45 protein-coding genes are annotated in these 57,647 nt (G+C 61.8%); 30 read left to right on the top strand and 15 right to left on the bottom strand.

Annotated elements, in window-relative coordinates; genetic code table 11:
* Positions 1–350: 350 nt before the first annotated feature.
* On the top strand, positions 351–1,280 hold the full coding sequence (locus MJ639_RS17235; protein ID WP_243375490.1) for a class I SAM-dependent DNA methyltransferase: 930 nt from the start codon (positions 351–353) through the stop codon (positions 1,278–1,280).
* 157 nt (positions 1,281–1,437) lie between these two features.
* Here the strand turns inward: MJ639_RS17235 and MJ639_RS17240 are convergent, their stop codons facing one another.
* A complete protein-coding gene (locus tag MJ639_RS17240) occupies positions 1,438–2,256 on the bottom strand; it encodes an SDR family oxidoreductase (RefSeq protein ID WP_243375493.1) in 819 nt (272 codons plus the stop codon).
* A 139-nt stretch (positions 2,257–2,395) separates the two neighbouring features.
* Between MJ639_RS17240 and MJ639_RS17245 the strand changes: the two genes are divergently transcribed.
* Together MJ639_RS17245 and pdeM are read left to right on the top strand one after the other, a co-directional pair.
* Positions 2,396–4,909 carry a ligase-associated DNA damage response DEXH box helicase gene (locus tag MJ639_RS17245; protein ID WP_243375495.1) on the top strand — a complete coding sequence of 838 codons (2,514 nt, stop codon included), beginning with the start codon at positions 2,396–2,398 and terminating at the stop codon, positions 4,907–4,909.
* Positions 4,906–5,607, top strand: a complete 702-nt coding sequence (gene pdeM, locus MJ639_RS17250; RefSeq protein WP_243375497.1) for a ligase-associated DNA damage response endonuclease PdeM — start codon at positions 4,906–4,908, stop codon at positions 5,605–5,607. The genes MJ639_RS17245 and pdeM overlap by 4 nt, the downstream gene beginning before the upstream one ends.
* 12 nt (positions 5,608–5,619) lie before the next feature.
* On the opposite strand, the gene MJ639_RS17255 is transcribed toward pdeM, so the two are convergent.
* The 4 genes from MJ639_RS17255 to MJ639_RS17270 all read right to left on the bottom strand — a co-directional run bounded on the left by MJ639_RS17255 (position 5,620) and on the right by MJ639_RS17270 (position 11,499).
* Positions 5,620–6,510 (bottom strand): dihydrodipicolinate synthase family protein, encoded by an 891-nt coding sequence (locus MJ639_RS17255; protein ID WP_243375500.1) that lies wholly within the window; start codon positions 6,508–6,510, stop codon positions 5,620–5,622.
* 103 nt (positions 6,511–6,613) lie between these two features.
* Complete coding sequence (locus MJ639_RS17260) at positions 6,614–7,375, bottom strand: TIGR02186 family protein (RefSeq protein WP_243375504.1); 762 nt, start codon at positions 7,373–7,375, stop codon at positions 6,614–6,616.
* Positions 7,372–8,301, bottom strand: a complete 930-nt coding sequence (locus MJ639_RS17265; RefSeq protein ID WP_243375506.1) for a sulfite exporter TauE/SafE family protein — start codon at positions 8,299–8,301, stop codon at positions 7,372–7,374. The genes MJ639_RS17260 and MJ639_RS17265 overlap by 4 nt, the downstream gene beginning before the upstream one ends.
* 120 nt (positions 8,302–8,421) lie before the next feature.
* Positions 8,422–11,499: a hypothetical protein gene (locus MJ639_RS17270; protein ID WP_243375508.1), complete on the bottom strand. Its 3,078-nt coding sequence runs from the start codon at positions 11,497–11,499 to the stop codon at positions 8,422–8,424.
* A gap of 371 nt (positions 11,500–11,870) precedes the next feature.
* On the opposite strand from MJ639_RS17270, the gene MJ639_RS17275 reads away from it, so the two are divergent.
* From MJ639_RS17275 to MJ639_RS17305, 7 genes are all read left to right on the top strand, one after another.
* Positions 11,871–12,281 carry a MerR family transcriptional regulator gene (locus MJ639_RS17275; RefSeq protein ID WP_243375511.1) on the top strand — a complete coding sequence of 137 codons (411 nt, stop codon included), beginning with the start codon at positions 11,871–11,873 and terminating at the stop codon, positions 12,279–12,281.
* 224 nt (positions 12,282–12,505) lie between these two features.
* Positions 12,506–14,299, top strand: coding sequence for an acyl-CoA dehydrogenase C-terminal domain-containing protein (locus MJ639_RS17280; protein WP_243375512.1), 1,794 nt, complete (start codon positions 12,506–12,508; stop codon positions 14,297–14,299).
* 125 nt (positions 14,300–14,424) lie between these two features.
* On the top strand, positions 14,425–15,633 hold the full coding sequence (locus MJ639_RS17285; RefSeq protein WP_243375515.1) for an acetyl-CoA C-acetyltransferase: 1,209 nt from the start codon (positions 14,425–14,427) through the stop codon (positions 15,631–15,633).
* A gap of 141 nt (positions 15,634–15,774) precedes the next feature.
* Positions 15,775–17,979, top strand: coding sequence for an FAD-dependent oxidoreductase (locus tag MJ639_RS17290; RefSeq protein WP_243375517.1), 2,205 nt, complete (start codon positions 15,775–15,777; stop codon positions 17,977–17,979).
* Between the two features lie 230 nt (positions 17,980–18,209).
* A complete protein-coding gene (locus tag MJ639_RS17295; RefSeq protein ID WP_243375521.1) occupies positions 18,210–18,758 on the top strand; it encodes a thioesterase family protein in 549 nt (182 codons plus the stop codon).
* Positions 18,759–18,813: 55 nt separating this feature from the next.
* Positions 18,814–19,437: a 2-hydroxychromene-2-carboxylate isomerase gene (locus MJ639_RS17300; protein ID WP_243375523.1), complete on the top strand. Its 624-nt coding sequence runs from the start codon at positions 18,814–18,816 to the stop codon at positions 19,435–19,437.
* A 6-nt stretch (positions 19,438–19,443) separates the two neighbouring features.
* Complete coding sequence (locus MJ639_RS17305) at positions 19,444–20,142, top strand: aspartate/glutamate racemase family protein (RefSeq protein WP_243375526.1); 699 nt, start codon at positions 19,444–19,446, stop codon at positions 20,140–20,142.
* Positions 20,143–20,146: 4 nt separating this feature from the next.
* On the opposite strand, the gene MJ639_RS17310 is transcribed toward MJ639_RS17305, so the two are convergent.
* On the bottom strand, positions 20,147–23,656 hold the full coding sequence (locus MJ639_RS17310) for a PAS domain-containing hybrid sensor histidine kinase/response regulator (RefSeq protein WP_243375529.1): 3,510 nt from the start codon (positions 23,654–23,656) through the stop codon (positions 20,147–20,149).
* A gap of 186 nt (positions 23,657–23,842) precedes the next feature.
* Between MJ639_RS17310 and MJ639_RS17315 the strand changes: the two genes are divergently transcribed.
* From MJ639_RS17315 to MJ639_RS17335, 5 genes are all read left to right on the top strand, one after another.
* Positions 23,843–24,277 (top strand): DoxX family protein, encoded by a 435-nt coding sequence (locus MJ639_RS17315; RefSeq protein WP_243375531.1) that lies wholly within the window; start codon positions 23,843–23,845, stop codon positions 24,275–24,277.
* A gap of 12 nt (positions 24,278–24,289) precedes the next feature.
* The gene (locus MJ639_RS17320) at positions 24,290–24,817 is read left to right on the top strand and encodes a VOC family protein (RefSeq protein WP_243375534.1); all 528 of its coding nucleotides are present in this window, start codon (positions 24,290–24,292) and stop codon (positions 24,815–24,817) included.
* A gap of 57 nt (positions 24,818–24,874) precedes the next feature.
* Positions 24,875–25,309 (top strand): large conductance mechanosensitive channel protein MscL, encoded by a 435-nt coding sequence (mscL, locus tag MJ639_RS17325; protein ID WP_243375537.1) that lies wholly within the window; start codon positions 24,875–24,877, stop codon positions 25,307–25,309.
* Positions 25,310–25,427: 118 nt separating this feature from the next.
* Complete coding sequence (locus MJ639_RS17330) at positions 25,428–26,630, top strand: pyridoxal phosphate-dependent aminotransferase (protein WP_243375539.1); 1,203 nt, start codon at positions 25,428–25,430, stop codon at positions 26,628–26,630.
* Positions 26,631–26,741: 111 nt separating this feature from the next.
* Entirely contained in the window at positions 26,742–27,794 is a 1,053-nt protein-coding gene (locus tag MJ639_RS17335; RefSeq protein WP_243375542.1) for an AbrB family transcriptional regulator, read from the top strand.
* Positions 27,795–27,797: 3 nt separating this feature from the next.
* On the opposite strand, the gene MJ639_RS17340 is transcribed toward MJ639_RS17335, so the two are convergent.
* Positions 27,798–28,685, bottom strand: a complete 888-nt coding sequence (locus MJ639_RS17340; protein ID WP_243375544.1) for a MurR/RpiR family transcriptional regulator — start codon at positions 28,683–28,685, stop codon at positions 27,798–27,800.
* A 124-nt stretch (positions 28,686–28,809) separates the two neighbouring features.
* Between MJ639_RS17340 and MJ639_RS17345 the strand changes: the two genes are divergently transcribed.
* From MJ639_RS17345 to MJ639_RS17370, 6 genes are all read left to right on the top strand, one after another.
* Positions 28,810–29,598, top strand: a complete 789-nt coding sequence (locus tag MJ639_RS17345) for an N-formylglutamate amidohydrolase (protein ID WP_243375548.1) — start codon at positions 28,810–28,812, stop codon at positions 29,596–29,598.
* Positions 29,599–29,663: 65 nt separating this feature from the next.
* A complete protein-coding gene (locus MJ639_RS17350) occupies positions 29,664–31,199 on the top strand; it encodes an amino acid permease (protein WP_243375551.1) in 1,536 nt (511 codons plus the stop codon).
* Between the two features lie 61 nt (positions 31,200–31,260).
* Positions 31,261–32,631 carry a glutamine synthetase family protein gene (locus tag MJ639_RS17355; protein ID WP_243375553.1) on the top strand — a complete coding sequence of 457 codons (1,371 nt, stop codon included), beginning with the start codon at positions 31,261–31,263 and terminating at the stop codon, positions 32,629–32,631.
* Positions 32,632–32,703: 72 nt separating this feature from the next.
* Positions 32,704–34,095 carry an aldehyde dehydrogenase family protein gene (locus MJ639_RS17360; protein ID WP_243375556.1) on the top strand — a complete coding sequence of 464 codons (1,392 nt, stop codon included), beginning with the start codon at positions 32,704–32,706 and terminating at the stop codon, positions 34,093–34,095.
* 11 nt (positions 34,096–34,106) lie between these two features.
* Positions 34,107–35,270, top strand: coding sequence for an iron-containing alcohol dehydrogenase (locus MJ639_RS17365; RefSeq protein WP_243375558.1), 1,164 nt, complete (start codon positions 34,107–34,109; stop codon positions 35,268–35,270).
* 83 nt (positions 35,271–35,353) lie between these two features.
* Positions 35,354–35,701 carry a cupin domain-containing protein gene (locus MJ639_RS17370; protein ID WP_243375560.1) on the top strand — a complete coding sequence of 116 codons (348 nt, stop codon included), beginning with the start codon at positions 35,354–35,356 and terminating at the stop codon, positions 35,699–35,701.
* A gap of 59 nt (positions 35,702–35,760) precedes the next feature.
* Here the strand turns inward: MJ639_RS17370 and MJ639_RS17375 are convergent, their stop codons facing one another.
* Positions 35,761–36,363, bottom strand: coding sequence for an NADPH-dependent FMN reductase (locus tag MJ639_RS17375; protein ID WP_243375562.1), 603 nt, complete (start codon positions 36,361–36,363; stop codon positions 35,761–35,763).
* Between the two features lie 103 nt (positions 36,364–36,466).
* Here MJ639_RS17375 and MJ639_RS17380 point away from each other — a divergent pair, with 103 nt between their 5' ends.
* Positions 36,467–36,859, top strand: a complete 393-nt coding sequence (locus tag MJ639_RS17380; RefSeq protein WP_243375565.1) for a winged helix-turn-helix transcriptional regulator — start codon at positions 36,467–36,469, stop codon at positions 36,857–36,859.
* Here MJ639_RS17380 and aac(3) read toward each other — a convergent pair.
* Together aac(3) and MJ639_RS17390 are read right to left on the bottom strand one after the other, a co-directional pair.
* Positions 36,856–37,671: an aminoglycoside 3-N-acetyltransferase gene (gene aac(3), locus MJ639_RS17385; RefSeq protein ID WP_243375602.1), complete on the bottom strand. Its 816-nt coding sequence runs from the start codon at positions 37,669–37,671 to the stop codon at positions 36,856–36,858. The two genes, MJ639_RS17380 and aac(3), sit on opposite strands and share 4 nt — an antisense overlap.
* A 64-nt stretch (positions 37,672–37,735) precedes the next feature.
* Positions 37,736–38,395 (bottom strand): HAD family hydrolase, encoded by a 660-nt coding sequence (locus MJ639_RS17390; protein ID WP_243375567.1) that lies wholly within the window; start codon positions 38,393–38,395, stop codon positions 37,736–37,738.
* A 129-nt stretch (positions 38,396–38,524) separates the two neighbouring features.
* On the opposite strand from MJ639_RS17390, the gene MJ639_RS17395 reads away from it, so the two are divergent.
* Complete coding sequence (locus MJ639_RS17395; RefSeq protein ID WP_243375569.1) at positions 38,525–39,334, top strand: ion transporter; 810 nt, start codon at positions 38,525–38,527, stop codon at positions 39,332–39,334.
* Between the two features lie 127 nt (positions 39,335–39,461).
* Here MJ639_RS17395 and MJ639_RS17400 read toward each other — a convergent pair whose 3' ends face one another.
* The 5 genes from MJ639_RS17400 to MJ639_RS17420 all read right to left on the bottom strand — a co-directional run bounded on the left by MJ639_RS17400 (position 39,462) and on the right by MJ639_RS17420 (position 45,504).
* Positions 39,462–39,959 carry a hypothetical protein gene (locus MJ639_RS17400; protein ID WP_243375571.1) on the bottom strand — a complete coding sequence of 166 codons (498 nt, stop codon included), beginning with the start codon at positions 39,957–39,959 and terminating at the stop codon, positions 39,462–39,464.
* Between the two features lie 150 nt (positions 39,960–40,109).
* Positions 40,110–41,216 carry an ABC transporter ATP-binding protein gene (locus MJ639_RS17405; RefSeq protein ID WP_243375574.1) on the bottom strand — a complete coding sequence of 369 codons (1,107 nt, stop codon included), beginning with the start codon at positions 41,214–41,216 and terminating at the stop codon, positions 40,110–40,112.
* A gap of 5 nt (positions 41,217–41,221) precedes the next feature.
* Entirely contained in the window at positions 41,222–43,411 is a 2,190-nt protein-coding gene (locus tag MJ639_RS17410; protein ID WP_243375577.1) for an ABC transporter permease, read from the bottom strand.
* Positions 43,412–43,535: 124 nt separating this feature from the next.
* Entirely contained in the window at positions 43,536–44,582 is a 1,047-nt protein-coding gene (locus tag MJ639_RS17415; RefSeq protein ID WP_423790819.1) for an ABC transporter substrate-binding protein, read from the bottom strand.
* A gap of 127 nt (positions 44,583–44,709) precedes the next feature.
* Entirely contained in the window at positions 44,710–45,504 is a 795-nt protein-coding gene (locus MJ639_RS17420; RefSeq protein ID WP_243375580.1) for an inositol monophosphatase family protein, read from the bottom strand.
* 195 nt (positions 45,505–45,699) lie between these two features.
* Between MJ639_RS17420 and MJ639_RS17425 the strand changes: the two genes are divergently transcribed.
* The 7 genes from MJ639_RS17425 to MJ639_RS17455 all read left to right on the top strand — a co-directional run.
* Complete coding sequence (locus tag MJ639_RS17425) at positions 45,700–46,155, top strand: NUDIX hydrolase (protein WP_243375584.1); 456 nt, start codon at positions 45,700–45,702, stop codon at positions 46,153–46,155.
* A 108-nt stretch (positions 46,156–46,263) separates the two neighbouring features.
* Entirely contained in the window at positions 46,264–47,436 is a 1,173-nt protein-coding gene (locus MJ639_RS17430; protein WP_243375587.1) for a zinc-dependent alcohol dehydrogenase, read from the top strand.
* 11 nt (positions 47,437–47,447) lie between these two features.
* Positions 47,448–48,023 carry a cyclase dehydrase gene (locus MJ639_RS17435; RefSeq protein ID WP_243375590.1) on the top strand — a complete coding sequence of 192 codons (576 nt, stop codon included), beginning with the start codon at positions 47,448–47,450 and terminating at the stop codon, positions 48,021–48,023.
* Positions 48,024–48,029: 6 nt separating this feature from the next.
* Positions 48,030–48,479 carry a DUF488 domain-containing protein gene (locus tag MJ639_RS17440; RefSeq protein ID WP_243375592.1) on the top strand — a complete coding sequence of 150 codons (450 nt, stop codon included), beginning with the start codon at positions 48,030–48,032 and terminating at the stop codon, positions 48,477–48,479.
* Positions 48,480–48,613: 134 nt separating this feature from the next.
* Positions 48,614–49,531, top strand: a complete 918-nt coding sequence (locus MJ639_RS17445) for a hypothetical protein (protein ID WP_243375594.1) — start codon at positions 48,614–48,616, stop codon at positions 49,529–49,531.
* Positions 49,532–49,684: 153 nt separating this feature from the next.
* Positions 49,685–51,895: a calcium-binding protein gene (locus tag MJ639_RS17450; protein WP_243375597.1), complete on the top strand. Its 2,211-nt coding sequence runs from the start codon at positions 49,685–49,687 to the stop codon at positions 51,893–51,895.
* A 270-nt stretch (positions 51,896–52,165) separates the two neighbouring features.
* On the top strand, positions 52,166–57,647 hold a 5,482-nt coding region (locus tag MJ639_RS17455), incomplete at its 3' end, for a cadherin domain-containing protein (RefSeq protein ID WP_243375599.1).

A 57,647-nucleotide genomic window follows, 5' to 3' on the forward strand; every position in this document is an offset into this window, starting at 1 on the left:
ACCGGGCAACCTTAGCCATGAGAGAGGACTTTTGTCAAGAACAAAAGAGGAACATGATCCACAGGCCGTCATCCCGGACGGCATAGCCGAGCCGGGATCGTGAGCCAGATGAGGCGCTGGAATACCTCTCCCGAGTGGGAGAGGTCGACGCACGGTAGTGCGGCGGGTGAGGGCATGCCCTTTCCGGACAGGGCATTCCCTCACCCCTGCCCCTCTCCCACCCGGGAGAGGGGAAAGCCAGCGCCTTCTCGTCACGCGATCCCAGGTTCTGCTGCGCCGTCCGGAATGACGTGGTGTGAAGCCCAGCCTCCTCCATTGACAGCCCGTCGCCGCTCCCTCATGCCAAAGCCATGCCGTTGACCGTTTCCTTCCGATCCTCCGGCGATGTCCTGGCCGACCGCCGCTATGAATATGCCAGCGCCGCTTTCGACGAGCGCGATTTCGAGGCCGCCGCCGATCTGGCGCGGCAGGTGCTGGAGCTTGCGCCGGATTTCGCTCCCGCTCAGGCGCTGCTCGGCCGTTCCGCAGCAGAGCTGAACCTGCATGACGAAGCCATCGAGGCTCTCAAGCGGGCTCTCGAATTGGAGCCCGACGACGTGCTGGGCGTGCGCGTCGATCTTGCCCGTCTCGGCGCGTTGCCGCAGGACGAGGCGATCACGGATGCTTACGTACGCGCGCTGTTCGATGATTACGCGCCCAAGTTCGACCGGCATCTCACCAAGAGCCTTGCCTATCGCGGACCTGAGCTGATCGCCGATGCGCTGCGTCGCGCCTGCTCCAAGAGCATCCGTGATTGTCGCTTCGGTCTCACCCTCGATCTCGGCTGCGGCACAGGATTGATGGGGCAGGCGCTCGATGGATTATGCGCATCGCTCATCGGCGCCGATCTCTCGCCGCGCATGCTGGAGAAGGCGGAAAAGACCAAGCTTTACGACGCGCTACACGAGGCGGAGCTTGTTTCGTTTCTGAAGGGGCGCAGCGACGGAGAAGCCGATCTCGTTGTGGCGGCGGATGTATTCGTCTACATGGCGGCGCTCGATGAAACGTTTCGCGAAACGAAGCGCGTGTTGAAGCGCGAAGGGCTCTTCGCCTTCACGGTGCAGGCGCATGAAGGCGATGGTTTTGTGCTGGGTGACGATGCGCGTTATGCCCATGGCGAGAGCTATCTAAGGAAGCTCGCCGAGGAGAACGGTTTGACGGTCGTGATCCTTGAGCGCGTGTCAACCCGGGAAGATCGCGGCGTTCCGGTTCCCGGCTTTCTCGCGGTGATGCAGCGCTGAGGCTGCAACGCTCGTTCATTCTCTGACCTCATCCTGAGGAGGTCGCATAAGCGACCATCTCGAAGGACGAGGGCGTCTCCAGTGTTCTCTGGAACCTCCTTCGAGACGCCTGCTGCGCAGGCTCCTCAGGATGAGGTTTTTGAGAGTTGGAGGCGGTTTATTCCGCAGGCTTCGACGGGTGCGGCGCGTCTTCGTAGCAGCCGACCACGGATTGATCGAAATCGATGATCGAGCCCGTCATCATGCCGGATTCCGTGCTGGTGAGGAACGCGACGGCACGCGCGACTTCCTTCGGATCGAGCAGGCGGCCGAAGGGCTGCTCCTTCTCGGCCTTTTCGAGCCAGCCATCCTGCGCGCCGTGATAGAGCCGCACGATCCTGTCTTCGCCAGGCGTGTTCATCCAGCCGATATTGAGGCCGTTCACGCGGATGCGCCAGGGCATGAGGCTGAAGGCAGCGTTCTTCGTCAATGTCGCAAGTGCGCCCTTCGAGCCGCAATAGGCGGAAATGAAGGGCTGGCCGCCATGGGCCGACATGGACAGGATGTTGACCATCGCGCCTTCAATCTTCTCGCGGCGCATGATCTTGGCGGCGTCCTGCATGAGGAAGAAAGGCGCACGCACGTTCACTGCGAACATCTGGTCGAAGAGTTCAGGCGTGGTGTCGAAGATCGTGCCGCGATCCGTGATGCCGGCGGCATTGACCAGCACGTGGACGCGCCCGAAGGCGCTGTCGGCACGAGCAACGACCTTGCGCGTATCGTCCATATTCGACAGGTCAGCTTTCACGAATTCCGTGCGGCAGCCCTGCGCTGTGAGATCGCGCGCGACGGCCTCGCCACGCTCCACGTTACGGCCGCAGATGACGAGGCCCGCGGCTCCGCGCTCGGCGAGCGTGCGGGCGATGGTTTCCCCGACGCCCTGGGTGCCGCCGGTAACCACGGCGACGGCGTTCTTGAACTGGGTGGAGTGAGACACGGCGTTTTCCTCGATGGTTTTTGATTTAAGCCAACCAGAGGCCATCTTCAGGGGAATGGCAAGCCGGCAAAGAATCGGTTCACACCTGAAATCGGCCTCCCATGGTGAAACCATTCCTTTGCGCCTATCTTAAAAAGGCATGTCGAAAGCGTCCGCATCCCTTCTCCCCAAGACCTTCCGGGACTGGTTCAAGAGCCGAGGCTGGCAGCCTCGCGAGCATCAGCTGCAACTCCTCGCCACGGCAAAGGCGGGCCGTTCCGTACTGCTCGTGGCGCCTACGGGCGCGGGCAAGACGCTGGCCGGCTTCCTGCCAAGCCTCGTGGAGCTGGCGGAGCGCGAGCCGCGCCGCAATACGGTGAAGGACAAGCGGGGCGTGCACACGCTCTACATCTCGCCGCTCAAGGCGCTCGCCACCGACATCGCCCGCAACCTCGAAGCGCCGGTGGCCGAGATGGACCTGCCCATCCGCATCGAGACGCGCACGGGCGATACGCCCTCCCACAAGCGCGCACGGCAGATCGAGCGGCCGCCGGACATTTTGTTGACGACGCCGGAGCAGCTCGCGCTGCTGCTCGCCCACCGCGAGGCGACGGATTTCTTCAAGGATTTGCGCCGCGTCGTGCTGGACGAGCTGCATTCGCTCGTCACCTCGAAGCGCGGTGATCTTCTTTCTCTCGGCCTCTCCCGGCTGATGAGCCTCGCGCCACAGGCAACCGCCGTGGGCTTGTCCGCAACGGTGCGCGAGCCGGATGATCTGCGCCGCTATCTCGTGCCGCAACGCGAGGAGAAAGCGGACCTCGCCGATCTCGTGGTGGTGAAGGGCGGGGCGCAGCCCGACATCCGCATGCTCGAACTCGACGAGCGCCTGCCGCTCGCCGGTCACACAGCGTCTCTCTCGATGCCGGCGATCTACGATCTCATCCGCGCGCACAAGACGACGCTCGTCTTCGTCAATACGCGTCTTCAGGCAGAATACACCTTTCAGGAATTGTGGAAGCTCAACGAGGATGGGCTCGCGATTGCGCTCCATCACGGCTCCCTCGACGTGACGCAGCGCCGCCGCGTGGAAGAGGCGATGACGGCGGGAAAGCTCAAGGCCGTGGTCTGTACGGCGACCCTCGATCTCGGCATCGACTGGGGCGATGTGGATCTCGTGGTGAATGTGGGGGCGCCGAAGGGCGCCTCGCGCATCATGCAGCGCATCGGCCGCTCCAATCACCGCATGGACGAACCGTCGCAGGCCTTTCTCGTGCCCGCCAATCGCTTCGAGATTCTGGAATGCCGTGCGGCGTTGGATGCGGTTCACGAGGCGGCGCAGGATACGCCCGATGCGCGCATCGGCGCGCTCGACGTGCTGTGCCAGCATATTCTGGGCATGGCCTGCGCCGATGCGTTCAAGCTCGAAGACCTCTACGAGGAGGTGCGCTCGGCGGCGCCCTATGCCGCGCTCACGTGGGAGGATTTCGAAGCCTGCGTCGCTTTCGTCGCAACGGGCGGCTACGCGCTTCGCGCCTATGAGCGCTTCGCTAAGATCGTGAAGGGCAACGATGGCTTGTGGCGCGTGCGCGACGGCAAGGTGGCGCAGCAATACCGGCTCAATGTCGGCACCATCGTCGAATCCACCATGATCAAGGTGCGCCTCGGCAAGTCATCGCGCGCGAGGCCGGGATCGGTGCTGCCGCGTGGAAGAATTCTCGGCGAGATCGAGGAATACTTCGCGGAGACGCTCACACCCGGCGATACCTTTCTCTTCGCAGGCGAGGTGCTGCGCTTCGAAGGGATCGCGGAAGACGAAGTGCTGGTGACACGCGCGGCCTCCGGCACGGACCCGATGATCCCGTCCTATGAGGGCGGCAAGTTTCCGCTCTCCACCTTTCTCGCAGCGCGCGTGCGCGCGATCCTCGCCGATCCCTTCGAGTGGGACCGCCTGCCCCCGCAGATGACGGAATGGTTGTTGCAGCAGCGACGCCGCTCCATCGTGCCGGGGCCGCGCGATCTTCTGGTCGAAACCTTTCCGCGCGGCAATCGCTTCTACATGACCTGCTTTCCCTTCGAGGGACGGCTCGCGCACCAGACGCTGGGCATGCTGCTCACGCGCCGGCTGGAGCGCGCCAAGCTGAAACCTCTCGGTTTCGTCGCCAACGATTACGGCATCGCGATCTATGCCTCGGGCGACATCGCCGCGCGGGTGGCGCGGGAGCCCGGCTTCCTGGACGAGCTGTTCTCTGAGGACATGCTCGGCGACGACCTGGAGGATTGGCTTGCCGAATCCGCGCTCATGAAGCGCACCTTCCGCCAATGCGCCGTGATCGCGGGCCTCATCGAACGCAAGTTCCCGGGAGAGAAGAAGACCGGCCGTCAGGTCACGATCTCCACCGATCTCGTCTATGACGTGTTGCGCAAGCACGAGCCGGACCATGTGCTCTTGCGCGCCTCGCGGGCGGATGCGGCAACGGGACTCCTGGACGTGAAGCGCCTCGGCATGATGCTTGAGCGCATCCGGGGGCGAATCATCCACAAGCCGCTCGACCGGGTTTCTCCCTTGAGCGTGTCCGTCATGCTGGAGATCGGCCGCGAGCGCGTCTATAGCGACAATGCGGACGAGATTCTGGCCGAGGCGGAAGCAGCGCTTCTCGACGAGGCTTTGGCGTGACAGCATTGCGGAAGACCACACAGGCAACCCACGAGATCGAGCTTTCGGGGCAGCTGGCCCTCCTGGACCTCTCCGGGGGGCTGTACCTGCCTGCGCATGACGCGCTGCTCGTGGCGGATCTTCATTTCGAAAAGGGGTCGTCCTTCGCGCGCCGGGGCATGATGCTGCCGCCTTACGACACGCGCGAAACCTTGAGCGCACTGTCAGACGTGGTGTCACGCTTCAGCCCTCGCGTGGTCATCGCGCTCGGTGACAGCTTTCACGACATCGGCGGGCCTGATCGTCTTGGGCAGGAAGAGCGCTCCACATTGGAGAGCGTCCAGAGCGGTCGCGACTGGGTCTGGGTCACCGGCAATCATGACCGCATCCTGCCCGACAGCATCGGCGGCGAGGTTTTGGAGGAAGTCACGCTCGGCTCGCTCACCCTGCGCCATGAACCCGCCGCCGGAGAGCAGGCGGAAATCGCGGGTCATCTTCATCCAGTCGGCAAGGTGGTGATGCGCGGGCGGGCCACGCGTCGCCGCTGCTTCCTCACCGATGGCAAGCGCTGCGTTATGCCGGCGCTCGGCGCTTATGCGGGCGGCCTCAATGCCTGCGACGCCGCCTTCAAGCCACTCTTCCCAAAAGGCTTCACCGCGCATCTCATCGGCACGGAGCGCATCTTCGCCATCGCCAGGACGATGCTCTGCCGGGATTGATCCGGCGCTGCGTCAGTTGAGATCCAATGTCCTGAGAACGTCCAGAACCTGGTTCTGCACGGTGCTGCTCAAGGGAAGAATCGGGCGGGGCGGCTGCTTTTGCGAGAGGCCGAGAAGATTGACGGCCGCGTAAACGACTCGAAGGCTGCCGTGCTCCATGAAGAGCTTCCACAAGGGCTGCAAGCGCGCGTCGAGCATGCGTGCTTCATCGGCCTGCCCGTTCTGAATCGCGCGAACGATCCTCAGACATTCGGAAGGGAACAGGCCGCCCGCCACCGAGTACCAGGTCGTGCCTCCGGCGATCATGGCCTCGGTCGCGTTCCAGTCGCCGCTATAGCCGATGGAGAAACCGTCGGCGACCTTTGCGCGCAACGCAGGCAGTTCATGGGCTGCTGTGAGGGCATCCGACGTGGGATTCTTGATGGCCCTGATGTTCGGGACTTCGCTCAATCGCGCGATCAGATCGGCGCTGAACGTGAATCGCGTTGTCGTGGGATTGTTGTAGATACAGATGGGCAGGCCCACTTCCGAGGCGATGGTCTTGTAATGGACGAAGACCTCTTCTTCCGTGAGAGGCGTGTACGAGACCGGGGCCAGAAGGGCGGCGTCCGCTCCCGCTTCCTTCGCGTCTTGCCCCAGCCGGATCACTTCCGACGTCCGCAACGCCCCGATGCCCACGATGACGGGGACTGCGCCACTCACCTCATCGATGGTCGCTTCGATGGCCCTGCGCCTCTCGTCGCGGCTGAGATAGGGGTATGAGCCGGTGCTTCCGAGCAAGCCGATGGAATCGACGCGGGCGTTCTTCAGGCGCCTGATCAGCGCCACAAGATCTTTCACATCGACATGCCCCTCCTCGTCGGCGGGGGTGATGGGAAAGGCGGAAAGACCTTTGAAAATCATGGGCGAGGCTCGATTGCGCGAGAGAACATGAAACCATGTTATTCTCTTTTGCCACAGGACCTCAAGGGCGGCTTCGAAGATTTCCTGGCTCCAAGGAGACGCGTCAATCCCGCCGGAAAATCACGTTGGCGAGCCAGCCGAAGAAGATGGCGATGAGCGCCGTGGCGAGACCATAGGAAAGCGACCAGTCACGGGCCACGAAGCCGACCTGTTCCTCGAAGCCCGTCTTCACCAGCTCGAAATGCGTGAGCGTTTTCGCCAGGATCACCGTGTCGGCGAAGAGCGTGACTTCCACGTTGTAGTCGCCGGGCGGGGCGGTGGCCGGCAGCGGAATGCTGGCTCGGAAGATGTCGGGCGTGAGAAAGGTCGCGCCGCGCTCGTCTTCCAGATAGAGCCCTTCCTGCGCCTTGATGCGGTAGAGCGCATCGCGAAAATCCTTGTCGGCTCCGCCACGCGTGTTGGTGAAGTCCGGCGCGTTGATGATGGCGCGCAGGCCGATCTTCTGACGCTGGCGCAGCTGGATGCTCGTGATCTCGGTGATGGGCCGCGAGGTCAGGACGCTCAAATAAGCAGGCGCCAGGGGAAATTTCTGCTGCTCCTGGTTGATCCAGATCGGCCCCAGCTTCTCCTTCTCGCGAACCACCAGGAACTGGTTCGGTCCGCGCACCGTGACGACCACGTCGTAGCCTGTCGCGCGGGCGACCGTCTGCGCATCGCGCTCGATGGCGCCGAACACGGCAATGGACGTTCCCGTGTAGTTGGAATTGATCAGGACGCGGTGATTGGAGAGCGACGTGATCAGGGATTCCGCCGAAGCGGAGGTCATGGAGAAAAGCGCGATCAGGAGGAAGAGGAGCGTTCTCACTGGCGCACCTCCTGCACGGTGATCGAGAAAGGATCCTCCGGCTGGAGCACGAGTTCGAGCGCAAAGCGCAGGCCCACGGCCAGCAGCAGGATTGCGAGCAGGAAGCGGAACAGTTCGGCCCGCAGGTGCCGGCCCATGCGCGCGCCGAATTGCGCGCCGAAGACGCCGCCGATGATCAAGAGGATCGCCAGCACCATATCGACCGCCTGGTTCGTCACCGCATGGAGAATGAGGGCGACGAGGGTGGTGCAGACGATCTGGAACTGGGAGGTGCCGACCACCACGGTGGTGGGCACGCGGAAAACGTAGAGCAGCGCCGGCACCACGATGAAGCCGCCGCCGATGCCGAGCAGCGCGCCCGCAAAGCCGACGAAAAGCGACAGGCCGAGAACCGGGATCACGCTGATATAGAGCTTGGAGCGATAGAAGCGCATCCTGAGCGGCAGGCCGAGATAGGGCGCATGCTCGCCCGCATGCCGGCGCAGGCGCACGGTGCCGCCTTTGCGCTTCGTCCAGAACTCCCGAATGCTCTCTTTCAGCATCAGGCTGCCGACGACGGTGAACAGCGTCACGTAGGAAACGACGATCACGAGATCGAGCTGTCCCGCGCGTCTCGCCGCCGCGAAGAACCACACGCCCAAAGCTGAGCCGACAAAGCCTCCGGCCACGAGGATCGCCCCGAGCTTATGATCGAGCGCGTTGCGTCTCAGCGCGCCGAGCACGCTTGTGGTGGATGACGCAACGATCTGAGCCGATTGGGTGGCCACCGCCACGGCCGGCGGAATGCCGAGAAAGATCAGCAGCGGTGTCATGAGAAACCCGCCGCCGATGCCGAACAGTCCCGAGATGAAACCAACTGCCGCACCCATCCCGAGGATGAGAAGAACGCTGACAGGCATTTCGGCGATCGGCAGGTAGATTTGCAATCTCGGGGCTTCCTTGCCGGACTTCCTCAGGCCGTGGCAAGCACGGCGTTATGATATTGCTGCATGGAGTGCTTAAAGGACAAGCGATGAACGTAAGCTGACCGCTTCCGGTTCACTCCATCAACTCCTGTCGGCCGGGCTTTGCTCCGTGGCGGCTGTCTGTCCAATGCTGAAGACCGGCGTCTCGTTGGCCGTCGCATCCACGGGCCGGGGATGCCACTGCTCCACCGCAGCCTTGGCAGCCGACAGATCGGTCGCGTTCATGCGACCGGCAAGCTCGTCGCGCTTCTTGGCGGCATCCGCATCGCCCTGGGCGGCGACAATGGCGAACCACTTATAGGCCTTGGGCAGGTCCGGCTTGGTGCCGATACCGCGGGCCAGCAGAACGCCCATGTTGAATTGGCTGTCCCTGAGGCCGGCCTCCGCAGCTTCGCCGTACCAGCGCAGGGCCGCCGCGTAATCCGGCTTGCCGTTCCAGCCCGAGGCGAGAAGCGTGGCGAGGTTGTGCATGGCGCGGACATTGCCGCCCTGCGCCGCACGTTCGTACCAGGTCACCGCCTGCTTCGGATCGCGCCCGATGCCGATGCCCTTTTCCATGAGCATGGCGAGACGCTCCTGCGCCGGGGGCAGTCCCGCCTGGGCGGCGCGCTCGTAGAGATGAATGGCGAGGATCATGTCCTGCGGCATTCCGCGTCCCTCGGAGGCGCGGGCGGCGATGTCGTAGATCGCCGAGGCGTCACCCGCGAGGGCTGCCTGCCGGAGCGGGCCCGGAACCACATTCGGAATCTCGCCGACGGTTGCGGGATCGACCATGAATTTCGGCGCGGCGGACGCGGACACGGCGGGTGTCGGCGTCATCAGGCTCGAGGGCTGGAAGATGTCCGCTTTTTCCGGCGCGGGAGCGATGCTCCCCGTCTGCGTGGTTTCCTCGTGAGGCTGGGCCTGCATCAGCGGCACAGGCGCCTTCTGCGCGGAGCGGAACGTTTCGATCATCGCGATCGGGGAGGGAACGAGACCGCTGGAGATGACCTGTGCTGTTCCCGCAGCGAGGATTACGAAGCCCAGGCCAAGGAGCAGTGATTGGCGATGCGCGTCGAGGCTGCGGCGGATGCGGGCGAGGAGGGAGGCCGGAGAGGCTGGTGTTTCCTCGTTCGTCTCATCCGCATCGACGCTGTCATTCTCGACACTTGCGGTGTCTTCGTCCGTGGGCTGTGTGGTGAAGGACGGTTCAATCCGGTCCGCTTGCGCGGCGCGGCGCGCGGCGGCGATGAAGCCGGCGCGCATCGTGCCGAGATCGGCATCATCGATAACGGGCGTGCTCACGACGATTTCGGAAGTGACCTTCGGCTCTTCGGCTTCGTCGGGACGGGATGTGGTCACTTCCTCGATCTGGGACAGGGTGACCGCGTGCAGACGGCGCACGGCGGCCTCCAGGCGGTCGGCCGCATGCGTCGGCTCGGGCGAAGCGGAGAGGATTGCCTGCGAGATCGGACCTGCCGATTGCGCAGTGGCAACTTGCTCCGGGAAGCGGGTGATGAGCGTTTCGAGCGCGTCGTGAACGGCGCGCAGGGTTTCCTGCGTCTTCTTGTCGGCGCGGCTCTGCAGTGCCTTCAGCTCGACGAAGCCCTGCTTCAGTACATCGAGATCGCCGGCATCAGGAAGATTGCTTTGAATGCCGTTCAAGGCCACCTTCGCCGCGCGCTCTGCGATGTCGGCGGCATCGTTCTGCAGATTACGGAAATGACTCGTTGCCTCGTCGAGAACCTTCTGCATCGGCTCATCGGACTTTTCCGCAAGACGCTCCGCAAGCGATGTGATCTGCTGCTCCAGGGCATCGAGGCTCAGGGGCTTGAGCGGCACGCGGTCGAGCTTTTCGTCGATCGTGCGCAGCATCGTCTCCACCGAGGAGGTGTCGGGCTGCCGACCGACCTGACGCAGCTGCTCGTCGATCCTGTCGAAACGCTCCATCAGGGGCTCGTGAGAAGGAGCCTCCTTGTCGGCGACGCGCTGAACCTGCGCGGAGAGACGCGCGATCATGTCGTGAAGCGCATCGTTCTGCTGCAGGCGGTTTTCGGATAGGCCCGCCATGCGCTCTGTCAGCAGTGCGAGCTGATCGGTGATCGGATCGAGATCGACAGCCTCGGGCGCGGGCCTGTTCGCGAGTTCCGCGAGGTTGCGACTCATGCCTTCGAGCCGCTGCGGCACGTCACTGGATTCCTGCGCAGCGACAGTGCGGTTGAGAGCGGCGCAAACATTTTCCAGCGAAGACTTGAGCGCCGAGAAATCGTTGCGTCCCACCTGATGCTCGCGCATGTCCGCGATCTGGCGGCCGAGATTGGCGATCTCCGCCGACAAATGCTCGATCTGGCGCGGCTCGGCGCGCTGCGACAGGTCGTGGCGCATGTCCACGATCTGGCTGCTCAGGAAATCGATCACGGTCCGATCGACGCCGGTCTCGGACATGGTCTCGATCTTTGCCTTCAGCCCGTCGAGTTCGCGGCCGAGCTTTCCATGAAGACCTTCGCTCAATTCGTCGGAGAGCGTCTGAATCTGGCGGTAGAGAGCGGCAGTCGATTGCGCGAGGATCAGAAGGTCCTTGCCGGCGACGCCCTGGCTTACATCCTTGGCGATGTTCTTCAAGGCATGATCGAGATTGGCGATTTCGTCGCGGGTGACGAGGGCGTCCATGCTGGCGCGAAGCCGCTCGATCTCTCCGCTGATCGCGCTGACGGCGGGCATCCACGAGGTGTCGGCGCGCTCCATTGTTGCCTGGCGCTCGACCGTGTCGATGCGGCCCTTCAGCGTAGTAAGTGCCTGGGAGAGGGCGGTGGCCATGCGGTCGTGATGATGGGCCGAGCTGCGGGCTGTCTCGTTCAGGCGCTCCTCGGTCTGCTCGATCCAGGTCGCCATGGACTCCAGCGCGATGGCGGTGCGGGAGGCGTGGTCCTGGACCTGAGCTTGAGCCTGACGCTCGCTCTCGGCCTTGACCGCCGACATCAGGGTCTCGAACGTGCGCTCGAGCTCGGGGCGGGCGGGCTTCTCCTCTCGGGTCGGGGGCAGGCGCTTTTCGTCCTTGGCGGCAAGGATCGCGGCGGCCCATTCCTCGAGGCTCAATCCGGCCCGGCGGGCGGCGGCTCTGGCCAACTCACGGGCATCGAGGTCCAGCTCGTCAGGATTCGATAGGACGGGTTGTCTCATGGCCGTGCTCGCGGGGGATACTGGAACTCACTCAGCCGGTTGAAAGCCCCCTGCATTCAGCCCGCCGCGATGGCCGAAAACCTAGAATTGAGGCGAATCACTTGGCCTCCAGGTCTTCGAACCGGTGACGCAATTTTCAGCGAGCGTAGTAAAAAACCCGTTAAGCGAAGGGCCTTAGCCCCCAAAGCCCCCTCTGAACGGGGAGCTTTCCCTTAAGTTCAGCGCAAGAAAAACGGGTCTTGGTTGCTTGGAGGGGCAATGTGCTTTGAAACACTTGCAACCAAGATGTTGTGTGTTCTATCATAACATTACAAATGGAACGCTGGGGTTTTCCTAGCAAAAGAACAAACAACGGACGGGGGTTTAGTTTGATGAACCAAAATGCAGCTGGTTCCAATCCCAATGAGACGGGCGACGGCGCCAAGTCTTTCACGATCGGCGATCTCGCCCGCGAATTCGGCGTGACGCTTCGCACTCTGCGCTTCTACGAGGACCGGGGTCTTCTTTCTCCGCGCCGCGACGGCACCGCCCGCATCTACGATGCCCGCGACCGTGAGCGCCTGTCGGTCATCCTGAAGGGCAAGCAGCTCGGCTTCACCCTCACCGAGATCCGCGCCATGCTGGCCGAGGAGCGCTCGGGCAACGGCCCGGCCATGAACCTCAAGCTCTCCCTCGATCAGGTCGAAGACCAGATCCGTCATCTCGAGCAGCAGAAGATCGAGATCGAAGAGGCTCTGAAGGAGCTCAAGGCCCGCCGCGCCAGCCTGGCCGCCGCGGCTTAAGCCAGCCTGCACTTCCTTTCAGGCAACTGCTTCAAGGGCTCCCCTCGGGGAGCCCTTTTGCTTTGGGGCTGGGCGGCAGCTCGATGACCGACTTTCGTCTGTGTCAGGCGAGATTTTGCGCCCTACCTCTTCCCAAAAGGAACAGATAGTTTATATGTGAACTATCTGTTGGGTCGGATACCCTGAAATGGGTGTGGCCCGTGCTGATTGCGGAGGATGCGCGAATGCCGGTTTACAAGGCCCCTGTCGAAGACGTCATGTTCCTGCTGAACGATGTCTTTCCCATCGAGCGCCACAACAACCTGCCCGGCTTTGCCGATGCGACCCCCGATGTGGTGGAGGCGATCCTCTCTGAGGGTGCGAAGCTCTGTGAGGAGGTCTTCGCGCCGCTCAACCTCTCCGGCGATCAGGAAGGCTGCACCCGCAACGCAGACGGCTCCGTGACGACGCCGAAGGGTTTCAAGGACGCTTATGAGGCTTATGCCTCCGGCGGCTGGATGGGTCTGTCCGTGCCGGAGGAATTCGGCGGGCAGGGGCTTCCCTCGCTGCTCAACACCATCATGCAGGAATTCGTCTCCTCGTCGAACCTGGCTCTCGGCATGTATCCGGGGCTGACGCAGGGCGCGATCGCGGCGCTGCTGGTGCACGGCACCGAGGAAGTGAAGCGCACCTATCTGCCGAAGATGGTCGAGGGTGCATGGACCGGCACCATGAACCTCACCGAGCCCCATTGCGGCACGGATCTCGGCCTGCTCAAGACCAAGGCCGTGCCGAACGGCGACGGCTCCTATGCGATTTCCGGCACCAAGATCTTCATTTCCGCCGGCGAGCACGACATGGCGGAGAACATCGTGCATCTCGTTCTCGCGCGCATCGAAGGCGCGCCCGCCGGCACGAAGGGCATTTCGCTCTTCGTCGTGCCGAAGTTCATCGTGAGGGATGACGGTTCGCTGGGTGACAGGAACGGCGTGTCCTGCGGCTCGCTCGAGCACAAGATGGGCATTCACGGCAACGCCACCTGCGTCATGAATTACGACGGTGCGAAGGGTTGGCTCGTGGGCGAGGAGAACCGTGGTCTCAATGCCATGTTCGTGATGATGAACGAGGCGCGCCTCGCTGTCGGCGTGCAGGGTCTCTCGCAATCCGAGGTCGCGTATCAGAACGCTGTGGCCTATGCGAAGGACCGCCTGCAGGGCCGCGCGCTCACCGGCGCGAAATTCCCCGACAAGCCCGCTGATCCGATCATCGTTCATCCGGACGTGCGCCGCACGCTTCTGTCCATCAAGTCGTTCAATGAAGCGGCGCGCGCGCTCGTCGTGTGGACGGGCCTCAACAGCGACATCGCGCATCGCTCCTCGGACGACAAGGAGCGCCAGACCGCCGAGGATTACATGGGTCTTTTGACGCCCGTGGTGAAGGGCGTGCTCACCGATCTCGGTTTCGAGAATGCGGTAAAGGCGCAGCAGATGTTCGGCGGCCACGGCTATATCGAGGAATGGGGCATGTCGCAATTCGTGCGCGATGCCCGCATCGCCATGATCTATGAGGGCGCCAACGGCATCCAGGCCATGGATCTCGTGGGCCGCAAGCTCGGCAAGGATGGCGGCCGCGCCATCATGGCCTTCTTCAACGAGGTCGGTGCGTTCTGCCAGGAGAATGCGAATGATGAGAGCCTGAAGGGCTTCATCGCGCCGCTCCAGCAGGGCCTCGGCCATCTGCAGCAGGCCACCATGTGGTTCATGCAGAACGCCATGGCAAAGCCCGACAATGCAGGCGCCGGCGCCACCGACTACATGCATCTCTTCGGCACGGTTGCCTTGGGCTACATGTGGGCCAAGATGGCGAAGGCCGCGCATGCGAAGAAGGCGCAAGGCAACAGCGTGGCTGAAAAGATGGATGCGAAGCTTCTGACGGGCCAGTTCTTCATGGAGCGCATGATGCCGGAAACGGGCGTGCGACTGGCGCGGATTTCCTCCGGCGCGGACGTCACCATGGCGATGCCGGCAGAGGCTTTCTAACCAACAAGCGTCATCCCGGCCGAAGCGCCGGGATCGCGCGACCAGTGAAACGCCTAATTCTGAAAACGATCCCGGGTCACGCTTCGCTTGCCCGGGATGACGCCAAATAAATCCAGGAGGCCACGATGGCCGATGCATTCATCTACGACGCCGTTCGCACCCCGCGTGGACGCGGCAAGCCGGACGGCTCGCTTCACGAGGTGCCGGCGGTCGATCTCGCCGTCACCGCGCTCGACGCGATCCGCAAGCGTAACGATCTCGATCCCATCCTGGTGGAGGACGTGGTGCTCGGCTGCGTCGATCCCATCGGTGAGGCGGGTGGCGACATCGCACGCGCGGCGGCGTTGAAGGCAGGCTTCGGCAAGGAAGTGCCCGGCGTGCAGATCAACCGCTTCTGCGCCTCGGGTCTCGATGCGGTCAATCTCGCCGCCGCGCAGGTGATGTCCGGCATGAAGGATGTCGCCATCGGCGGCGGCGTCGAATCCATGAGCCGCATCGGCATGGGCGCATCCGGCGGCGCATGGCCTGTCGATCCCGGCATCGCCATTCCCACTTACTTCCTGCCGCAAGGCATCTCGGCGGATCTGATCGCCACCAAATACGGTTTCACGCGCGATGACGTGGATGCCTATGCGGTCGAGTCGCAGAAGCGCGCGGCGAAGGCCTGGGACGAGGGGCGTTTTTCCAAATCCATCGTGCCGGTGAAGGACGTGAACGGCCTCACCATCCTGGCAAAGGACGAGCATATGCGTCCCGGCACGGACATGCAGTCGCTGGGCCAGCTCAAGGCTGCCTTCGTGCAGATGGGCGAGATGGGCGGTTTCGATGCGGTGGCGATTGCAGCCCATCCGGATGTGGAATTCATCGACCACGTGCACCATGCAGGCAACTCGTCCGGCATCGTGGATGGTGCCGCCGCCGTGCTCGTCGGCTCGAAGGAGGGCGGCGCGAAGATGGGCGTGAAGCCCCGCGCGCGCATCAAGGGCTTTGCCTCCATCGGTTCCGATCTCGCACTCATGCTCACCGGCCCCATCGACGTGTCGGAACTTGCTTTGAAGAAAGCCGGCATGACGAAGGACGATATCGACCTCTTCGAGATCAACGAAGCGTTCTCCTCCGTGGTGCTGCGCTACATCCAGGCGCTCGATCTCGACCCGGCAAAGGTCAACGTGAATGGCGGTGCCATCGCCATGGGTCATCCGCTCGGCGCGACGGGTGCGATGATCCTCGGCACGGTGCTCGACGAGTTGGAGCGCACCAACAAGCAGACGGCCTTGATCACGCTCTGCGTCGCCGCCGGCATGGGCACGGCGGCAATCATCGAGCGCGTTTAGCGTATACGCAAGCATCCTCATCCTGAGGAGGCGCGAAGCGCCGTCTCGAAGGACGAGGATGCGGATCCAGAGAACACTGGACCATCCTTCGAGACGCCCGCCAAGGCGGGCTCCTCAGGATGAGGTCCGAGGGAGGATGAAATGAACTTCACCAATTTCCGCTTCGAGATTGACGGCGACGGGACCGCGCTCGCGACCTGGGACATGCCGGATCGTTCGATGAACGTCATCACCCCGCAGGTGATGGACGAGCTGTCGCAGATCATCGAGAAGGTTGCTTCCGACGAGGCCATCAAGGGTTGCGTCATCACATCGGGCAAGGAATCCTTCTCCGGCGGTGCCGACCTCACCATGCTGCAATCCTCCAACGCGGAGTTCATGCGCGTTGCGAAGGAGAAGGGCGAAGAGGCAGCCAACACGTTCCTCTTCGAAGAGTCGCGGAAACTCTCGCTGCTCTATCGCCGCCTCGAGACCTGCGGCAAGCCGTTTGCCGTTGCCATTCACGGCGTGTGCCTCGGCGGTGCGTTCGAGCTGGCGCTCGCCTGTCATTTCCGCGTGCTGTCGGATGTGGATTCCACCCGCGTCGGTCTCCCCGAGGTGAAGGTGGGTCTCTTCCCAGGTGCGGGCGGCACACAGCGCGTGGCACGCCTCATGCAGACGGGCGATGCGCTGCAGATGCTCTTCAAGGGCGAGCAGCTTCGTCCGCTCATGGCGCGCAATATGGGCCTGGCGCACGCGGTCGCGCCGCGTGAAGGGATCGTGCAGACGGCGAAGGATTGGATCAAGAACGGCGGTTCTGCCGTCGCACCGTGGGACCAGAAGGGCTACAAACTTCCCTCCAACAAGGTGTTCTCCGCTGCCGGCATGCAGATCTGGCCTCCGGCTAATGCCATCTATCGCCGCGAGACGCAGGATAACTATCCGGCGATCCGCGCGATCCTGGAGACGGTCTATCAGGGCCTGCAGCTTCCGATGGATCTCGCCTTGAAGGTGGAGTCGCGCTGGTTCGCCAAGATCCTGCGCTCGAAGGAAGCGGCGGCGATGATCCGCACCCTGTTCCTGTCCATGCAGGACCTGAATAAGGGCGCTCGTCGTCCGAAGGACATAGCCCCGACCTCGATCAAGAAGGTTGGCGTCGTCGGCGCGGGCTTCATGGGCGCGAGCGTCGCTTACGTCACCGCCAATGCGGGCCTTCAGGTCGTACTGATCGACCGCGATGTGGAAGCGGCGGAAAAGGGCAAGGCCCATTCGCACAAGCTCATGTCCGACCAGATCATGAAGGGCCGCGCCAAGACGGCGGATCGTGATGCGCTGCTGGAGCGCATCCGGACATCCGCCGATTACAGCGATCTTGCCGATTGCGATCTCGTCATTGAAGCCGTGTTCGAAGATCCCAAGGTGAAGGCCGAGGTGATCCAGAAGGTGGAGGCCGCGATCCGCCCAGATTGCATCTTCGCGTCGAACACCTCGACACTGCCAATTTCGGGCCTCGCCGAGAACTCGAAGAATGCGGGCCAGTTCATCGGCATCCACTTCTTCTCGCCGGTCGAGAAGATGATGCTGGTCGAGATCATCATGGGCAAGGAGACGGGCGACAAGGCGCTGGCCACCGCGCTCGATTATGTGCGTCTCATCAAGAAGACGCCGATCGTGGTCAACGACTCGCGCGGCTTCTTCGCCAATCGCTGCGTGCTGGCCTATATCCTCGAAGGCCATCTCATGTTCACGGAAGGTCTGCCCGCCGCCATGATCGAGCAGGCGGGCAAGCAGGCCGGCATGCCGGTCGGTCCGCTCTCGCTGAACGACGAAGTGGGCGTCGATCTGGGCTTGAAGATCCTCAAGGCCACGAAGGCGCAGTTGGGCGAAAGCTCAATCGTGCCGCAGCAGGAAGTCCTGCTCACCGCTCTCGTGGAAAAGGAAGGCCGCCTCGGCCGCAAGAACCGGAAAGGGTTCTACGATTATCCGGAAAGCGGGCAGAAGCGCCTGTGGTCTGAGCTGAAGAACCTGCAATCCAAGCATGTAGAGCCCGAGCTCGTCGACATGCAGGAATTGAAGCAGCGTCTTCTCGTGACGCAGGCGTTGGAGGCTGCGCGCACCTTCGAGGAAGGCGTGATCACCGATCCGCGCGAGGCGGATGTGGGCTCCATCCTCGGCTTCGGCTTCGCGCCCTACACGGGCGGCGCGCTCTCCTATATCGACTTCATGGGTGCGAAGGCCTTCGTGGAATTGTGCCGCAAGCTTCAGGAAAAGCATGGCGACCGTTTCGCGCCGCCGAAACTGCTCCTCGATATGGCGGCCAGCGGCGAGACCTTCTATGGCCGCGCCGCGGCGAAGAAGGCTGCGTAAGGAACGCTCCTCGTCATCCCAGGCTTGTTCCGGGGATGACGATCACAGCTGCTCTGCCCTCATCCTGAGGAGCCGCGAAGCGGCGTCTCGAAGGATGGTTCAGTGCTCTCTGGAACCTCCTTCGAGACGCAGACTGCGTCTGCTCCTCAGGATGAGGTGTGAGAGAGATCGGGATGGCCGGGACAAGCCCGGCCATGACGCATTGTGAGCATCTCACGAAAGAGACCCTCATGAATCTTTGGCTCCGCCTCCTACACCTCCTCATCGCATCGTTCTTCCGAACGAAGCTCGATCCGGTGCGGGATGTGTCGCGCTTGGGCTTCCGCGTGTGGCCGCACGATCTCGACACGTCTCTGCACATGAACAATGGGCGCTACTGGAGCCTCATGGATCTCGGGCGCAGCGACATCATGATCCGCTCAGGGTTGTGGCGTCCCATCCTCAAGCATGGCTGGGTGCCTGTGGTGAGCGCGGGGCAGATCAGGTTTCGTCGCGAGATGCGTCTGTTCCAGCCGTTCACGCTGGAGACGCGCATCCTCACCTGGTCCGAGGGCCATGTGGTGATGGAGCATCGTCTGGTCTCGAAAGCCAGGGACGGCAAGCCTATTCTCAATGCCATCGCGCTCGTCAGGGCAGGGCTCTATGACCGGAAGGCGAGGAGCTTCGTACCCATGGAGCGTCTCATGGGCGAAATCGGCCTGGAAGCGCAGCCGCCGGAGGCCGCTCCTGAGGTGCAGGCCTTTCTTGATGCGGAAGAGACGTTGAAGAACGCGGCGTGATGGTCCAAGGTTAGGCCCGTTTTCCTTTGCCTGAACCGTGAGGCCTGCAAGACCCATGCCCCGTGTCATCGATTATTACTTCTCGCTCGTGAGCCCCTGGGCCTATATGGGCCACGCTCCCTTCATGGAGATCGCCCAGCGCCATGGGATCGAGGTGAATTTCAAGCCCGTCTTCCTCGGTCGCGTCTTCTCCGAGACCGGCGGACTGCCGTTGCAGCAGCGCCACCCGGCGCGGCAGCGCTACCGGCTGGTCGAGTTGCAGCGCTGGCGCGAGAAGCGCGGGCTGTCGTTCAACATCGCTCCGAAGCATTGGCCCTTCGATGTGAACCTCGCGGATCGCACCGTGATCGCGGTTGCAACGACCGGCAAGAGTCCCGATGCCTTCCTGCGCCGCGCTTTTGCTGGGATCTGGGAGGAAGAGCGCAATCTCGGTGATCCGCTCGTTATCGCAGAACTCGCTGAACAGGCGGGCCTCGATTCATCGAGCCTCATGGATATTGCCACCGGCTCAACCACCGAGGCGATCTACGCGCTCAATCTCGAGAACGCGGTGGCGGCCGACGTGTTCGGCTCTCCGGCTTACGTGCTCGACGGCGAGGTGTTCTGGGGCCAAGATCGGCTGGAGCTTCTCGACGATGCGCTGACAAGCGGGCGCGAAGCCTACAAGCCCACGGTCTGACGAGTCATGCAAAAAACCATCGGTCTCATCGGCGGCATGAGCTGGGAAAGCTCGGCCGAGTATTACCGCATCATCAATCAGGAGACGCTGCGGCGCTTGGGCGGCGTGCATTCGGCGCGCAGCCTGATGGTCTCGGCCGATTTCGACGAGATCAAGCAGCTTCAGCATGCAGGCGAGTGGGACAAGCTCGCTGAGTTAATGCAGGGCGCAGCCCGCCAGCTCGAGCGGGGAGGGGCGGATTTCATCGTGCTCTGCACCAACACCATGCATCGCCTCGCGGATGCGATTACGTCCGCTGTGGCGATCCCATTGCTGCACATTGCCGATCCCACGGCGGAAAAGATCAAGGCTTCAGGCATCCGGCGCGTGGGCCTTCTCGGTACGGCTTTCACGATGGAGCAGGATTTCTACAAGGGCCGCCTGCAGAGCAGGCATGGTCTCGACGTGATCGTGCCCGATGCGGATGACCGGAAAACCGTGCATGATGTGATCTACAAGGAGCTGGTGCTGGGACAAGTCAATCCGGCATCACGCGAGGCGTATCGCGCCATCATCGCGCGGCTGATCGCGGAAGGTGCGGAAGGGATCATTCTCGGCTGCACCGAGATTATGCTGCTGGTATCCGAAGAGGACAGCGCAGTGCCGCTTTTCGACACCACCACCATCCATGCGGTTGCTGCCGTCGATCACGCACTGAGTGCGTGATCGCTTACTCCGCCGCAACGCGCGTGGCGCGCCACTGTGTCAGCAACGCGCGGAGTGCAGCGGGCTTCAGCGGCTTGTTCAGCACATGCACATGCATGGCAGCGGCGGCGTCGCGCACGATGGGTGTGCGGTCGGCGGTGACGAGAACGGCGGGCGTATCAACCTGTGTGCGCCAGCGCAGGGCCTTGATGAGTTCGAGGCCGTCCGTGTCATCCAGGTGGTAATCGGCGATGATCACTTCCGGCAGGGCTTTGTGCGCGCGCAAAACCCCATGCGCCGTTTCGAGATCGGAGGCCGTCCACACGTCGCAGCCCCAGCCGGTGAGCAGGAGACGCATGCCTTCCAGGATGGCGGGCTCGTTGTCGATCACGAGCACGCGCAGGCCTGAGAGAACCGTCATCGGAGTTTTCGGTGGCTCAGGCGCGGCGGCGGTTTCAGGCAATGCCGCGACCACCGGCACCTCGACGCGGAACACCGAGCCGCGTCCCACTTCCGATTTCAGCGTCACCGGGTGCTTCAACACGCGTCCGATGCGCTCCACGATGGAGAGGCCGAGTCCGAGGCCGCGTGCGGCTTTCGCGCCCTGATCGAGACGCTGGAACTCGCGGAAGACGATACGCTGTTTCGAGGGTGGGATGCCGAGGCCGGTGTCCCACACTTCGAGGATGAGATGCGTGCCCTGCCGGCGCGCGCCGACGAGCACGCGGCCTTTCAATGTGTACTTGATGGCGTTCGACACCAGGTTCTGCAACAGGCGGCGCAGCAGGCGGCGGTCGGAGCGTACGGTGAGCGAGGAGGGGACGAAGGTGAGATCGAGGCCCTTCTCCTTCGCGATGGGATCGAACTCGCGCTGCAACTGACGCATCAGTTCGTCCATGCGGAAGCTCGACCATTGCGGCTTCATCGCGCCCGTATCGAGGCGCGAGATGTCGAGAATGGCGGTGAGGATTTCCTCGACCGCGTCGAGGGATGCGTCGATGTTCTCGGCAAGCGTTACGTCGCCCGCTTCGCGGTCGCGCTCCACGAGCGAGGTGGCGTAGAGGCGCGCGGCATTGAGCGGTTGTAGAATGTCGTGCGAGGCGGCGGCGAGGAAGCGCGTCTTCGAGATATTCGCCTCGTCCGCTTCCGCCTTCGCGCTGCGCAGAGCCTCGTTGAGGCGCGTGAGTTCTTCCGTACGCTCGCGTACGCGCTGCTCCAGCGTCTCGTTGGCGCGGCGGCTCTCTTCCTCCGCCAGCACGGCATCGGTGACGTCGGTATAGGTGGTGACGTGGCCGCCATCGGGCAGCGGGTTCGAGCGGATCTCGATGACCTTGCCGGACGGATAGAGCTTGAGGCGAACAGGCTCGACGTCGTGCTGAAACGAGTGCAGGCGCGCGGCCACTTGCTCGTCGATACGGCCCGGCCCGTAGGAACCGCGCGCCGCGTTGTAGCGGACGATGCGCTCCATGCCGATGCCCACCTGCACGAAGTTCGGCGGCATGTCGTAGAGATCGATGAAGGCTTGGTTCCAGGCAAGCAGGCGCAAGTCGCGGTCGATCACCGTGATGCCCTGCTTGGCGTAGTTCAGCGCGTGCTGCAGCAGGTCGCGGCTGTGCTGGATTGCGGCGGATGCATCATCGAGAAGCTTGAGGGCCGCTTCCGTCGAGACCGTGCGGCGGCGCAAAAGCAGCGATAGGGCGAGACGCGACGACGCCGTGCCGATGGCGGAGGCGAGAAGGTGTTCCGCATAGCGCAGCAGATGGATGTCGGCCTCCGCGCGCGGCTCCAGGCTCTGGCCGCGGCTGTGGCTGAAGCCTTCGAAGGAGCGTGTGGTGCGTTCCTCACCGAGATAACGCGAGACGGTGGCGCGCAACTCATCCACGGTGACGCTGGCGCGGAACAGGCGGAAGCTCGGTGCCGCGGAGGTGATGGGCTCGCCCACGAACACATTCGCCTGGATCTGCTCCATGGCCGTCACGGGACGCCAGAGGGAGAAGCCGATATAGCAGAGAATGTTGAGGGTCAGGCTCCACACCACGCCGTGCGTGAGCTGCGGCAGCTCCACGCCGAAAAGGGCGGTGGGCTTGAGCGCTGTGATGCCGAAGGGACCCGACACCACCACGTCCGACCAGAACACGCCGTCCCAGACGAGGCTCGGCAGCAGCAGCGTGTAGAACCATGTGACGAAACCGACGATGAGGCCCACGCTCGCGCCCAACGCCGTGCCTCGCGACCAGATGAGGCCGCCGAGAAAAGCGGGCGCCACCTGCGCGATGGCGGCGAACGAGAGCAGGCCGATGGCGGCCAGCGCAGCATCGCCCGACGCGCGGTAATACGCATAGCCCAGCAGGATCACCAGCACGATGGAGATGCGGCGCACGACGATCACGAAGTTGCCGGGATCGATGCCCGCAAACGCGCGGCGGCGCAGCACGATGGGCATGACGAGGTGGTTGGAGATCATCACTGCCACCGCCACGGAATCGACGATCACCATCGCGGTCGCGGCCGAGAAGCCGCCGAGGAAGGTGAAGACCGCGATAGTGCCGGCCTGGTTCGCCAGCGGCAATGCCAGCACGGTCATGTCCCGGTCGATCCCGTCGCCGGGGAACATGGCCATGCCCGCGAGCGCGATGGGAATGACGAACAGGTTGATGAGAATGAGGTAGAGCGGGAACATCCAGGCGGCGCGCTTCAAGTCGCCGATGGAGTGGTTTTCCACCACTGTCACATGGAACTGGCGCGGCAGCAGAAGCGCTGCGCAGCTCGAGAGAAGAATGAGCGTGATATAGCTGCCGAAGCCGGAGGTACGCTCCATCAGGGTATCGGTGGTGCCCTGTGCGGTGAGGCGCTGCACGATGTCGTCGTAGCCGCCGAACATCACGAAGGTCACGTAGCCGCCCACCACGAGGAAGGCGACGAGCTTCACGATGGATTCGACGGAGATCGCCATGATGAGCCCGTCCTGATGCTCGGTGGCATCGGGATGGCGCGTGCCGAAGGCGACAGCAAAGCCCGCGAGCACCAGGGCGACGACGAGGGCAAGATCGCCGATGAAGGGCAGGTCCGGCGATGTCAGGCCGTTCGAATTGGTGATGAACACGTCGAGCGACGAGGACACGGCCTTCAGCTGCAGCGCGATATAGGGCACGGAGCCCACCAGCGCGATCAAGCTGACGATAGCGGCCACGCGCTCGCTCTTGCCGTAGCGGGCGGCCACGAAGTCGGCGATGGAGGAGATGTTCTGCGTCTTGGCCACGCGGATCACGCGCGCCACGAGGGCATGGCCGACAGTGATAACGAGAATGGGGCCGATATAGATGGCGAGGAAGTCGAAGCCGGAACGGCTGGCAAGCCCCACGGAACCGTAGAATGTCCACGAGGTGCAATACACGGCGAGAGCCAGCGCCGAGATCGTCGAGCGCCAATGCCCCTGAACGAAGCGCCGCCCCGCATTGTCGCCCCAATGGGCGACGGTGAACAGGAAGCAGAGATAAACCAGCGCCGATAAGACAACCGCCCAGGTGGCGACCATATGCTCAAGACCCTTACACGTCAGCTTGAGACAGCTTTACTCCTTGGGAGAGCCAAGCGCCACAGGCAGGAGGGCGCAGGTCAGAAGTAATTTCACTCTATGGGTGTGAGTTGATATTCCATGGGGCGGATTATCATTATCCTAGAATGAGGTCATATAAAGCTATCCAAGTTTCAGGAGATCCTCATGATCGATACCCGCACCGCCCCCTACGCCGCGCTCATCCTGCGCGTGACCCTCGGCGCTCTCTTCCTGGCCCATGCCGGCCTGAAGATCTTCGTCTTCACCCCCGCAGGCACCGCCCAGTTCTTCGGCAGCCTCGGCCTGCCGGGCTTCCTGGCCTACATCGTGATCCTCGCCGAAGTGGTGGGCGGCCTTGCGCTGATCGCCGGGTTCTATACCCGCTGGGTTGCCCTTGCTCTCATTCCGATCCTGCTCGGCGCGATCTTCACCGTTCACGGTCCGGCCGGCTTCTTCTTCTCGAATCCGAAGGGCGGCTGGGAATTCCTGGCCTTTTGGATCATTGCCCTCTTGGCCCAGGCTCTGTTGGGTGAGGGCGCTTATGCGCTCAAGAGCGGATCGACGAAGGCTGCTCCCGCGTTTTCCATTCGCTCGGCTTGAACGGAAACGGCCATGACCCAATCCACTTCCTCTGAGGCCACCGGAATTCCGGCGGCCCGTCCCATCGATCCGGGCGTGCGGATTGGCCACGTGCATCTGAAGGTGGCGGATCTCGGCCGCGCGCTCGACTTTTATTGCGGCGTTCTCGGCTTCGAGCTGATGCAGCGCTACGGCACGCAGGCCGCCTTCGTCTCGGCGGGCGGCTATCACCACCATATCGGTCTCAATACCTGGGAGAGCAAAGGCGGTTCCCCGCCGCCTCCCGGCACCACGGGCCTTTATCACGTGGCGATCCTCTATCCGACACGCGCGGCTTTGGCGGATGCTCTCCATCGTCTCATCGAAGCGGGCGTGCCGCTTCAGGGTGCGAGCGATCACGGGGTGAGCGAGGCGCTCTACCTGAGCGATCCTGACGGCAACGGCATCGAGCTCTATGTGGATCGCCCCGAGGCTCAATGGCCGCGCACGCCGGATGGCGAATTGCAGATGGTCACGCGCCACTTGGATCTGCACGGTCTGCTCGCCGCTCGCGAGGCTTGACGATATTCCTGCGCCGGACACCTTATGCTTGCAGGCCAAGCTCAAGGAGGTCCGGTCATGTGGAACGAGTTCAAGCAATTTGCGCTGCGCGGCAACGTGGTCGATCTCGCCATCGGCATCATCATCGGCGCCGCCTTCGGCAAGATCGTGGATTCTCTCGTCGGTGATGTTTTCATGCCGATCATCGGTGCTGCCACCGGCGGCCTCGATTTCTCGAACTACTTCACCGCGCTCTCGGGCAACGTCACCGCAGGGTCTTTGGAAGAAGCCAAGAAGCAGGGCGCCGTTGTCGGCTGGGGCAACTTCATTACGGTCGCCATCAACTTCGTCATCATTGCGTGGATCCTGTTCCTGCTGGTGAAGGGCATGAACCGCCTGCGCCGCACGGAAGATGCCAAGACCGGCACCGCTGACAAGCCTGCGGAGATCCCGGCGGATGTGAAATTGCTCACCGAAATCCGCGATCTTCTGAAGACGGGACGCACAACCTGATCCATCACATCTGTCGATGGGATTCTTCGCTTCTTGTCATGGATAGCGTGAGAAGGCTTGCCTTCGCCGGGCGGACAGGCCATCCCTGTTCGCCTGTTTGCGAAGGAACACGCCTCCCATGAACGCCTCCGTCTCGATTCCCTCGACCTTCAATCTGCGACCGGAAGCTTTGCAGGCGCCCACCAGCGGTATCGTGGATGTGTTCTCCTATGGGCGGAACAAGCCCGGCATCATCCCGCTCTGGGTGGGCGAGGGCGATCTGTCGACGCCTGCCTTCATCAGCGATGCGGCGACGCGCTCGCTGCAGGAAGGCGAGACCTTCTACACCTATCAGCGCGGCATTCCCGAGTTGCGTCAGGCCATCGCGCGCTATCACGAGAAGGTTTACCGCAAGGCCTTCGATCCCGAGCGCTTCTTCGTCACCTCCGGCGGCATGCCCGCGATGCAGATCGCGTTCCGCATGCTGTGCGGCAATGGCGACGAGGTTCTGATCCCGACGCCCGCCTGGCCGAACTTCGCAGGCGCGATCACCATTGCCGGCGCGCGACCCGTCGCCGTTCCGATGAATATCGACGAGCAAGGCTGGCATCTCGATTTCGAGCGTTTGGAACAGGCCATCACGCCACGCACCCGCGTCATCGTTCTGAACTCGCCGTCCAACCCCACCGGATGGACCGCGAGCCACGACGATCTGCACACTGTTCTCTCCATGGCGCGCAAGCACGGTCTGTGGATCGTGGCGGATGAGATCTATGGCCGCTTCATCCACGATCCCGCACTCGCCGTCGATGGACGCGCACCCTCGTTCCGCGATGTGATGGAACCGGAAGACCGCGTTCTCTTCGTGCAGACTTTCTCGAAGAACTGGGCGATGACCGGCTGGCGCCTCGGCTGGCTCGAAGCGCCGCCGGAACTGGGGCAGGTGATCGAGAACCTCGTTCAGTATCAGACGTCGGGAACGCCCACTTTCATCCAGCGCGCAGGCATCGCTGCGATCGAGCAGGGCGAAGATTTTCTCAAGACACAGATTGCCAAGGCCAAGCGTGGCCGCGAGATCGTGAAGCAGCTCGGCGAGACGGGTCTCGTTGAGCTGCCGCCACCCACCGGCGCGTTCTACGCCTTCCTCAAGATCAAGGGCGCGAAGAGTTCCAAGGACATCGCGTTCCGTCTCATCGACGAGGCGAATGTGGGCCTTGCTCCCGGCAATGCCTTCGGCGATGCGGGCGAGGGGTATTTGCGTCTCTGCTACCTGCGCAAGGAGCAGGATGTGGAGGAGGCCGTGAAGCGCATCGCCGCCGCACTGCCGCGCTTGGTGGCATGAGACAACCCGCGCTTCTTGCATACCCTGTCGGCAGCAGGGTCGGTTGACCCGGCCGCTCACCGCGTCCATTGAGAGGCAGAGCCATGATCGGCTCTGCCTTTATTCTTCACGATGCATCCCATCCTCGCTCACATCGCTCAGATCCTGATCGCCGGCCTCGGCGGCTTGCTGTTCTACTGGCTCGGCGTTCCCGCAGCCTGGCTGTCGGGCGCTGCCATCGCGGCGACGTTGTGGGGGCTTTCCGGTCACGCCGTGCCGATGCCGCGTCCGCTCGCCGATGCGGCGATGCTCGTGTCGGGCGCCGCCATGGGCGCCGCGGTGACGCCAGCCGCCATCGCTGCGATCGGTCGCTATCCCGGCAGCATCATGCTGCTGATCGTCGGCGTCTTTGCCATCTCGCTCACCTCGACACTCTGGCTCGTGCGCATCTCCGGATGGCGCAAGGCCGATGCGGTGCTGGCCTCCGTGCCCGGCGCGCTCTCGACGGTGCTCGCTGTTGCGGCCGACCGCAAGGCCGATGTGCCTTCCGTCGCTATCGTGCAGAACCTTCGCCTCTTCGTGCTGATCGCGCTTCTCCCGAGCGTGGTGGTCATGACAGGCGGAGGCGGCGGCAATGCGAGTGCGCTGATCGGGGAGGGACTGCCCATCGAGAGTCCCGGCGCCATGGCCTTCACCCTCATCGGCGGCCTTGCGCTGGGCTACGTGTTCAAGATGCTGAGGGTCGCTGCACCCGTTCTTCTCGGCGCGACCGTGGTGAGCGCCGTGAGCCACGGCACGGAATTCGTGACCGGCGTCATCCCGCCCGTGATCGCCACCGGCGGCCTCGTGCTGATCGGCCTCTTCATCGCCGAGCGTTTCCGCAACATTCAGCGTTCGACCCTGAAACGCGCACTTGTGGCCGCTCTGGGCTCCTTCTCCGTCGGCATGGGAGTGGCCGTGATTTTTGCCGCTCTCGCCACGTGGCTCGCCGGCGTGAGCTTCGCCAACACGCTCGTCGCCTTCGCGCCCGGCGGTCTCGAGGCCATGACCGTGCTCGCTCTCGTGCTCGGCCTCGATCCGCTCTATGTGGGCATCCACCACCTCGTGCGCTTCCTGGGGATCGGCCTGGTTTTGCCGTTCCTCATTGGCTGGCTGCAGCGAGGTAAGCTCGCGGACGCTGAATAGCTCTCACGGCTTCTCGTTGCGCAGCCGCTCCACCGCTTCCATGCGCGGTTTCGCCGTGTCCCACAAATGCTTCGTTACGGCAGCGACGAGCGCTTCGGTGATGAGCAGGAGACCTGCAGATGAATCCCAGTTCGAGGGGGCCACGATATGCGCGGGCAGCACGTGGCGCGCGACGCGAGCGATGGGCGAGAGCCATGGATCGGTGAGCAGCACGATGGTCGCGCCTTGCTTCGCCGCCGCTTCGCAGAGCGCCGTCACGTCCTCCTGATAACGACGGATGTCGAAGGCGACGATCACATCCTTCTTGCCGATCTCGATCATGCGGTCGCGCCAAAGGGCTGGCTGCCCTTCGATGAAATCCACTTGACTGCGCACGATACGGAAATGGCTTTCCGCATAGCGCGCGAGCGCGCCCGTGAAGCGTCCGCCGGTGAAATGGATGTGGCGGCGCGGATCGCTCAGGAGCGCCACCACCGCATCGAACTCGGCAGGCGCGATGTTCTCCACCGTCGCCCTCAAATTGCCGATCACGGCTTCCGCGAAGGAGGCCAGAGCCGGGGCGCTCTGGCTCTTGTCGGCGGGGCCAGCCTTGGCGAGGGGCGAGAGGAGCTGCGCCTCCAGCTCTCCGCGCAGGTGCCTCTGGAAATCCGGAAAGCCGGAAAACCCTAAACGCGTGACGAAACGCAGGGCCGAAGGGGCGGAGATGCCCGCGCGGGTCGCGAATTCCGCCACCGTATCGAGGCCGGCAAAGGGATAATGGCTCAGGAGCAGGTGAGCGGCCCGCTTCTCGCTGGGGGTGAACGAGTCCATCTCGAGACGGATTCTCTCGGCCAAACTTGGCGGATCGACAGGGGAAACAGCCTTCGTCTTTTTCATGATGGAATGTTTCATCCCCCCTCCTTGACGGCGTCCTCAAGGTGTACCAAAAATTTCATATAAGAAAAATCTGTAAGAAACGTACCAAACGTTCAAACCGAGGGCGACAGTCTGCATCCGCAGGCGAACGGAGGACCGCATGGTGCATGCGAGTCGGATGGCAACCGGTCAGAACCCCGCTGCGCAAGCGGCGGAGACGGTTGCCGTTGTTGAGAATCCGCAAGGAAGCTCGCCCATCCTTCTCATTTGCGAACATGCCTCCCGCCACCTGCCGGACCGTTATGGCACGCTCGGCCTCACCCCCGAACAGCTCGAAAGCCATATCGCGTGGGATCCTGGCGCGCTCGGGGTTGCTCAGGAACTCTCCCGGCTTCTCGATGCGCCGCTGGTCCATGCCAGCGTCTCGCGCCTCGTGCTCGACCTCAACCGCGATCCTTCGGCTCCCGATTCGATCTGGACGCTCAGCGAGCGCACCAGCATTCCCGGCAATCAGAACCTCGATCCGACTGAGCGCGCCTATCGTGTGCGTGAGGTCTACGATGCGTTTCATGGAACGGTGGACGGCTTCATCGAGCCTCGCGTGAAAGCGGGGCGGACGCGCTGTGTCGTTTCCATGCATTCGTTCACGCCCGTGTACCGGGATGTGCCGCGCCCCTGGCATATCGGCCTCATCCACGATGCCGATGCACGCTTCGCAAAGAGCGTCGAAGCCGGACTGCGCAAGGATCCGGCTTTGGTCGTGGGCATGAACGAACCTTATTCGCCAGCGGACCGGGTGTTCCACACCCTCGAGCGCCACGCCGAGAGGCGCGGGCTCGCGCCGCTGATGATCGAAATCCGCAATGACCTGATCCGCACACAAGACGGACAGGCATCGTGGGCTCAACGTCTTGCGCCACTTTTGAGGGAGGGGGCGCAGGCACTTTGATCACCCGCTGTGGCGCATGAGGTGCCACGGTTCCAGAGGACAGACTATTCGTGGAGGAAGAGTCGATGTCAGTCGGACAAGGAAGTTCCGGGGTTCATGCCCCGCCAGCCGGAGTGCAGGGTCATTCCGGTGTCACCTACAACACCGTGGATGAAAGCTATTTCGAAGCCCGTCGCCTCAAGCGCCATGCGCGCGTGTGGTCGCTCTGGGCGCTCGGCGTAGGCGCGGTGATCTCCGGTCACTACTCAGGCTGGAATCTGGGCCTCGCCAATGGCTTCGGCTCCATGTTCTTCGCTACCATCATCATCGCCATCATGTATCTGGGCCTGACCTTCTCCATCGCGGAGATGTCGCCGGCCCTGCCGCATACGGGCGGTGCCTACTCGTTCGCACGCACCTCCATGGGGCCGTGGGCGGGATACATCACGGGCATTGCGGAGAACATCGAGTTTGTTCTCACCCCTGCGGTGATCGTGTTCTTCATCGGCTCGTACCTATCGGCAATCTTCGGCACGGCGCCGGAATTCCAGCCGGTTTATTGGGTGCTCTGTTATGCCTTGTTCGTGGGGCTCAACATCATCGGCGTCGAACTCTCCTTCAAGGTGACCGTCACCGTGACGGTGCTGGCGCTGGCATGCCTTGTAGTGTTCTACGTGTCGGTGCTGCTCTCGGGCCAGTTCGACTTCTCGCGCTGGGCGCTGAATATCGGCCCTGATGGCGCGGAGCTGCCGAATGGCGGCGGGCCGTTCCTGCCCATGGGCATTGCGGGCATTTTCGCCACCATGCCGTTCGCCGTGTGGCTCTTCCTCGCCATCGAGCAGCTGCCGCTCGCGGCTGAAGAATCTCATGATCCGCAGCGCGACATGCCCAAGGGCATCATCGCCGGCATCTTCACGCTGATCGTCTCGGCGTTCTGCGTGGTGTTCCTGAATTCCGGCATCGCGCCAGGTGCCGCAGGCGTCGCGAAGTCGGGTGAGCCGCTTCTCGACGGCTTCCGCACCCTCTTCGGTTCGGACATCGCGAAGATCCTGGCGGCGGTTGCCGTGCTCGGCCTCATCGCCTCGTTTCACACGATCATCTTCGCCTTCGGACGGCAGATCTACTCGCTCTCGCGGGCAGGCTATTTCCCGTCCTTCCTGTCGGTGACGCATGGCACCCGCAAGTCGCCGCATATCGCGCTCATCACCGGCGCGGTGCTCGGGCTCACGGTCATGATGATCATCTGGTTCGTGCGCGGATCGGAAGCAGGCGCCACCGTTATCGGCGGCACGCTGCTGAATATGGCGGTCGCAGGCGCAATGCTAGCCTACTTCATGCAGGGCATGTCCTATATCGTGCTCAAGAAGAAGTTCCCGCATCTGGCACGGCCCTACAAGAGCCCGTTCGGCGTTGCGGGTGCTGCCATCTGCATGATCATCGCCGCCATCACCCTGTACTTCCAGTTCACGGATCCCGTGTTCCGGACGGCAGTGTTCGGTGTGGCCATCTACTACGCCGTCATGATGGCCTACTTCCTGCTCATCGGCCGCCATAAGCTCATCCTCTCGCCTGAGGAAGAGTTCGCGCTCACGAAGGGCGAGGCCGAATACAAGTCCTACTGACGATCATCGGGAGCGCGCATCCTGCGCGCTCCCTTTTCATTTCTCGTTGGGGTTCAAGAGCATGACCGCTCCCAAAATCAAGAACGCTGCCGACGCTATCGAGTACGTGCGCAGCCGCGACCTGCCTTTCGTGAAGATCGGCGTCACCGATGTCGACGGCATCATGCGCGGCAAGTATATGGCCCGCGACAAGTTCGAATCCGCTGTCGAGAAAGGCTTCGGCTTCTGCGACGTGGTGCTGGGCTGGGATTCCAACGATCAGCTTTACGACAACACCACGCTCACCGGCTGGCATACGGCCTATCCTGATGCCACGGCGCGCGTCATCCCTGAATCCATGCGCCTCATTCCCTTCGAGAACAACCTGCCGTTCTTCCTTGCGGAATTCGAAGGCTATGCGGAAGCCGCCTGTCCGCGCGGCGTGCTGCGGCGCGTCTTGAAAAAAGCCGAGGACATGGGCTTTGCCGTCTCCGCTGCGGCCGAGTTCGAATTCTTCGTGTTCGAGGAAACGCCGCACTCCGTGCGCGAGAAGGGCTACAAGGACCTCAAGAACATCACGCCGGGCTTCTTCGGCTATTCGGTGCTGCGCTCCGGCGTGCACGCGGATTTCTACCACGAGCTGCTCGACCTCGCGAACAAGATGGATTTCGAAATCGAAGGCCTGCATACGGAAACCGGCCCCGGTGTTCTCGAAGCGGCGATCCGCGTGGACGATGCCTTGAGGGCTGCCGACAAGGCCGCTCTCTTTAAGACCTACACCAAGATTCTTGCACAGAAGCGCGGCTGGATGGCGACCTTCATGGCCAAGTGGTCGCGCGACTGGCCTGGCCAGTCCGGCCATCTGCATTCCTCGCTGCGCCATCTCAACAGCGGCAAGGGCGCCTTCTACGACGCCAACGGCAAACACAACATGTCGGACACCATGCGCTGGTATGTGGGCGGTCAGCAGCAGCTGATGCCCGAGATCCTCGCCATGGTGGCCTGCACGGTGAACAGCTATACACGCCTCATCCCCGGTTTCTGGGCGCCCACCGATTCCGCCTGGGGCGTGGAGAATCGCACCACGGCGCTTCGCGTCATTCCGGGCTCGGAGAAGTCGCAGCGCGTGGAGTACCGCGTGGCGGCTGCCGACATCAATCCGTATATCGCGCTCGCCGCCGCCATCGGTTCCGGTCTCTGGGGCATCGAGAACCGGGTCGAGCCGGGTGAGCCCATCCAAGGCAACGCCTATGCAGTGGAACACCCGAAGGAGCGCGCGCTGCCGCGCTCCTTGGGCGAGGCTGCCGAGCGCCTGAAGGGCTCCAAGGCGGCCCGTCAGCTCTTCGGCGACACCTTTGTCGACCATTACGCTGCAACCCGCGAATGGGAGGAGCGCGAGGCGCGCAAGGCCATCACCGATTGGCAGCTCGCCCGCTACTTCGAAATCATCTAAAAGGCTTTTCAGGATTCCAACAGGAGAAGACTATGGTCCTTGCCGGGCCATAGTCTTTCAAGCGTAAAGATCATGGCTGATACCGATATCGTTCTTATTTCCCCCGTCGACGGACGCGAGCTCGTTCGCCGTCCCATCATGTCCGAGGCCGCCATCGATGCGACCATAAAGGCGGCGCGCGAGGCGCAAGTTGCGTGGCGCAAGGTGCCAATCGCTGAACGCGCTGCGAAGGTCTCGGCCTTCCTCGATGCGCTGCTCGCCATGAACCAGGAAGTGGTGCCGGAGATCGCCCAGATGATGGGCCGTCCGGTGCGCTATGGCGGTGAATTCCGTGGCGTGGAAGAGCGCGCTCGCTACATGATCTCCATCGCGGAGAAGAGCCTGCAGAACATTCCGGCCGACGACGAGAAGCCAGGCTTCCGCCGCATGATCAAGCGCGAGCCGGTGGGCCTCGTGCTCGTCATCGCTCCGTGGAACTATCCCTATCTCACGGCGATCAACACCGTCGTGCCAGCCCTCATGGCGGGCAACGCGGTGCTGCTGAAGCATGCTTCGCAGACGCTGCTCGCGGGCGAGCGTTTCCAGATGGCGATGGATCGCGCCGGCATCCCGAAAGGGCTGTTCCAGAACATGCACCTTTCGCACGATCAGACGAGCCGCATCCTGAGCAATGGCCTCGTCGATCATTGCAACTTCACCGGCTCCGTCGGCGGTGGCCGCGCCATCGAGCGCGCTGCGGCAGGAAGCTTCACGTCGCTCGGTCTCGAGCTCGGCGGCAAGGATCCGGCCTATGTGCGTGAGGATGCGAATATCGACCACGCCATCGAGAATCTCGTGGATGGCGCGTTCTTCAATTCGGGACAGTGCTGCTGCGGTATCGAGCGCATCTATGTGCACGAGAAGCACTACGACCGCTTCGTCGAAGGCGCAGTGAACCTCGTCAACACCTACGTGCTCGGCAATCCTCTGGAAGAGGCGACGACGCTCGGCCCAATGGCGCATAAGCGCTTCGCCGATCTCGTGCGCCAGCAGAACGCGGAAGCCGTCGCGAAGGGTGCGAAGGCGCATATCGATGCGAAGAAGTTCGCAGCGGATGTCGGCAACACCGCCTATCTCGCGCCGCAGGTTCTCACCAATGTGGACCATTCCATGAGCGTGATGCGCGAGGAGAGCTTCGGCCCCACCGTCGGCATCATGAAGGTGAAGGGCGATGAAGAGGCGATCCGCCTGATGAACGACTCCCCCTATGGCCTCTCCGCTGCCATCTGGACCTCCGATGTCGATGCGGCTGAAGCCATCGGCGAGAAGCTCGAGACCGGCACCGTCTTCATGAACCGCTGCGACTATCTCGATCCCGCGCTGGCCTGGACCGGCGTGAAGGATACGGGCCGCGGCGCGAGCCTGTCGCGCTTGGCTTACGAGTCGCTCACCCGTCCGAAATCCTACCACCTCCGTCAGATCTGATTGAAAGCATCATGACCACGTCTCCTCGTTCCAACTGGAATTACCCCACCGCTGTCCGCTTCGGCGCAGGCCGCATCTCTGAACTCGCGGAAGCTTGCAAGTCCGTCGGCATGCAGTCTCCGCTCATCGTGACAGACCCGTTCCTCGCGACGCAGCCCATGACGAAGGCTGCGCTCGATCAGCTCATCTCCGCTGGTCTGAAGGCCGCGATCTTCTCGGACATCAAGCCGAACCCGGTCGAGACGAATGTCTACAAGGGCCTCGAAGTGTTGCGCGCTGGCAAACATGATGGCGTCGTCGCCTTCGGCGGCGGTTCTGCTCTCGATGCGGGCAAGGTCATCGCCTTCATGGCGGGCCAGACGCGCCCCATGTGGGATTTCGAGGATATCGGCGATTGGTGGACCCGCGCGGACCCTAAGGGCATCCAGCCGATCATCGCCGTGCCGACCACGGCAGGCACGGGCTCCGAAGTGGGCCGCGCCGGCGTGATCACGCAGGAAGCCACGCACACCAAGAAAGTGATCTTCCATCCGCTCATGATGCCGAAGATCGTGATCTGCGATCCGGAACTCACGGTCGGCATGCCGCCCCACATCACGGCGGGCACGGGCCTCGATGCGCTCGCTCACTGCATCGAAGCCTATTGCGCGCCCGGCTATCACCCCATGGCGGACGGCATCGCGGTCGAAGGCATCCGCCTCGTGAAGGAATACCTGCCGCGCGCCTACAAGGACGGCAAGGATATCGAAGCGCGCGCGCAGCTCATGTCGGCCGCCGCCATGGGCGCCACCGCGTTCCAGAAGGGCCTCGGCGCGATCCACGCGCTCTCGCACCCGACCGGCGCGCTCTATGACACGCACCATGGCCTCACCAACGCGGTCTTCATGCCGTATGTGCTAGTCTATAACCGCAAGGCCATCGAGCAACGGATCGAGCGTCTTGCCGCCTATATCGGCCTTGAGCCGTCGTTCCAGGCCTTCCTCGATTGGGTGCTGAAGCTGCGCAAGGATCTCGGCGTGCCGCATACGCTCGAAGGTTTGAAGGTTGATGCTGCCCGCTTCGACGAGATGTCGGAGATGGCGCCGAACGATCCCACCGCCGGCGGCAATCCGGTGCCGATCACCAAGGAGAGCGCCCGCAAGCTCTTCGAGGATGCGCTGGCCGGACGGCTTTGATACATTCCTCAAGTCATTGATAGAGGATGGCGGCGCGTCAGCACATGATGCGCCGCTTTTCTATGTGCCGCAAAGAGGAAACGATGGCAGCAGATTCAAAAAGCGATATCCAGATGACGCTCGCGCAAGTAGCGGCGCGGCTTTCCGCTGAGAGCCCGTTCAACATCGTGTTCGACCGTGGCGATGATATCTCGGTGGAGCTCTACGCGCCTGTGGGCACCGACAAACAGCAGCCGCATGAGCGGGACGAGCTTTACATCATCGCCTCTGGCCACGGCACGTTCAGCCGCGGCAAGGACCTCGTCACTTTCGAGGCCGGCGATCTTCTTTATGTTCCAGCCTATGTCCCGCATCGCTTCGAGAGCTTCTCGGAGGATTTCAAGACGTGGGTGATTTTCTACGGACCAAAGCGCGAGCGGCCTGCCGTATAAAACAAAGGCACCGCTGTTCGTCACAGCGATGCCCTTTGGAGGTTTAGGTTGTTGGTCGTTTAAGCAGCCTGAGCCTTCGGCTGAAGCGAATCCTTGTGTGGCACGCGCAGGGCCTTCATGCTCTCAGCCCACTTGTGCAACTCGTCGAGCATCATGGCGGCCGAGGTCTTGTATATATCGGGAGCGTTGAGCTTTCCGTTCTCCAGGTTCGGGAAAACCATCGGCATCGGCACGCCTTCCGGAATCGGCATCACCTTGAAGGTGGTGAGGATCTCCTTCGTCACCTGCACGGCGCGCAGGCCGCCGGAGATGCCGCCATAGCTCACGAAGCCGGCAGGCATGTAGTTCCATTCCAGCGAGAGATAGTTCAAGGCGTTCAGCAGCGAGGGCGGCGGGCCGAAATTGTATTCGGGCGTCACGAAGACGAGCGCATCGGCTTGCGCCACGCTCTCGCTCCAGGCCTTCGTGTGCGCATGGTGGTACTTGCGCAGGCGCGGATGCTCAGGCTCGTCGAAGACAGGCAGGTTGAAATCGGCGAGGTCCACCAGGACCGGGCCGAACTTGCCGTGCTCCGCCGCGAAATCGTTGAACCATTGCGCGATGCTGGGGCCGATTCGGCCAGGGCGCGTGCTGGCGACGATCGTGTGAAGCTTAAGCGTCATAAGGACTCCTGGAGTTGAAAAGACCGGGAACAGGCTCTAAGTTCCCTTTTGTAACCGAGGCTCATTAAGTAACTTCGGGAAGATTGCGCAAGGAGGCACTTTGATGTCACCCAGTAACATTCATGTGCCCACCAATTGTCAGACCGTGACCGAGATACTCTCCCGCGTCGGCGACAAGTGGAGCGTCCAGGTTGTCGTGCAGCTGGGCGAAGGACCCAAGAGATTCAATGAGATACGCCGTCTGGTCAGCGGCATTTCCCAGCGTATGCTGACCCTGACCTTGCGGGGTTTGGAGCGCGATGGCCTCGTCACACGCACTGTCTATCCCACTATTCCGCCCAAGGTGGAGTACCAACTCACAGGGCTGGGTTGCAGCCTGCTCAAGACTGTGCGGGCTCTCGGCACCTGGGCCATCGACAATCGTGACGAGATTCTCGAAGCGCGGCGGCGCTTCGATGAGGGAGACGATCCCAAGCCGCATTCGAACGCAGCCTAAGAGCCTGCGTTGCGCTCCATCCAATCGACGGCAAAGGCGCATATGGAAGCCGCATCGACCAGCACCGATGGAGCCGAGCCGATGACATCCTGGCTTCCTTGGCCGCTCGCGAGGAACTCGCTCACGATCGTGGCGAAGTAATCCTCGGCAAGTCCTGGCACGACGGGATCGGACGTATCGAATTCCTCCACCATTCGCCAATGCACGCCGTCGGGGGAAGCAAAGGGCACCTCATAGCGGCGAATGCGCTTGTTCGGAACCTGAGCCAGATGTTCGGAGTGGTGAAGCAGGGTCATCGTATCGAGGGATGCTCCGACCATCAGCACTTTGCCGCGAGACTCGACCAGCTTGGCGAAGGGAGAGCCTTCGCCATAGCCGTAATCGAGCGGATGATTCGCGGTCAGCCAATCGGCCTGCGCACCAATCGCCGCTACGGATGCGCCCGGATTGCCGCTGCGCCGGGCGCCGGGGGTGGTGCGGATGAATTCGGCCAGAACGCCATGGTCACGAATGGCGCGCGATGAAGCCGCATCGAAGGGCGGAACATGCTCGCGCCATTCGGAAGGCACGCGCCCCTTCTCATCCAGCAATTCATCGTAGCGGGCGTCCCAATCTGTATAAGCCACGAGCGTACCGGTCGGACCGACGGTATCGAGGATCGCGCCGATCAGCGCGTCGGGACCATTGAGCAAAGGGCCGACCTGACGCATGGCGGCATGCACCATCACCATGTCGCCGAAACGGATTCCAAGACGCTTCAGGTCATCACGCAGGGATGCGCGCGTGCGGAATGGGAGTTCGGGATTCTGCATCCCGCCAAGGTCGTTGGTGCAGGGCAGAGTTGTCAATGACGGCTCTGGCTGATCGTGGGTGGCCTCAGGCGGCGCTTTTCTGCTTCAGCAGGTCCCACAGGCCGGCATCATGGAAGTCCATGAGCGTAGCATCTGCGCCCACGGCCAGCATTTCTTCAGCGCTGAGGCCGGTCAGAACCGCGAAGGAGTAGATCCCCGCGCCCTTAGCGGCTTTCATGCCAGACGGAGAATCCTCGAAGGCGATGGCTTCCTCGGCCCGCACGCCAAGGCGTTCGAGCGCGGTGAGATACGGCAGGGGATCGGGCTTGCCGCGCGCCACCTGATCGATGGTGATCTGGACGGGGAAGCGTTCCGTGAGGCCCAGCACGTCGAGCATATGCTCCGCATTGAGGCGAGGCGCATTGGTGACGAGCGCGATCTTGATGCCGCGCGCTTGCGCCCAATCGAGAAGATCGATCAGCCCATCCAGTGGCTCCAGGTCGAGCGCCAGGCGGCGGAAGGCGGCCTCCTTCTCGTCGGCGAAGGTGACATGTTCCTCGACGCTGCGATGGGGTAGGAGGCTCGCGAAGATGGATTCGTTCGTGCGGCCGATGATGGTGGAGCGGTAGACCTCATCGTCCACCGTCACGCCCTCAGGGGCCAGCACCTCGACAAAGGCCTTCATGTGGACGGGGTCGCTGTGCACCAGGGTGCCGTCCATGTCGAAAATCAGAGCCTTGAGCATTCGTCCGTCTCTATCAAATTCAAGCGCCCGTCAGGTACGCCATTTCAGGCTGGAATGCACCCCATTGGAATTGCAGGGCTGCCTTCTAGATATCGGAGGGGTCATCATCGTGAAAGCACTGCTTCGCCCATGCTAGACGCCTCTTCCCGCCAAGCTGACGGACAATCCCGCTGGCCTTTGGTCGAGAAGCTCAGGTTTCTCTATGAAAGCGATGCGCCCGAGGCCCATCGCTTCCGCTACGGCCTTCTTCTCTTTGATATCCTGACCATCCTCTTCATCGTTGTCTCTTCGTTCCTGCCGCGCTACCGTGCAATGGAATGGGTCGATGTGGTCATCGGCCTGCTGGTGCTGGGCGATTTCCTGGCGCGGCTCGTCATCAGCCGGAACCGGTGGCGGGATTTCGGCCATCTCTCAACCCTGGCCGATATTGCCGCCATCATGTCCTTTCTCGCGCCCGTGGTCGGTGAAGGCATCGGCTTCCTGCGCATCCTGCGCACGGTGCGGCTCTTGCGGACCTATCAGCTTCTGTCGCGGCTCAGGGCCGACAGCACGTTCTTCAGGCGCAACGAAGAGCTGATCATCGCAGCCGTCAATCTCGGCGTGTTCATCTTCGTCATGACCGGCTTCGTCTATGAGACGCAGCGCTGGACCCATGAGAAGATCGGCAACTATATCGATGCGCTTTACTTCACTATCGCGGCTCTTACCACGACAGGCTTCGGCGACATCACGCTGAGCGGAACGCTCGGCCACCTGATTTCCGTGATCATTATGATCTTCGGGGTGACGCTGTTCTTGCGCCTCGTGCAGGTTTTGCTGCTGCCGAACAAGGTGCGCTATCCCTGTCCCGCCTGCGGATTGCAGCGGCACGACAGGGATGCGGTTCATTGCAAGGCCTGCGGCACGATCCTCAACATTCCGGACGAAGGTGCGGTGTAGGCGATCATGCGCAGGAGACGATGGCGATGCGGCGTTACAGCTTGCTGCGTGGCCTGCAGGACGATCTTGAAGAGCCTCCAACATCGGAGCGTCTAGGTTGGTCGGGTATTGTCAGATAGGTAGCGGATTACTTGCCAACGATATGTCTCAAAGCTGCTTGTGCGGCCTTTTCGGCATAATCCCGCGCCATATCCGCATCCGAGCTGATGGAACGGATCGTCAGTATATCTCCATCACGAAGGATGACGGCTGTCGATGAAGCGACAGGGCCTGCGGTCCAGTTCGAAATCCAACCAACAGCGGGCGAGACCTCCAGCTTGGACAGCTTACACGATGGGTTTCTCAATTGGCAGAGCTGCTCAAGCTGGGAGATCGTCGTCTGACCGGAGCGTACACGCCCTTCAGTGCCGTCATTCTGGCGGCCAATTTGAAAATCAATGATGGGACTGCCTTTGCAGTCCGTACATTGAAATGTCGCACGCTTAGGATCGACTTTATGATTGAAGCCTTTGCCAATGGCAGAACCTACCTTGGTTGCCACCGTCGAAAGGTTCTGAGCCGCAAATCCCTCTGCCGTGGCTTCCGTCGCAATAAAGGCTGCCAGGCTCACGATGAGAAGGCGCATCGACAATCTCAGTTGCATAGGAAACTCCGCAGCAGCCCTTCAGGCTTGGTATATCGAAATGATACATCAAGCCTAAAGGGAGGAACAAGCTCTATGCCACCTCTTTGGGTATCGCTCACAACTGAGTAAGCGAGAAAGTCGCGGTCTTTGTTAAGCCCCCGGAACGATGGCGACACCGCGCTGGGTTGCGAAGGAGACGCCGACCGGCGTGCCGGGTGCGATGGCTTCCTTGCGGCCATATTGCACGACGAAGAGATTGCCGATGGGGCTCTCGACCTCGTACTCGATCTGCGTGCCGAGATAGGACGCCTTACGCACCGTGCCCGCAAGCGCAGTGGCGGATGAAGGCGCCTCATCGAGCATGATCGCATCCGGGCGCACGGCGAGCTTCACTGCACCCTGGCTCACGCCGCGATGGGGCAGCTGCAGGTGCAGGTTGCCGATGCGCACCGAGCCCTGCGCTCCCGACAGGTCCGTGAGCTCGCCGGTGACGATGTTGGCGTCGCCGATGAAGTCGGCGACGAACAGATCGGCCGGTTCCTCGTAGAGCTCGCGCGGTGAGCCAGTCTGGGCGATGCGCGCGTTCGACATCACGATGATGCGGTCGGAAACGGCGAGCGCCTCTTCCTGATCGTGCGTGACGTAGGCCACCGTGAGGTTGAGGCTCTGCTGCAATTCGCGAATGTCCTCGCGCACGCGGCGGCGCAGCTTGGCGTCGAGGTTTGAGAGCGGCTCGTCGAAGAGCAGCACCTGCGGCTCCAGCACGAGGGCGCGGGCCACGGCCACACGCTGCTGCTGTCCGCCGGACAGTTCGGACGGCGCGCGCTTCTCAAGACCCTTCAGGCCGATGAGCTCGAGTTTTTCCATCGCCATCGCGATGGCGTCCTTCTTCGAGACACCCTGCACGGATGGGCCATAGGCCACGTTCTCCAGCACCGACATGTGCGGGAACAGCGCATAGGACTGGAACACCATGCTCACGTCGCGGTCTGCGGCGGAGAGATGCGTTACATCGCGGTCGCCGATGAGGATCTGGCCTTCGCTCGCCATTTCGAGACCGGCGATCATGCGAAGCGTCGTGGTCTTGCCGCAACCGGAAGGACCGAGCAGCGTCACGAGCTGGCCCGGCTCGATAGTGAAGGATACGCTGTCGACGGCAGTGACGCTGCCATAGCGCTTTGTCACATTGCGGAACTCGACCGAGGCCGCCTGCTTCTTGGACGCCGGAGAACGGGACAGGGAGCTGAGTGAGGTCATCTGGTTCATGGAATGGCTGGAGCGGCAACGGGGTTGGTGGAGGTGCTGGCGGAGCGGCGTCCGAGACGCCGCTCGCCGACGGCCAGCTGAATGCCGACAATGGCAATCAGCATGACCACGATGAGCACGGTGGAATAGGCGATGGCGAGGCCGAACTCACCGGCCTCGACGCGGCCGACGATGTAGGTAGTCGCCATGTTGTATTCGGCGGTGACCAGGAAGATCACGGCGCTGACCGCCGTCATCGCACGCACGAAGGAATAGACCAGCGAGGCGACGATGGCGGGGCGCAGCAGCGGCAGCACCACGCGGCGCATGGTGGTGGCCGAACGCGCGCCGAGCGTGAGCGAGGCCTCATCCAGGCTCTTGTCGATCTGGCTGAGCGTCGCGATGCCGGAGCGCACGCCGACCGGCATGTTGCGGAACACGAAGCACATGACGAGCACGAAGCCCGTGCCGGTGATCTCAATCGGCGGCACGTTGAAGGCGAGGATGTAGGATACGCCCACGACCGTGCCTGGGATCGCGAAGCTGAGCAATGTGCCGAACTCGAAGGAACGCTGGCCCGAGAAGCGCTGGCGCGTGAGCAGGTAAGCCGTCAGCAGGCCGATGGCGGCGGTGAGCGGTGCGGAGAGCGCTGCGACCTTGATCGTCGCGAAGAACGAGTCCCAGGCCGATCCGGAGAAGAAGAAGCCGTGTTCCGTGGATTCGACGCGGAAGGCGGTGAGGAAGTGATCGACGGTCGGCGTATAGTCGCGGCCCATGGAGCGCACGAAGGCGCCGACCAGGATGATCACGTAGACGGCCACCGTGAACAGGGCCCACGGAATGGCGGTGAAGTAGGATGCGAGCGCCACGCGGCGGGGCAGGGGCAGCGGAATGCCTGCGTCACCCTTGCCGGTCACCGTGGTGTAAACCTTCTTGCCGAGCCAAGCATGCTGCAGCCAGAACGCGCCCAGGGTGAAAGCGAGCAGGATGATGGATAAGACCGCGGCTCGTCCCTGATCCTGCTGCGCGCCCACGACGGCGAAGAAGATCTTGGTGGAGAGAACCTCGTAATTGCCGCCGAGCACGAGGGGGTTGCCGAAATCCGCAAGGCTTTCCACGAAGCCGAGAAGGAAGGCATTAGCGAGGCCCGGACGCATGAGCGGCAGCGTCACGGTGAGGAACGTGGTCCAGCTCTTGGCGCGCAACGTTTGTGAGGCTTCTTCCAGCGTCGGGCTGATGCCCTGCACCACGCCGATCAGCACGAGGAAGGCGATGGGCGTAAACGCGAGGAGCTGCGCGATGAAGACGCCGGGAAGACCGTAGATCCAGCGCGAACGCGGAACGCCGAACCACTCCCACAGCACGGAGGAAAGCGCGCCCGAGCGGCCGAAGATCAGGATCAGCGCAAGGCCAATCACGAAAGGCGGTGTGATGATGGGAAGCACGCTCATCACGCGAAGGAGCTTCTTGTAGCGGAAGGCGGTGCGGGTTGCGATGAGCGCGAAGGCAAGACCGAGCGCGGTCGTGCCGAAGGCGACGAGGAGGCCGAGGAACAGGGTGTTCCAGGCCACGCCGCAGCGCAGGTCGCTGGTGAGGCAGTCGAGCCCCCAGATCGACCTGTCCATGAACTTCGCCACGAATTCGAGAGGCGCGAAGTCGCCGTTATTGTCGGCAAACGCGCTCGCGAGAATCGTCGAGACGGGGAAGAAGACGAAGACGATGATCAGCGCGATGACGATGCCTATGGAGGAGGTGACGAACGCGTCGCCCCGGCACCAGCCGCGCGCGGCGAGGCCATGGCACAGAACGATCAGGAGCGCTATTGCGGTGAGTGCTCCTCCATAGCCGATGCCGGCCTGGCGCGGTCCGTCATCACCGCTGATAGCTTTGAGAATATCGAGCGTCCAGCCGTTCAGGCCGATCGAGAAACCTTGGATGACGATGAGAGCGAGACCAAGGAGGCCTGCGCCGATGAGCCAGCTGCTGTTGTCCTTGCGCGCCGGCAGCAGGGCAGGGCGCAGGCTCATCAGAAGCGGCACGAGAATCGGCAGAAGCCACCAGGTGCCTTTGAGGCCGTGAACGAGCGCCGATCCGCCGACGATGTAATCGGTGAGAGTTGGAACGGCCGTGCGGTCGAAACCGTACCAGGGCAGGAGGGCAAAGCCCACCCAGCCCAGAACGATCCAGCCAAGGGTTGCCCGTGACATGTCTGTTCTCGCGTCAATATCGATGCGGGTTCGCTGCAGAACCGGCTTCGGAAAACTCAATCGAAAAAGAAAAAGTCCCGGCGAAGGCTTTTCGACAAAGCTTCGCCGGGACGGAACAGGCCGACTATTTCGGCAGGTTCTTCACTTCGTTGTCCCACTTGGACAGAAGACGCTTGCGCTCTTCCGACGAGCCGTACTTGGCGAAGTCGAAGTTGATGAGCTTCACGTCGCTGAGCTTGGGAGCCTGCGGCGGGATCGGCGTGCTCTTGTTCGACGGCACCTGATAGGACTTGGCTTCGGCGCCGAGCTTCTGCGCGTTGGCGGTCAGAGCCCAATCGTAGAACTTCTGCGCGTTTTCCATGTTCTTCGCGCCCTTGATGATCGACATGGAGCCGATCTCGTAGCCCGTGCCTTCGCAAGGAGCCACAACCTTGATCGGGGCCTTGTCGACGACCATCGTGACGATGTCGTGCATGAAGGCGATACCGGCGGTGGTCTCACCCTGCGCCATGGCCTTGGCGGGAGCAGCACCCGATTTGGTGTACTGATTGACGTTCTTGTGGAGCGCCTTCATGTACTCGAAGCCCTTGTCCTCACCCATGATCTGCACGATCGATGCGAGCAGGGTATAGGCGGTGCCGGACGAGTTCGGATCGGCAACCTGCACTTCGCCCTTCAACTCGGGCTTCAACAGATCGGCCCAGCACTTGAGTTCGCCGGTCTTGTTTGAAGCGGCGAGTTCGGTGTTGTAGCCGAAGCCCAGAGCGCCTGAATAGATGCCGACGGTGCGCTTCTTGGACTGCTCCCACTGGCGCACGGCCCAATCCTGCAGCTCGTTCATCTTCGGCGAGGTGTATTCCACCGTCAGACCTTCTTCGGCGGCCTGCATGTGGGGATCGCCCGTGCCGCCCCACCAGATGTCGGCGCGCGGATTGGCGGCTTCCGCCTTCACCTGGGCGAAGACTTCGCCGGCGCTCTTGCGAGTCATGGAAACCTTGATGCCGGTCTCACGCTCGAAGGCGGTGACCATGGCGCGGCACCATTCTTCCTGCACGCCGCAATACATCACGAGCGCGCCCTGAGCCTGGGCCGCACCGGCGGACAGGAACGACAGAGCGGTCATGGAACCCGCCAGCATGGTGGCGGCAACGAGGTTCTTCTTAAGCTTCACAGTTTTCCTCCCATAGGGTTGTTGTATTGTTGTTATTAGTTGGTCGGCTAAGCTCCCCTCAATGAGGCGACGGGTCAAGAGCCTTGCCGACAATGCCAAAATGAATCTTTAGGCTAATGCCCTGACGTCAGGGCTCTTTGTCGATTCCCGTCGCTTTGACCAGAATTTCCGCCAGTTCCGGCGTGCAGGCGAGAACAGGGTTGCCTTTGCGCAGCCCATCCTTGGCCAAGAAGTTGTTGGTCCAGCCGCCTGCTTCCTCGATGATGAGAAGGCCCGCGAGCACGTCCCAGGAATTGATGTGCAACTCGCAATAGGCATCGGTGCGGCCGTCTGCAACGTAAGCGAGGCCGAGCGTGCCCGATCCGCCGCGACGCACATTCGCCCCTGCCGCCTTGAGCTTCTCGACGACGGCGATGTAGGGCTCCGCAGGAAGGCGCGATGACCAGCCGGCCTCCACCGTGGCCTGCTGCATGTTCTTGAGCCCGCTGACCTTGATCGCCTCGCCGTTCATGAAGACGCCGCGCCCGCGCTGGCTCGTGTAGAGCTCGTCCTGCATCACGTTATAGACCACGCCGATCTCGGTCCGGCCGTCGCGCACGAAGGCAATGGAGATGGCGAAATGCGGGATGCCACGGGCGAAGTTCGCCGTGCCGTCGATGGGATCGACCACCCACACATCGCGCTCGAAGGAGCCGCCACCCTCTTCGCCGAAGAACGAGTCCTTCGGGAACAGCTCGCCCAGGCGTCTGCGGATAAGCTCCTCGACTTCCGCATCGGTGGCGGTGAGGAAGTCCTGCGGTCCTTTGAGGTCCGGTAGCTGGGAGCGCGGGCGCTCCAGGAAGCGCTTGCGCGCCAATACTCCTGCCTCGCGCCCGATGGCGCAGGCGGCGGCAAATCTCAGGTCCAGGCTATCGGTGGTCATGGCGTTCAGGCGTTCCCCTAGGATCAAAAAGGCGTCCGGTTTGTTGTCAGGCATTCATGAAGGTTCGTGAGAATGCGTAAAGCCGCACACTCTGTTTTAAGGAGAAGTCCCTGAACCTAGCGAAATGATTCTTTATTAGCCGGCTCAAATCAACTACGTTACAAACTAACCAGAACGGAATCCTACTCTCGTCGAATGTCCAGGCCCTCCAAAGAAGAACTTGCCCAAGTCGGAGCGCTCCCCTTCCGCATCAAGGACGGCAGGGTCGAGGTGCTGCTCGTCACATCCCGCGAGACCAAGCGCTGGCTGATCCCGAAGGGCTGGCCGATGAAGGGCAAGAAGCCGCACAAGGCCGCCGCCCAAGAGGCCGAGGAGGAAGCCGGCGTGAAGGGCGATATCAAGAACAAGCCCTTAGGCTATTACGATTACTGGAAGCGCCGCGCCTCGCATTTTGACCTGTGCCGGGTGAATGTCTATCCGCTCGAGGTCTCCAAGCAGCTGAAGTCCTGGCGAGAGAAAGGCCAGCGCGAAGCCCAATGGTTCGAGGTGGAGGAAGCCGCGCATCAGGTGCTGGAACCTGCGCTCGCGGACCTCATCCGCAGCCTGCCACACCATGTCGGCCATGCTTCTTCTTCTGAGGTAGCGGCCTGAAATTTACGTTCTTCAGGGAACGCAACGCTCTTCAAGAAGTCTTTCCTCATATCGAGACGGTCCTGCATTCAGCTTGGCCGGTTGCAGGCATGTTGGAAGGAGATTTCGATGAAGGCGCTTGTTTGGCACGGCACCACCGATATTCGCTGCGACTCCGTTCCCGATCCTCAGATCGAGCATCCGCGCGATGCGATCATCAAGGTGACAAGCTGCGCCATCTGCGGCTCGGATCTCCATCTTTACGATCACTTCATGCCGGGCATGAAGAGCGGCGACATCATGGGCCATGAGACCATGGGCGAGGTGGTCGAGGTCGGCGCAGAGTCGAAGGGCAAGTTGAAGGTGGGCGACCGCGTGGTGATCCCGTTCACCATCATCTGCGGCGAGTGCGATCAGTGCAAGCGCGGCAACTTCTCCGTCTGCGAGCGCACCAACCGCAACGGCCATATCGCGGCGAAGGCCTTCGGTCATTCCACGGCAGGCTTGTTCGGCTACACGCATCTTACCGGCGGCTATGCCGGCGGCCAGGCAGAATATCTGCGCGTGCCCTTCGCCGATGCCACGCATATCAAGGTGCCCAAGGGCATTCCGGACGAGAAGCTCCTCTTCCTGAGCGACATCTTCCCCACCGGTTGGCAGGCCGCCGTGCAATGCGACATCCAGCCGGACGACACGGTGGCGATCTGGGGCGCGGGCCCCGTGGGCCAGATGGCGATCCGGAGCGCGGTTCTGCTCGGCGCGAAACAGGTCGTCGTGATCGACCGCGTGCCTGAGCGTCTCGCCATGGCGGAAGCAGGTGGCGCAATCACCATCAACTTCGATGAAGAAAGCGTCATCGAGCGTCTCAACGAACTCACGAACGGCAAGGGCCCAGAGAAGTGCATCGATGCGGTGGGCATGGAAGCGCATGCGGCCGGCACGATCGATGCCATGTATGACCGCGTGAAGCAGGCGACGATGATGGAGACGGACCGTCCGCATGTGCTGCGCGAGATGGCCTATGTCTGCCGTCCTGCCGGGACGCTTTCCATCCCCGGGGTCTATGGCGGATTGCTCGACAAGATTCCCTTCGGCGCGATCATGAACAAGGGCCTCACCATTCGCACCGGCCAGACACACGTCAATCGCTGGACCGACGATCTTCTGCACCGCATCGAGGAAGGACAGATCGATCCGTCCTTCGTGATCACGCACACGGTCGGCCTCGAAGAGGGACCGGACATGTACAAGATTTTCCGCGACAAGCAGGACGGCTGCGTCAAGGTTGTTCTCAAGCCCTGAAGGTGAATTTCATGCGCTACGAAACTGCAAGAACTCGCAGGCAAGGTCACGCCGACACGGCCACCGATACGCTCGCACGCGGACTCGGCCTTTTCTCCATCGCGTTCGGCATCGCGGAAGTCGCGGCGCCCCGTGCGATGGCACGCGCCCTCGGCATGAAAGGGCAGGAGGGCCTGATCGCAGGTTACGGCCTGCGTGAGATCGCAACCGGCATCGGCATTCTCGCTTCGAAAGATCCGACGCCCTGGATCTGGGGCCGCGTAGCCGGTGACGCGCTCGATCTCGCGACGCTCGCAACGGCTCTCGAAGGCAAGAACCCGAAAAAGGAGAATGTCGGCATCGCCATGGCGGCGGTCGCCGGCGTCACGGCGCTCGATGTGTATTGCGCGCAGACGCTCAGCCGCGAAAGCCCGCATCCGCTGCCGCCGATCCAGGATTATTCGGACCGCACAGGCTTCCCGCAAGGCGTCGATCATTCATGGGGTGCCGCCAGCGACTTCGAGGTGCCGGATGACTTCCGCACGCCGGAACCTCTGCGACCCTACACGCAGCCGGACTTGCCACAACGTCCAATGCCGGGCTTATAAGTCAGGATGACGAAGCGGCAGGTATTTACGATCGGATATGAGGGAGCGGATGTGGACCGCTTCCTCACCACCCTGAAGGATGCGGGCGTGGAAGCTCTCGCCGATGTGCGGGCCGTGGCTTTGTCGCGCAAGCGCGGTTTTTCCAAATCGGCTTTGCGCGATGCGCTTGCGAGCCAGGACATCGGCTACGAGCATTTCATCAAGCTCGGCACTCCCAAGGAGGGACGTCAGGCAGCCAGGGCCGGCGACGGCGAATTGATGCGTCGCATCTATTGCGACGAGGTATTGGCAACGGACGAGGCGCAGGCGGCATTCCAGGATCTGGAAGCCATGGCTGGCGCGAAGCCCATCTGCCTTCTCTGCTTCGAGCGCGATCCCGTCAATTGCCACCGCCGGGTGCTGGCACAGAGGCTCGAGAAGCTGGGATTCGAGACGGTCGATCTGACGGTCTTGTGAAGGCAGCCGATGCCGACCGTGCCTTGATATAAAATTGCATTATTCCCCAAAGTCATCTATCCCTCGTTCCGGAATTACGTGATTTGCCGGGCCCTGGAGGCCTCGGCGCCATAAAAATTTCTCTGGGGGCTTCGATGAAGACGAAATTTGCAGCTTGTTTGATCCTCTTCTCGCTGTTGAGCCTTGCCTCGGCTTCGGCCGCGGAGTTGAAGCCTTATCAGAAGGAAGCGCTGAAGAAGCTTGAAGAGCTCCATGGCGGCATGTGGCCGATGGTCAGGCAACAATACCAGACCGTGATCGAGACCTCCTCCGAGAAGCAGGTGGAAGCCATCGTCAAGATGGTCTCTGAAGCACGAGGGAACGTGGCGGCCAGTCAGAACTCTGAAGAGGAGGAGACCGCCGATGCCGGAGGTCCTGACGCTTGGGAAATGTCCGAGGCGGTGCGCGAGGATCTCGAGAAGCAGATCAACAAGCCTTACGAGGCCTTCGTCGAGCATGTGGCGAAACTGGGCACTGCGCGCCATGTGATCGCCGGTGAGTCCAGCGCCGCTATCTACAAGGCTGAGACGGGCGCCCGTCTGAGCGCCGTCGGCGAGATGTTCAAGAAAAACACGTTCATCACCAACAAGTCCATTGCGGACGGGTTGGAAGAGATGCGCCTCGCGCGGCAGAAGCTGTTCGACAGCAAAAAATACCACAAGGTCAGCCTGCCCTTCGGCAATCCTCCGGACAACACGACCGACATTCGCACCATCGTCGCCGATGCCGTGGGCAGGATCACGACCCTCAACAACCAATTCGGCAAGATCGCAGCCGACATCAAGAAGCGCATGGATGCGATTCCTTACGGCGGCGGCGTCAACGTGAACAAGGCGATGCAGGATCTCGCGGATGAGCGCGAGCGTCATAACAAGGCCCTGAGCGCGGAAGTGACGAAGATCGTGGCTGAGATGAATCGCCGGATCGCCGAACAGGATCGTCCTTTGTTCAACTGGATGATCGAGCCCCTGAAGGCGGCAAAGCCGCAGGCTGGGCCGGTCGCTCGTAACTGAGCAATCAGGCGAACGACTTCCTCATAAACGCCTTCAGGATTTTTACATAATAGTGCTGCAAAACCTGGGACTTCGCTTTCTGATAGGCGAGGAACCGGCTTTGAGCCTATTCGCGACCGCTTACTGAAGATTACCTGCTTTCCGGATCACTCCATGACATCTCTGCCAGCTTGGAACACTGTCTTCAAATTCTTGGACAACCCCGACGATTCGGTTTCCGATCCGGTGCTCCAATCGCTCGGCAATGGATCTTTTGCCGTTGTCTGGAGCCAGAGCGATCCTGTGACGGGCGAAGGGCGCTTGTGGATGAGGATCCTCGGCGCGGACGGAACGCCGAAGACGGAGGCGACGGAAATCACCCTAGCGGCCGGCGTCGCGACACAAGCCAAGTTTGAGCCCGCGGTGGCTCTCCTGAGCAACGGCAATTTCGTCGTTACCTGGGAGGATTACAGCAATCTCGATGACGATGACGTCGTCGGCGTCAGAGGCAAGATCTTCGACGCAAACGGTGTCGGAATCGGCGATGATTTTCACATCAATTCGAAGCTCGAAGGGCCACAGTTCGAGGCCTCGGTTACCGCATTGGCGGGGGGCGGGTTTGCCGTTGCCTATTCGGATGTGAGCGGTGACGGCGATGGTTCGGGCGTGCGAACCCGTATCTTCGATGAGATGGGGCGTCCCGTTCTCCGGCCGGGAGAGGACCCGGATGCGATCGACGATATTTTCGCGAATGCCATCAAGACGAGAGGTCAGGTCAATCCGGCCACGGCGGCGCTGAAGGATGGTGGTTATGTCGTCGTGTATGAGGATTACAGCGTGTCGGGCGATGATCCCTATACGACCCTCCGCGGCCGTATTTTCAAGGCGGATGGCACCCCGGTCTCCGAGAATGATTTTCTCATCCCGCAAGCCGGAGCATCCGGAGGTAAGGGATACCCGGATGTCGTGACGCTGGCCGATGGCAAGTTCGTCGCCGTATGGGAATATGACAAGGACGACAGCGGCTACAAGACTGTCAGAGGTCGTGTCTTCAATGCGGACGGAACTCCTGCCGGCGATGAATTCGACATGCATCAGGGCGAGGATTCGCTCCAGCTGAGTCCTCGTATCGTGGCGCTGAAGGATGGCGGATTCGCCATTTCCTATAGCACCGGCGCGGCGGGCGATGTGCGGATCGCGACCTTTTCAGGAACGGGAGTGTTCCAAGCCAATACGCTCGTCGAGCTTCCTGAGAATGCTTCCCTGGAAGGTGACCCCAGCATCGCAGTGCTCGCGGACGGGCGCCTCGTTGTGTCCTGGGTCGATCATGATGTCGATACCGATACTTATGGAGCCCATGCCCAGATTTTCGATCCTCGCAGCGGTGCGGTGAATCTCCCGGGTACAAGCCAAGACGATCATTACATCGGCACTGGTCTCAATGACATCCTCAGTGGCTTTACGGGAAACGACAAGCTGGAGGGCGGAGCCGGTAACGACATTTTCGATGGCGGCTTAGGTGCCGACATCCTTATCGGCGGCACCGGAAACGACACCTATTATATTGATAACGGCGATACCGTGATCGAAGAGGGCGGCGGCGGATATGACATCATCATCGCCTCCTACAGCGCCGCGCTCGGCAACAACACGCAGGTGGAGGTGCTGCAAGCAGCCGCTGGAACCGTCGGGTATAGCCTGAGCGGCGGCAACATGAACGATACGCTGATCGGCAATAGGGGGCATAACGTCCTGAATGGCGGCACGGGCAATGACCGCATGATCGGCGGCGCCGGCAACGACATCTATTATGTCAACAGCCGCTATGACGTCGTCTCCGAAACTGGTAGTGCGAACGGCAACGATCTGGTGGTGTCGTATGTCAACTACACGCTTGGCGCCTATGTCGAGAGGCTCACAGGTATCGGCTCCAGTGCCATCTCGTTGACCGGCAATTCGCTCGCCAACACGATTATCGGCAATACCGCCGCCAACGTCATCAAGGCCGGCTCCGGCAACGACAAGATCTACGGCGGCTATGGCAACGATTTGCTTTATGGCAACACAGGACGCGATATCTTCGTGTTCAACACGGCCCTGCACAGCGCGCGCAACAAGGATCGGGTTCTTGACTGGGTGACCCGCGACGACACGATCTACCTAGAGAACGCGATCTTCAAGGCGCTCAAGAAGACGGGCACGCTGAACAAGGCGTACTTCACGGTTGGCGCCAAGGCGACGGATAAATACGACTTCATCGGCTACAACAAGGCCACGGGCGATCTGTGGTATGACGTCAATGCCAACAGGTCAGGTGGGCAGTACTTCTTCGCCAATGTGGGCAAGAACAAGGGCCTCACCAACGCCGACTTCGTTATTATTTAAACGCGAACTTATCGCGTAGGCCGCAACCCACCCTTGCATCAAGGGTGGGTTTTTCTTTGCAATTTTGCGAAACATGGCGCAGTGAAATTGTCTATGGCGTTCGAAAGTATACAGTTTTCGGAAAAATCCTTGCGTTTCTGCAACTGAGGAATTCTTGAAAAGACTTACGCTCCCGCTTCCTCCTTGCTCCGCACCGCAAACCCTTTCAATGTAAGGAAATAATGTTTCAAGCAGGAATAAGGCCTGCGTATTTCCTATGGGGCTATAACGATGGCACTGAAGATTTGGGGTCCTGAGCGTCTTTTGAATGTGGCTACGTCCGCTGGTGAGGCTCAGCCCAGTGTCAAAACTTTTCCTGATGGAAGTTATATCGTCGTTTGGGCCGGTGAGAATGTCGGCGGCGACACTGATGGGTGTATCGTAGGGCGCCTCTTCAATGCGGATGGTACGCCGAAAACGCCCCAATTCCGGGTCAACTCCACGGCCGTGGGCACCCAAAGATCTCCCGAGGTCACGATCCTGAAGGATGGCAAGTTTGTCGTAACCTGGGAGGACCTCGGCGGCGCCCCTGCCGTCGGCATCGACATTCGCGCCCGGATCTTCAATGCCGATGGGTCGGTCTATGACCGTGATGGTAACGGCTTAAAAGATGATCCTGATTTCGTCGTCAATACTCTGACTTCAGGCAACCAGATTACACCCACCATTACCGCTCTCTCGAATGGCGGCTTCATTGTCGCTTACCAAAGCCCTCAGAGCTTTGATGAGAATATTCTGGCGCAAGAATACAATAGCTCAGGCGTGCCCCAGGGAAGCGAGATAAGGCTCAACCTCTCAACCGCAAATCCCCAGCGTCTTCCCGTGATCGCCGGTCTTAGCGGTGACCGTTATGTCGCTCTTTGGGTCGATAACGGACCAACGGACGACGTGGGTATCTACACAATCCGCGGCCGCATCATGTCTGCGGGTGGCACGGCGGTCTCGGGTGAGTTTCTCGTGCCGAGTTCCCGCGGTTCGAAGCAGGATATCGCCGTTACCGAACTCGCCGACGGTAAGTTCGTCGTTTCGTGGACGCATTTCGTTTCATTCGACACGAACGGAGGCTCGGATGGTAGTGGAGCAAGCGTAAAAGCGCAGATCTTCAATGCTGACGGCACGATGTATCGCGGTGAATTTCTGGTCAATACACCCACTGAAGGGTTCCAGAAACAGCCCTCGATTACAGCTCTTCCCGATGGCGGATTCGCTGTTGCGTATATTGATTCCAGCACAGGTCAAAGCCAAATTCGTCTTGCTCTCTTCGACAAGGAAGGGGGACGCTCCCTGGAGGATATTTTCGTTGGGCCTCCTCCCGGTGCAAGCATTTCTTCAAAAGTTGTCGTCAGGACGTTGGCCGATGGCCGACTGTTCGTATCCTGGGATGAAAGCAGCACGAGCCGGACAGACGATGTCGTCGGTGTTCGCGGCCAAATCGTCGATCCACGTTCCGTTGCCGTCAACCTGACCGGAACCAATGGCAGCGACGATTACTACGGTACGGTCTACAGCGATAAGCTCGATGGTGGCGACAGTGCCGATAAGCTTCACGGCGATCTCGGCAACGATACCCTGATCGGCGGCAAGGGAGGCGATACCCTCGACGGTGGTCGCGCAGGCGTTGATGTGAGCCTCGACGGAACCGACTATGCCTCCTATGCCACGGCGGGTGAAGGTGTTACCGCAAACCTGTCGAATGCTGCACTCAATACGGGTGATGCCGCAAACGATGTCTATATCTCCATCGAGGGCCTGATCGGTTCGGATCACGCAGATCATTTGTCCGGCGACAATGCTGCCAACACCATTCTCGGCGGCGCTTCGAGCGACCAGCTGTTCGGCAATGGCGGCTCTGACGTTCTCGAAGGCGAGGGTGGCGATGACGCACTCGATGGCGGCCTCGGCGCGGACGTTATGCGCGGCGGTGCGGGCAACGATACGTATTATGTCGACAATGCTCTCGATAGAGTCGAGGAGCACATCGGAGAAGGCACCGACAAGGTCTATGCATCGGTCAGCTATGCGCTTGAAAACGGCATGGAGATCGAGGAACTTCATGCCCAGGCCGGTACGTCCAACATCAATCTCACCGGCAATAACCTCGGCAACAAGCTTTTCGGCAACAATGGCGCCAATGAACTGAATGGCGGCGCGGGCGCCGACACGCTCGAAGGCGGCCTTGGGGACGACGTCTACGTCCTCGACAATATCGGTGATGTGGTCACCGAAGCCGCAGGCGATGGCACGGGATCGGACACGGTGGTGATCGCAGCCAATTTCGGCGGCGGGACATACCGGGTCGGTGACTATGCCAACGTGGAGAATCTCAGGGTTCTCGATGGAGCCGGAAAAGTTGATCTCCTCGGCAACGCACTGGCCAACAAGCTCACGGGCAACAGCGCCGACAATTCCATCGAGGGCGGCAGCGGCAACGACACGATCGATGGCGGCGGCGGCGTGAACACGGCCGTCTTCACGGGCGTGAAGGCTAACTACACCGTCACGAAGAATCACATGGACGGCACGTATACCGTTGTCGATAACGTGGGCGGCGATGGGACCGATACTCTCAGCAACATCAGGTATCTGAAATTCAGCGACGGCCTCCTCGATCTCGAGCAGGCTCCTTCTACCCTCTCTATCGCTGCCACGAACGCAGCGCAATCCGAGGGCGATGACGGCTTCACCCTTTTCACCTTCACCGTTACGCGCAGCAGCACCGACGGCGTTTCGACGGTGGATTGGAATCTGACAGGCCTCGGCGGCATCGGTGCCGCTGAGCTCGATGATTTCGACGGGCCGACCAACGGAAGCATCAGGTTCGAAGATGGTCAGGACAGGCATGTCATCACCTTGAGGGTGAAGGGCGACAAGATCCTCGGCGAGGGACACGAGACCTTCTCGGTCACCCTGTCCAACGCTGCGGATGCCACCATCTCGACAGCTGTCGCGACAGGAACGATCATCGATGATGATGTGCTTCCCGTGCTCTCGATTGCAGCAACCGATGCCATCAAGGCGGAAGGCGATACGGGCTTCACGCTCTACAATTTCGTCGTCACGCGAAGCTCCAACTCTGGCGTTTCAACCGTCAAATGGACGGTCAAGGGCATTGGAGCCGATGCGGCCGAGGACGACGATTTCGCCGAACTCTCCGGCGAGGTGAGGTTCGAGGATGGTCAGACGAGCCAGATCATCTCCGTCAGGGTGAGGACGGACACGATCCTCGAGGGCGACGAGACGTTCTCGATCCAGATTACGGATGCCACAGGCGCCACCATCATGACCGATACGGCTTATGGCACGATCGGAAACGATGACATCCCGGTCGATACGGCTCCGACCGGCATCCGCTTCACCACGGGCGGCATGACCGCCTGGATCGACGAGAACAAGGGCGCCGGCACCGTGGTCGGCACGATCACCGCTGACGACGACAAGGGCTCGGCGGGGTTGCGCTATTCCATCACAGACAGTCCTTTCGAGATCGATGCCGTCTCGGGACAGATCCGCGTGAAGAACGGCGCCACCCTCGATTTCGAGGGCGTGAATACCTACACGGTGACGGTGACCGTGACCGATCTCAACGGAACGGGACAATCCATCAGCCAGGATATCGTCATCAACCTGAACGATATCGCCGAGAAGGCGGTGCGGATCGACTTTAACGATTCTCATGTCCTGAAGGTCGGAGCGGCTGATCCGGGCGCACGAGTTGCCGTGGCGGCGGCATTTGATGTCGATGCCTCCGGAGGGTCTGCTAACCTCTATCGGTTCGACAATGGACAGAGCACGACGCCGGACGGCCTGTTCGTCATCAACGCGAATACGGGCGAGATCACGACGACACGCGCCCTGACGGCTGCGGATGTGGGAAGCAAGACTCTCAATGTCGTTGCCTATGACGCCACGAATCCGTCCCTGTTCATTGTCAAGTCACATGTGGTCACCATCGTCGGACAGGACAACGCTGCTCCGACTGATATCGCTCTCTCAAAGACGAGCGTCGCGGAGAACAGCCTTGGCGCTCTCGTCGCGACTTTGAGCGCGACCGACCGGGACGGGGCCTCGGATATCGACCGTTACGAAATCCTCACCGATGAGGACGACAAGTTCGAGATCGAAGGCAACGAGCTGCGGCTCAAGGCCGGCGTCGACCGCGAGGCTAAGAGCTCGCACCAGGTGACGATCCGAGTCTTCGACAAGGCGGGCAACCACTACGACGAAACCTTCAAGATCTCCGTCACCGATGTGAACGAGAAGCCTACGGATATCGTCTTCGACGACATTCATGTGCTCAAGATCGGCGCGACATCCGTGGGATCGAATGTCTTCAAGTCGAATGCGACGGATCTCGATGTCACGGAAGGTTTCGCCACCAACCTTTATCGGTTCGATAATGGATTGACCACGCTGGATGGCCTGTTCACGATCAACCAATATACGGGCCAGGTCACTCTTGCCCGGGCTCTGACGGCGGCCGATGCCGGAAAGCGGACACTCACTGTCGTTGCTTATGACGCCTCGAACGGCACGCTCTTCCAGGTGCGGACGCAAGAGGTGACGATCCTTGGAGCCGGCAATCTGGCGCCGACGAACCTCACGCTCTCCGGAAAGACGATCCTGGAGAACAGCGTGGGCAAGACGCCGATCGGTACCTTCGCGACAACGGATACGGACCTGGGGGATACCTTCACTTACACCATCGTGTCCGATCCTGATGGCAAGTTCGCCATCATCGATGGCCAGTTGGTCCTGAAGGAGGGGGCGACGCTCGACTACGAGGTGAAGAGCTCGCACCAGATCACCGTGCGAGTGACCGATAGCGGCAATAACTCACGCGATCAGGTCTTCACGATCGACGTGGGCAATGCCAACGATGCCCCCACTCGTATCACTCTTTCGAATGTCTTCGTCGATGAAGACGCTGCCGACGACCATTCTATCGGTAGCCTCCTGACGATCGACCAGGACGGTTCGGGTTCTTACGTTTATGAGCTGCTGAATGATGCGGACGGACGCTTCAAGCTCAGCGCGGACGGCAAGTCGATCCTTGTCGCCGACCGCACGAAGCTCGATTACGAGACAGCCACGCAGCATACGATCCGCGTCAAGGTGACGGACGGCAGCCACGAGCGTATCGAAGAGATCGTCATCAAGCTGAACAACAAGCTTGAAGACGGCTCGCCCGAGATCATCGTGGACCGGGCCATAACCACAGCCGTGGACGATGGGACGGAAGTGAACCCCTTCGATGGAGTGCATTTCTTCGATCCCCAGGATGACGATCTGACCTTGCGGATTTCCTTCGACTCCGCGTCGGGCGATCTCGTTCTGCAGGAAGGTATCGTCCCGACGGACCGTGAGCTGATGGGCGACGGCACGCTCGTCTATACCTTCGAGGGAACCTATGGCGCGCTCGCCATCATCATGGATGTGCTGCGCTTCAAGGCAAAGCCGCAGCCGACCATGGAGGCAGGGACGGTTATCACCACGCCGTTCACGATCGAGATTTCCGATAGCACGTCGCTTGTCGTGAACACTGAAGTGAAGGTGAAAACCACCATCGCGAACCGCGCGCCGAGCAACATTACGCTCAGCAAGGATACGGTCTCGGAGATCGTCGGCGGTGAGGTGGGCATCCTGTCGGCCACCGACCAGGACAATGCCACCTTCTCCTACGAGCTCATCAATTCCGCCGGCGGGCGCTTCGCGC

This window comes from Microvirga solisilvae, assembly GCF_022808595.1.
In the GTDB taxonomy this organism is placed as follows: Bacteria; Pseudomonadota; Alphaproteobacteria; order Rhizobiales; family Beijerinckiaceae; genus Microvirga; species Microvirga solisilvae.

What these genes read in the sequence shown, in the direction of transcription:
- MJ639_RS17235 (WP_243375490.1), top strand. Translation starts at nt 351, where the DNA reads ATGCCGTTGACCGTTTCCTTCCGATCCTCCGGCGATGTCCTGGCCGAC.
- MJ639_RS17245 (WP_243375495.1), top strand. Translation starts at nt 2,396, where the DNA reads ATGTCGAAAGCGTCCGCATCCCTTCTCCCCAAGACCTTCCGGGACTGG.
- MJ639_RS17255 (WP_243375500.1), bottom strand. Translation starts at nt 6,510, where the DNA reads ATGATTTTCAAAGGTCTTTCCGCCTTTCCCATCACCCCCGCCGACGAG.
- MJ639_RS17270 (WP_243375508.1), bottom strand. Translation starts at nt 11,499, where the DNA reads ATGAGACAACCCGTCCTATCGAATCCTGACGAGCTGGACCTCGATGCC.
- MJ639_RS17275 (WP_243375511.1), top strand. Translation starts at nt 11,871, where the DNA reads ATGAACCAAAATGCAGCTGGTTCCAATCCCAATGAGACGGGCGACGGC.
- MJ639_RS17280 (WP_243375512.1), top strand. Translation starts at nt 12,506, where the DNA reads ATGCCGGTTTACAAGGCCCCTGTCGAAGACGTCATGTTCCTGCTGAAC.
- MJ639_RS17285 (WP_243375515.1), top strand. Translation starts at nt 14,425, where the DNA reads ATGGCCGATGCATTCATCTACGACGCCGTTCGCACCCCGCGTGGACGC.
- MJ639_RS17290 (WP_243375517.1), top strand. Translation starts at nt 15,775, where the DNA reads ATGAACTTCACCAATTTCCGCTTCGAGATTGACGGCGACGGGACCGCG.
- MJ639_RS17295 (WP_243375521.1), top strand. Translation starts at nt 18,210, where the DNA reads ATGAATCTTTGGCTCCGCCTCCTACACCTCCTCATCGCATCGTTCTTC.
- MJ639_RS17300 (WP_243375523.1), top strand. Translation starts at nt 18,814, where the DNA reads ATGCCCCGTGTCATCGATTATTACTTCTCGCTCGTGAGCCCCTGGGCC.
- MJ639_RS17305 (WP_243375526.1), top strand. Translation starts at nt 19,444, where the DNA reads ATGCAAAAAACCATCGGTCTCATCGGCGGCATGAGCTGGGAAAGCTCG.
- MJ639_RS17310 (WP_243375529.1), bottom strand. Translation starts at nt 23,656, where the DNA reads ATGGTCGCCACCTGGGCGGTTGTCTTATCGGCGCTGGTTTATCTCTGC.
- MJ639_RS17315 (WP_243375531.1), top strand. Translation starts at nt 23,843, where the DNA reads ATGATCGATACCCGCACCGCCCCCTACGCCGCGCTCATCCTGCGCGTG.
- MJ639_RS17320 (WP_243375534.1), top strand. Translation starts at nt 24,290, where the DNA reads ATGACCCAATCCACTTCCTCTGAGGCCACCGGAATTCCGGCGGCCCGT.
- mscL (WP_243375537.1), top strand. Translation starts at nt 24,875, where the DNA reads ATGTGGAACGAGTTCAAGCAATTTGCGCTGCGCGGCAACGTGGTCGAT.
- MJ639_RS17330 (WP_243375539.1), top strand. Translation starts at nt 25,428, where the DNA reads ATGAACGCCTCCGTCTCGATTCCCTCGACCTTCAATCTGCGACCGGAA.
- MJ639_RS17335 (WP_243375542.1), top strand. Translation starts at nt 26,742, where the DNA reads ATGCATCCCATCCTCGCTCACATCGCTCAGATCCTGATCGCCGGCCTC.
- MJ639_RS17340 (WP_243375544.1), bottom strand. Translation starts at nt 28,685, where the DNA reads ATGAAACATTCCATCATGAAAAAGACGAAGGCTGTTTCCCCTGTCGAT.
- MJ639_RS17345 (WP_243375548.1), top strand. Translation starts at nt 28,810, where the DNA reads ATGGTGCATGCGAGTCGGATGGCAACCGGTCAGAACCCCGCTGCGCAA.
- MJ639_RS17350 (WP_243375551.1), top strand. Translation starts at nt 29,664, where the DNA reads ATGTCAGTCGGACAAGGAAGTTCCGGGGTTCATGCCCCGCCAGCCGGA.
- MJ639_RS17355 (WP_243375553.1), top strand. Translation starts at nt 31,261, where the DNA reads ATGACCGCTCCCAAAATCAAGAACGCTGCCGACGCTATCGAGTACGTG.
- MJ639_RS17360 (WP_243375556.1), top strand. Translation starts at nt 32,704, where the DNA reads ATGGCTGATACCGATATCGTTCTTATTTCCCCCGTCGACGGACGCGAG.
- MJ639_RS17365 (WP_243375558.1), top strand. Translation starts at nt 34,107, where the DNA reads ATGACCACGTCTCCTCGTTCCAACTGGAATTACCCCACCGCTGTCCGC.
- MJ639_RS17370 (WP_243375560.1), top strand. Translation starts at nt 35,354, where the DNA reads ATGGCAGCAGATTCAAAAAGCGATATCCAGATGACGCTCGCGCAAGTA.
- MJ639_RS17375 (WP_243375562.1), bottom strand. Translation starts at nt 36,363, where the DNA reads ATGACGCTTAAGCTTCACACGATCGTCGCCAGCACGCGCCCTGGCCGA.
- MJ639_RS17380 (WP_243375565.1), top strand. Translation starts at nt 36,467, where the DNA reads ATGTCACCCAGTAACATTCATGTGCCCACCAATTGTCAGACCGTGACC.
- MJ639_RS17390 (WP_243375567.1), bottom strand. Translation starts at nt 38,395, where the DNA reads ATGCTCAAGGCTCTGATTTTCGACATGGACGGCACCCTGGTGCACAGC.
- MJ639_RS17395 (WP_243375569.1), top strand. Translation starts at nt 38,525, where the DNA reads ATGCTAGACGCCTCTTCCCGCCAAGCTGACGGACAATCCCGCTGGCCT.
- MJ639_RS17400 (WP_243375571.1), bottom strand. Translation starts at nt 39,959, where the DNA reads ATGCGCCTTCTCATCGTGAGCCTGGCAGCCTTTATTGCGACGGAAGCC.
- MJ639_RS17405 (WP_243375574.1), bottom strand. Translation starts at nt 41,216, where the DNA reads ATGACCTCACTCAGCTCCCTGTCCCGTTCTCCGGCGTCCAAGAAGCAG.
- MJ639_RS17410 (WP_243375577.1), bottom strand. Translation starts at nt 43,411, where the DNA reads ATGTCACGGGCAACCCTTGGCTGGATCGTTCTGGGCTGGGTGGGCTTT.
- MJ639_RS17420 (WP_243375580.1), bottom strand. Translation starts at nt 45,504, where the DNA reads ATGACCACCGATAGCCTGGACCTGAGATTTGCCGCCGCCTGCGCCATC.
- MJ639_RS17425 (WP_243375584.1), top strand. Translation starts at nt 45,700, where the DNA reads ATGTCCAGGCCCTCCAAAGAAGAACTTGCCCAAGTCGGAGCGCTCCCC.
- MJ639_RS17430 (WP_243375587.1), top strand. Translation starts at nt 46,264, where the DNA reads ATGAAGGCGCTTGTTTGGCACGGCACCACCGATATTCGCTGCGACTCC.
- MJ639_RS17435 (WP_243375590.1), top strand. Translation starts at nt 47,448, where the DNA reads ATGCGCTACGAAACTGCAAGAACTCGCAGGCAAGGTCACGCCGACACG.
- MJ639_RS17440 (WP_243375592.1), top strand. Translation starts at nt 48,030, where the DNA reads ATGACGAAGCGGCAGGTATTTACGATCGGATATGAGGGAGCGGATGTG.
- MJ639_RS17445 (WP_243375594.1), top strand. Translation starts at nt 48,614, where the DNA reads ATGAAGACGAAATTTGCAGCTTGTTTGATCCTCTTCTCGCTGTTGAGC.
- MJ639_RS17450 (WP_243375597.1), top strand. Translation starts at nt 49,685, where the DNA reads ATGACATCTCTGCCAGCTTGGAACACTGTCTTCAAATTCTTGGACAAC.